The organism is Mycobacterium sp. NGS22 (assembly GCF_059813095.1).
The window spans coordinates 1-57671 of record NZ_JCALDY010000021.1; the positions used below are offsets into that span (position 1 = coordinate 1).

52 protein-coding genes and 1 tRNA gene (1 of these 53 running past the window's edge) are annotated in these 57671 nt (G+C 66.1%); 26 read left to right on the forward strand and 27 right to left on the reverse strand.

The window, feature by feature from the left end:
- Nucleotides 1-48: 48 nt before the first annotated feature.
- The 3 genes from AC5Y47_RS18775 to AC5Y47_RS18785 are packed head-to-tail and all read right to left on the reverse strand — an operon-like array spanning nucleotide 49 to nucleotide 3030.
- On the reverse strand, nucleotides 49-909 hold the full coding sequence (locus AC5Y47_RS18775; RefSeq protein WP_055576339.1) for an AAA family ATPase: 861 nt from the start codon (nucleotides 907-909) through the stop codon (nucleotides 49-51).
- A gap of 7 nt (nucleotides 910-916) precedes the next feature.
- On the reverse strand, nucleotides 917-2437 hold the full coding sequence (locus AC5Y47_RS18780; protein ID WP_082658354.1) for a TnsB C-terminal domain-containing protein: 1521 nt from the start codon (nucleotides 2435-2437) through the stop codon (nucleotides 917-919).
- Nucleotides 2434-3030: a recombinase family protein gene (locus AC5Y47_RS18785; protein WP_055576341.1), complete on the reverse strand. Its 597-nt coding sequence runs from the start codon at nucleotides 3028-3030 to the stop codon at nucleotides 2434-2436. Before AC5Y47_RS18785 ends, AC5Y47_RS18780 begins: the two co-directional genes overlap by 4 nt.
- A 167-nt stretch (nucleotides 3031-3197) precedes the next feature.
- Between AC5Y47_RS18785 and AC5Y47_RS18790 the strand changes: the two genes are divergently transcribed.
- Complete coding sequence (locus tag AC5Y47_RS18790) at nucleotides 3198-3986, forward strand: hypothetical protein (protein WP_068021939.1); 789 nt, start codon at nucleotides 3198-3200, stop codon at nucleotides 3984-3986.
- A gap of 139 nt (nucleotides 3987-4125) precedes the next feature.
- On the opposite strand, the gene AC5Y47_RS18795 is transcribed toward AC5Y47_RS18790, so the two are convergent.
- The 14 genes from AC5Y47_RS18795 to AC5Y47_RS18860 all read right to left on the reverse strand — a co-directional run bounded on the left by AC5Y47_RS18795 (nucleotide 4126) and on the right by AC5Y47_RS18860 (nucleotide 16650).
- Nucleotides 4126-4614 carry a flagellar hook-length control protein gene (locus AC5Y47_RS18795; RefSeq protein WP_499945762.1) on the reverse strand — a complete coding sequence of 163 codons (489 nt, stop codon included), beginning with the start codon at nucleotides 4612-4614 and terminating at the stop codon, nucleotides 4126-4128.
- A complete protein-coding gene (locus AC5Y47_RS18800; RefSeq protein WP_499945763.1) occupies nucleotides 4611-5102 on the reverse strand; it encodes a hypothetical protein in 492 nt (163 codons plus the stop codon). Before AC5Y47_RS18800 ends, AC5Y47_RS18795 begins: the two co-directional genes overlap by 4 nt.
- 328 nt (nucleotides 5103-5430) lie before the next feature.
- Nucleotides 5431-8028: a bifunctional DNA primase/polymerase gene (locus tag AC5Y47_RS18805; RefSeq protein WP_499945764.1), complete on the reverse strand. Its 2598-nt coding sequence runs from the start codon at nucleotides 8026-8028 to the stop codon at nucleotides 5431-5433.
- A 107-nt stretch (nucleotides 8029-8135) separates the two neighbouring features.
- Nucleotides 8136-8366 (reverse strand): helix-turn-helix transcriptional regulator, encoded by a 231-nt coding sequence (locus tag AC5Y47_RS18810; protein ID WP_499945765.1) that lies wholly within the window; start codon nucleotides 8364-8366, stop codon nucleotides 8136-8138.
- A 126-nt stretch (nucleotides 8367-8492) separates the two neighbouring features.
- Entirely contained in the window at nucleotides 8493-8837 is a 345-nt protein-coding gene (locus AC5Y47_RS18815) for a helix-turn-helix domain-containing protein (protein ID WP_499945766.1), read from the reverse strand.
- A gap of 184 nt (nucleotides 8838-9021) precedes the next feature.
- On the reverse strand, nucleotides 9022-10161 hold the full coding sequence (locus tag AC5Y47_RS18820) for a tyrosine-type recombinase/integrase (RefSeq protein ID WP_499945767.1): 1140 nt from the start codon (nucleotides 10159-10161) through the stop codon (nucleotides 9022-9024).
- A gap of 197 nt (nucleotides 10162-10358) precedes the next feature.
- Nucleotides 10359-10880, reverse strand: a complete 522-nt coding sequence (locus AC5Y47_RS18825) for a hypothetical protein (protein ID WP_499945768.1) — start codon at nucleotides 10878-10880, stop codon at nucleotides 10359-10361.
- A gap of 1 nt (nucleotide 10881) precedes the next feature.
- Nucleotides 10882-12147: a molybdopterin-dependent oxidoreductase gene (locus tag AC5Y47_RS18830; RefSeq protein WP_499945839.1), complete on the reverse strand. Its 1266-nt coding sequence runs from the start codon at nucleotides 12145-12147 to the stop codon at nucleotides 10882-10884.
- A 191-nt stretch (nucleotides 12148-12338) separates the two neighbouring features.
- Nucleotides 12339-12620, reverse strand: a complete 282-nt coding sequence (locus AC5Y47_RS18835; protein ID WP_499945769.1) for an ANTAR domain-containing protein — start codon at nucleotides 12618-12620, stop codon at nucleotides 12339-12341.
- Nucleotides 12621-12825: 205 nt separating this feature from the next.
- A complete protein-coding gene (locus AC5Y47_RS18840; protein ID WP_499945770.1) occupies nucleotides 12826-13278 on the reverse strand; it encodes a DUF4395 domain-containing protein in 453 nt (150 codons plus the stop codon).
- The gene (locus tag AC5Y47_RS18845) at nucleotides 13278-13700 is read right to left on the reverse strand and encodes a thioredoxin family protein (protein WP_499945771.1); all 423 of its coding nucleotides are present in this window, start codon (nucleotides 13698-13700) and stop codon (nucleotides 13278-13280) included. Before AC5Y47_RS18845 ends, AC5Y47_RS18840 begins: the two co-directional genes overlap by 1 nt.
- A 34-nt stretch (nucleotides 13701-13734) precedes the next feature.
- On the reverse strand, nucleotides 13735-14430 hold the full coding sequence (gene cysE / locus AC5Y47_RS18850; RefSeq protein ID WP_499945772.1) for a serine O-acetyltransferase: 696 nt from the start codon (nucleotides 14428-14430) through the stop codon (nucleotides 13735-13737).
- Between the two features lie 2 nt (nucleotides 14431-14432).
- Entirely contained in the window at nucleotides 14433-15365 is a 933-nt protein-coding gene (cysK, locus tag AC5Y47_RS18855) for a cysteine synthase A (protein ID WP_499945773.1), read from the reverse strand.
- A 10-nt stretch (nucleotides 15366-15375) separates the two neighbouring features.
- On the reverse strand, nucleotides 15376-16650 hold the full coding sequence (locus AC5Y47_RS18860; RefSeq protein ID WP_499945775.1) for a thioester domain-containing protein: 1275 nt from the start codon (nucleotides 16648-16650) through the stop codon (nucleotides 15376-15378).
- Between the two features lie 363 nt (nucleotides 16651-17013).
- Between AC5Y47_RS18860 and AC5Y47_RS18865 the strand changes: the two genes are divergently transcribed.
- From AC5Y47_RS18865 to AC5Y47_RS18930, 14 genes are all read left to right on the forward strand, one after another.
- The gene (locus AC5Y47_RS18865) at nucleotides 17014-17937 is read left to right on the forward strand and encodes a family 2A encapsulin nanocompartment shell protein (RefSeq protein ID WP_499945776.1); all 924 of its coding nucleotides are present in this window, start codon (nucleotides 17014-17016) and stop codon (nucleotides 17935-17937) included.
- Entirely contained in the window at nucleotides 17924-19816 is a 1893-nt protein-coding gene (locus tag AC5Y47_RS18870; protein ID WP_499945777.1) for a family 2A encapsulin nanocompartment cargo protein cysteine desulfurase, read from the forward strand. Before AC5Y47_RS18865 ends, AC5Y47_RS18870 begins: the two co-directional genes overlap by 14 nt.
- A 245-nt stretch (nucleotides 19817-20061) precedes the next feature.
- On the forward strand, nucleotides 20062-20829 hold the full coding sequence (locus AC5Y47_RS18875; protein WP_499945778.1) for an MlaE family ABC transporter permease: 768 nt from the start codon (nucleotides 20062-20064) through the stop codon (nucleotides 20827-20829).
- A gap of 29 nt (nucleotides 20830-20858) precedes the next feature.
- Complete coding sequence (locus AC5Y47_RS18880; protein ID WP_499945840.1) at nucleotides 20859-21677, forward strand: ABC transporter permease; 819 nt, start codon at nucleotides 20859-20861, stop codon at nucleotides 21675-21677.
- A 5-nt stretch (nucleotides 21678-21682) separates the two neighbouring features.
- Nucleotides 21683-22951 (forward strand): MCE family protein, encoded by a 1269-nt coding sequence (locus AC5Y47_RS18885; protein ID WP_499945779.1) that lies wholly within the window; start codon nucleotides 21683-21685, stop codon nucleotides 22949-22951.
- Entirely contained in the window at nucleotides 22948-23988 is a 1041-nt protein-coding gene (locus AC5Y47_RS18890; protein WP_499945780.1) for an MCE family protein, read from the forward strand. The genes AC5Y47_RS18885 and AC5Y47_RS18890 overlap by 4 nt, the downstream gene beginning before the upstream one ends.
- A complete protein-coding gene (locus AC5Y47_RS18895) occupies nucleotides 23985-25154 on the forward strand; it encodes a virulence factor Mce family protein (RefSeq protein ID WP_499945781.1) in 1170 nt (389 codons plus the stop codon). Before AC5Y47_RS18890 ends, AC5Y47_RS18895 begins: the two co-directional genes overlap by 4 nt.
- Nucleotides 25151-26455, forward strand: a complete 1305-nt coding sequence (locus AC5Y47_RS18900; RefSeq protein ID WP_499945782.1) for an MCE family protein — start codon at nucleotides 25151-25153, stop codon at nucleotides 26453-26455. Before AC5Y47_RS18895 ends, AC5Y47_RS18900 begins: the two co-directional genes overlap by 4 nt.
- Complete coding sequence (locus AC5Y47_RS18905) at nucleotides 26452-27576, forward strand: MCE family protein (RefSeq protein ID WP_499945783.1); 1125 nt, start codon at nucleotides 26452-26454, stop codon at nucleotides 27574-27576. The genes AC5Y47_RS18900 and AC5Y47_RS18905 overlap by 4 nt, the downstream gene beginning before the upstream one ends.
- Complete coding sequence (locus AC5Y47_RS18910; RefSeq protein WP_499945784.1) at nucleotides 27576-29054, forward strand: MCE family protein; 1479 nt, start codon at nucleotides 27576-27578, stop codon at nucleotides 29052-29054. The genes AC5Y47_RS18905 and AC5Y47_RS18910 overlap by 1 nt, the downstream gene beginning before the upstream one ends.
- 33 nt (nucleotides 29055-29087) lie before the next feature.
- Entirely contained in the window at nucleotides 29088-29678 is a 591-nt protein-coding gene (locus tag AC5Y47_RS18915) for an Rv1363c family protein (protein WP_499945785.1), read from the forward strand.
- Nucleotides 29675-30388, forward strand: a complete 714-nt coding sequence (locus tag AC5Y47_RS18920; protein ID WP_499945786.1) for a hypothetical protein — start codon at nucleotides 29675-29677, stop codon at nucleotides 30386-30388. Before AC5Y47_RS18915 ends, AC5Y47_RS18920 begins: the two co-directional genes overlap by 4 nt.
- A gap of 8 nt (nucleotides 30389-30396) precedes the next feature.
- Entirely contained in the window at nucleotides 30397-30888 is a 492-nt protein-coding gene (locus AC5Y47_RS18925) for a CAP domain-containing protein (protein ID WP_499945787.1), read from the forward strand.
- A 183-nt stretch (nucleotides 30889-31071) separates the two neighbouring features.
- Nucleotides 31072-32484: an MBL fold metallo-hydrolase gene (locus tag AC5Y47_RS18930; protein ID WP_499945788.1), complete on the forward strand. Its 1413-nt coding sequence runs from the start codon at nucleotides 31072-31074 to the stop codon at nucleotides 32482-32484.
- A 4-nt stretch (nucleotides 32485-32488) separates the two neighbouring features.
- Here the strand turns inward: AC5Y47_RS18930 and AC5Y47_RS18935 are convergent, their stop codons facing one another.
- Nucleotides 32489-32791 (reverse strand): hypothetical protein, encoded by a 303-nt coding sequence (locus tag AC5Y47_RS18935; RefSeq protein ID WP_499945789.1) that lies wholly within the window; start codon nucleotides 32789-32791, stop codon nucleotides 32489-32491.
- 115 nt (nucleotides 32792-32906) lie between these two features.
- Complete coding sequence (locus AC5Y47_RS18940) at nucleotides 32907-37037, reverse strand: bifunctional nitrate reductase/sulfite reductase flavoprotein subunit alpha (protein ID WP_499945790.1); 4131 nt, start codon at nucleotides 37035-37037, stop codon at nucleotides 32907-32909.
- Between the two features lie 322 nt (nucleotides 37038-37359).
- On the opposite strand from AC5Y47_RS18940, the gene AC5Y47_RS18945 reads away from it, so the two are divergent.
- Complete coding sequence (locus tag AC5Y47_RS18945; protein WP_499945791.1) at nucleotides 37360-37851, forward strand: LppP/LprE family lipoprotein; 492 nt, start codon at nucleotides 37360-37362, stop codon at nucleotides 37849-37851.
- Between the two features lie 36 nt (nucleotides 37852-37887).
- Here the strand turns inward: AC5Y47_RS18945 and AC5Y47_RS18950 are convergent, their stop codons facing one another.
- Complete coding sequence (locus tag AC5Y47_RS18950) at nucleotides 37888-39825, reverse strand: acyl-CoA dehydrogenase family protein (RefSeq protein WP_499945792.1); 1938 nt, start codon at nucleotides 39823-39825, stop codon at nucleotides 37888-37890.
- Nucleotides 39826-39930: 105 nt separating this feature from the next.
- Here AC5Y47_RS18950 and AC5Y47_RS18955 point away from each other — a divergent pair, with 105 nt between their 5' ends.
- Complete coding sequence (locus tag AC5Y47_RS18955; RefSeq protein ID WP_499945793.1) at nucleotides 39931-40497, forward strand: methyltransferase family protein; 567 nt, start codon at nucleotides 39931-39933, stop codon at nucleotides 40495-40497.
- Between the two features lie 158 nt (nucleotides 40498-40655).
- Here the strand turns inward: AC5Y47_RS18955 and AC5Y47_RS18960 are convergent, their stop codons facing one another.
- Together AC5Y47_RS18960 and AC5Y47_RS18965 are read right to left on the reverse strand one after the other, a co-directional pair.
- Nucleotides 40656-43409: an ABC transporter permease gene (locus AC5Y47_RS18960; protein ID WP_499945794.1), complete on the reverse strand. Its 2754-nt coding sequence runs from the start codon at nucleotides 43407-43409 to the stop codon at nucleotides 40656-40658.
- Nucleotides 43410-43531: 122 nt separating this feature from the next.
- The gene (locus AC5Y47_RS18965) at nucleotides 43532-44008 is read right to left on the reverse strand and encodes a MarR family winged helix-turn-helix transcriptional regulator (protein ID WP_499945795.1); all 477 of its coding nucleotides are present in this window, start codon (nucleotides 44006-44008) and stop codon (nucleotides 43532-43534) included.
- Nucleotides 44009-44105: 97 nt separating this feature from the next.
- On the opposite strand from AC5Y47_RS18965, the gene AC5Y47_RS18970 reads away from it, so the two are divergent.
- The 3 genes from AC5Y47_RS18970 to AC5Y47_RS18980 all read left to right on the forward strand — a co-directional run bounded on the left by AC5Y47_RS18970 (nucleotide 44106) and on the right by AC5Y47_RS18980 (nucleotide 48547).
- Nucleotides 44106-46172, forward strand: coding sequence for an ABC transporter ATP-binding protein (locus AC5Y47_RS18970; protein ID WP_499945796.1), 2067 nt, complete (start codon nucleotides 44106-44108; stop codon nucleotides 46170-46172).
- On the forward strand, nucleotides 46169-47017 hold the full coding sequence (locus AC5Y47_RS18975; RefSeq protein WP_499945797.1) for a CbiQ family ECF transporter T component: 849 nt from the start codon (nucleotides 46169-46171) through the stop codon (nucleotides 47015-47017). The genes AC5Y47_RS18970 and AC5Y47_RS18975 overlap by 4 nt, the downstream gene beginning before the upstream one ends.
- A 69-nt stretch (nucleotides 47018-47086) precedes the next feature.
- Complete coding sequence (locus AC5Y47_RS18980) at nucleotides 47087-48547, forward strand: amino acid permease (RefSeq protein WP_499945798.1); 1461 nt, start codon at nucleotides 47087-47089, stop codon at nucleotides 48545-48547.
- Nucleotides 48548-48614: 67 nt separating this feature from the next.
- On the opposite strand, the gene AC5Y47_RS18985 is transcribed toward AC5Y47_RS18980, so the two are convergent.
- From AC5Y47_RS18985 to AC5Y47_RS18995, 3 genes are read right to left on the reverse strand one after another with little or no spacing between them, the layout of a single operon-like run.
- Nucleotides 48615-49931 carry an ABC transporter substrate-binding protein gene (locus AC5Y47_RS18985; RefSeq protein ID WP_499945799.1) on the reverse strand — a complete coding sequence of 439 codons (1317 nt, stop codon included), beginning with the start codon at nucleotides 49929-49931 and terminating at the stop codon, nucleotides 48615-48617.
- Complete coding sequence (locus AC5Y47_RS18990; RefSeq protein ID WP_499945800.1) at nucleotides 49928-50740, reverse strand: carbohydrate ABC transporter permease; 813 nt, start codon at nucleotides 50738-50740, stop codon at nucleotides 49928-49930. The genes AC5Y47_RS18985 and AC5Y47_RS18990 overlap by 4 nt, the downstream gene beginning before the upstream one ends.
- A complete protein-coding gene (locus tag AC5Y47_RS18995; protein WP_499945801.1) occupies nucleotides 50727-51599 on the reverse strand; it encodes a carbohydrate ABC transporter permease in 873 nt (290 codons plus the stop codon). Before AC5Y47_RS18995 ends, AC5Y47_RS18990 begins: the two co-directional genes overlap by 14 nt.
- Before the next feature lie 33 nt (nucleotides 51600-51632).
- Here AC5Y47_RS18995 and AC5Y47_RS19000 point away from each other — a divergent pair, with 33 nt between their 5' ends.
- From AC5Y47_RS19000 to AC5Y47_RS19025, 6 genes are all read left to right on the forward strand, one after another.
- Nucleotides 51633-53150 carry a TldD/PmbA family protein gene (locus tag AC5Y47_RS19000; RefSeq protein ID WP_499945802.1) on the forward strand — a complete coding sequence of 506 codons (1518 nt, stop codon included), beginning with the start codon at nucleotides 51633-51635 and terminating at the stop codon, nucleotides 53148-53150.
- Entirely contained in the window at nucleotides 53147-54520 is a 1374-nt protein-coding gene (locus tag AC5Y47_RS19005; RefSeq protein WP_499945803.1) for a metallopeptidase TldD-related protein, read from the forward strand. The genes AC5Y47_RS19000 and AC5Y47_RS19005 overlap by 4 nt, the downstream gene beginning before the upstream one ends.
- Before the next feature lie 41 nt (nucleotides 54521-54561).
- Complete coding sequence (locus AC5Y47_RS19010; RefSeq protein WP_499945804.1) at nucleotides 54562-55407, forward strand: carboxymuconolactone decarboxylase family protein; 846 nt, start codon at nucleotides 54562-54564, stop codon at nucleotides 55405-55407.
- Nucleotides 55408-55509: 102 nt separating this feature from the next.
- Nucleotides 55510-56169 carry an Rv1352/Rv1906c domain-containing protein gene (locus AC5Y47_RS19015; RefSeq protein ID WP_499945805.1) on the forward strand — a complete coding sequence of 220 codons (660 nt, stop codon included), beginning with the start codon at nucleotides 55510-55512 and terminating at the stop codon, nucleotides 56167-56169.
- 64 nt (nucleotides 56170-56233) lie between these two features.
- Nucleotides 56234-56707, forward strand: a complete 474-nt coding sequence (locus AC5Y47_RS19020; protein WP_499945806.1) for a nitroreductase family deazaflavin-dependent oxidoreductase — start codon at nucleotides 56234-56236, stop codon at nucleotides 56705-56707.
- A 53-nt stretch (nucleotides 56708-56760) separates the two neighbouring features.
- A tRNA-Ile gene (locus AC5Y47_RS19025) sits at nucleotides 56761-56837 on the forward strand.
- 97 nt (nucleotides 56838-56934) lie between these two features.
- Here AC5Y47_RS19025 and AC5Y47_RS19030 read toward each other — a convergent pair.
- Both AC5Y47_RS19030 and AC5Y47_RS19035 read right to left on the reverse strand, forming a co-directional pair.
- On the reverse strand, nucleotides 56935-57294 hold the full coding sequence (locus tag AC5Y47_RS19030; RefSeq protein ID WP_499945807.1) for a hypothetical protein: 360 nt from the start codon (nucleotides 57292-57294) through the stop codon (nucleotides 56935-56937).
- 342 nt (nucleotides 57295-57636) lie between these two features.
- Nucleotides 57637-57671, reverse strand: the 3' end of a protein-coding gene (locus AC5Y47_RS19035; RefSeq protein ID WP_499945808.1) for a RusA family crossover junction endodeoxyribonuclease. The gene runs 460 nt beyond the window's last position; only the last 35 of its 495 coding nucleotides appear in the window; its start codon lies beyond the right edge, outside the window; the stop codon is at nucleotides 57637-57639.

Below are 57671 nucleotides of genomic sequence, written 5' to 3' on the forward strand. Positions count from 1 at the left end.
TGTGATCTTCAGAGGTAAGTGGCGGTGAATCTTCAGCGATAGATGGCGTTACATGATCCCGATGACGAGGGATTCGCGGGCGGCGTCGACGACTTCGCTTGTGACCGTGTTGAGCTGGTTGATGTCCATGATGCGATGGATCTGCGCCATCAGCCGGGTGGTGAGCCTGAAATTGCCGCTGGTGATGCGGATGATCGCGGCGCGGGCCTCGCGGGTGGTGAAGTCTTCGGGGTTGTCGAGGCCGAGGTCGGGCCACTGACGCGACAGTACGAAGGTTTGTTCGTCGCTGGACAGGGGTTGGTAGTGGTGCAGGAATCCGACGCGGCTGTAGAGCTGCGGGTAGCGGGCCAGTCGGCGTTCAATGCCGGGCATGCCGATGAGGATCAGGCCGGCGCCGGTGCGGTCGTGGTGGTCGCGTAGCGCTTCTAGGGCGGGGTTTTTCAGCCGGTCGGCTTCGTCGACGATGACCAGTTCGGTATACGCCCCGTCAGGTTCAACGAGGTGCTCGGAGCCGCGGTCGGGGTTCAGCGTGGTCTCAATGGCCCAGCTGAGCCGGGTGTGCAGGTATCGGACCTCTTTCTCGACGATGAGGGGTGTGTTGTGCACCTTGGGGGTGTAGAAGACGGTGCGCACGGCGAGAGCAGGTTCGGGTGCGACGGTCTCGTAGAAGCGGAAGTGCTCGACGATCGGTCTGACGGTGTCCCATGAGCTGTAGTGGCGAGCCGACAGCGTTTTGCCGACACCGGGTGCGCCGTGGCATAGGCCGATGTAGCGGTCGCGGCGCACGGCATCGCAGAATTCAACGAAGCGGCGATGCTGCTTGGTGACAACGAATTTCGTTGTGGTAGTTGACTGCTCGGATGAGGGGGCAGCGGTGTGTTGGGTGTCCTGGTCCTGGATGTCGGCCATGACGTGGTCAGTCCTCTCGGTAAAGCTTGAGCGCATGTTTGGGCGCCGAATCCTGGTCGAGGTCGGCTGGCCCACTAGCCGCTACGGCCATCCCAGGCAGCGGGTAGTTGCAGTCGGGCTGATGAACGGCGATGAGCTGGTCGACAACCTTGGCGCGATCACGAAGGCCTTGGCGTAGTTCGCGGCGGCGGGCATTGCGGGCGGCGGTTATTTCCTTGAGCGCGACGGTGGTGCCGGCCAGCTCGGGGCAAATCGCCCGGCAGACGAACTTGTCGTCGTGGAAGATGCGGATCTCTGCCAGGTCGCGCGGGTCGTAGCGGATGGTGACCTGTTCGCCGACGTAGGCGGCCAGCACCGGGTCTAGGTAGCGCAGTCCTTGGAAGTGCACTCCATCGGGGTGGATCTTGCGGGGCTGGGCCACGGTGAGCAGCAGCAGGTCGAGTTGCTCCAACGAGTCGGGCATCCTGGGCAAGAACCCGCCGCCCGACCAGCGCTGTGCTGGTGTTTGGCGGGTCTCGCTGTGCACCCGGTGGTGATAGCCGTCGCTGAGGAACCGCCCGATCGCGGTGTCCAATTCGGGCAGGGTGAGCCGGGCCTGTCCGGCTCGATCAGGGGTTCCGCGTGGCGCGTAGCCGGGCAACGTCGACAGGCACATCTGGTTGACGCTGTTGAACAGCCGCTCGATTTTGCCCCGGCCGCGTGGCTTGCCGGGCAGGGAGAACACCAGTTGGATTTTCAGTTCGGCCGCTACGGTCTCCATATGCCGGGAGGTGAAGTCGCTGCCGTGGTCGGTGTAGAAAACGCCAGGGATGCCGCACACCGGCCAACCGGGATCGGGTTTGCGCCAAATCGCTTGCCGCAGCGCCAAAGCGGTGTTGATCGCGGAGGGTGCCTCCAAGCTGACCATGTAGCCGGCTGCAGCGCGGGAGTGGTCGTCTTCGATGACAGTCAACCAGGGGCGAGCCGGCTTTGCCGACGGCGTGATCACCCATAGGTCCAGTTCAGTGTGGTCGGCCTGCCATAGCTCGTTCGGCCCGCTCGCTTGACGCCGATACACCAAATCGAAGGTCTCCTCGTATCGTTTGGTGCCCTCGTGGGCCAACATCCGCAAGCCCGGATCGAGGCCCGCGACGATCGCGTACACCGTGCTGTAGGACGGCACCGGCCAGTCATGTTGCGGCGCAATCTGGGTCACCTGGCGGTGAATATTTGCCGCACTGATCGGAGGCCGTCGTAATGCCAGCCCCTCGATCAGCGTGACCATTTGATCGGGCAACCCGCGGCGGCCGCAATCAGAGCGTCCAGGACGGACCAGCCCCACTAGTCCTGACTTGCGGTAGCTGGCCAGCCAGCGCTGCGCGGTGCGCAGCGCCACCTCACCCTGACGCGCGGCTTCGGCCAGCGATATCCCGTCGTCCAGGTGTGGGCGCAGCACCGCGTAGCGGGCCATCGCCTGTTCGCGTTGGGCCATGGTCAATGCGGTATCCGCTTCGTCCGGTGTCCTGACCGGCTCTTGCGGGGGGGTCATGATGCGGCCGAGCCGTTGTTAAGGGCCTTGCCCAGATGCCGATAAATGGTGGGTCGGGTGACTCCGAACTCGGCGGCGATCTGCTCGACGGTGTAGCGACGCTTGCCGTGTTCGTCTTTCTCGTCGTACATCTGCTGGGCCAGCTTCACCTGACGGGGACCCAGTTTGGGTTTTTGCCCACCGGTGCGGCCGCGGGCCCGCGCGGCCGCCAAACCGTCCATGGTGCGCTCCGACATCAAAGCGTGCTCGAATTCCGCTACAGCGCCGAGGATTTGGAAGAACATGCGGCCAATGGCCGTTGAAGTGTCGATGCCTTGGTCGAGTACCACCAAATCCACGCCGGCGCCCTGCAGGCGCTTGGACAACTCGATGAGATGCTCCAGCGATCGGCCCAGCCGGTCCAGTTTGGTCACCACCAGCTGATCGCCGACACGGTTGGCCGACAGCAGAGCTTTGTCGAGCTCCGGCCGGCGGGCCAGCTTGCCCGACACCTTGTCGAGGAAAATCTGGTCACAGCCCGCCGCGGTGAGCGCATCGCGTTGGGCCTCGGGGTGCTGGTCGCGGGTGGAGACCCGCGCGTAGCCGATCCGCATGGCCGGACGGTATCGCCAACCCCCGACAAGTTGACGTTGGCGCGGACACGGCAAGCGTTACAGGCCTATCCTGCGGAAATGTTCAGCCTGGCGGACTGTCGCGCGAACGATCGTTAACGAAACACGCCGATGCTGCGTAACGGGGCGGTGTAAGGGATCGTGGCAGGGTGGATCATCAACCTCCTCGACCTGCCGGCTCGGCCGAGCCGGCTCAGTGGCTGATCGACCGGGTAGACCTATGGGATCACCAGCACTGGCCGACCGGCATGGTCGGTGCCGGCTTTGGGGCCTACGCCCGGCTACTGCATCCCCTCGACGATCACCCCGGACCACTGACCTGGGCGACGGTGGCCCGCGCCAACAGCCGCATTCTCCATCCATCGGCCTGGTGGGAGAAGATCAAGTCCTCAGCATCCTCGGGACGCGGCCGACCGGGCGACCCCATGCGGGGAGACCTGAACGGCTGGGCACTCAAGGCGCTCTGCGCCATCCTCGCCAGGCACACCACGACAGCACAGGCGTGCTGTTTCGCGGTCTGGGAAGGCTGGGGCTGGCTCCACGACCATGACAGTCCGGCGTCGACGATCACCGCCTACTACGCTCCCGACGGTGTGATCCCGGACATCCAACCGCCCCAGCCGGCACCGGCTCAATGGCGACTCGCCACAAGCGGACCCACCTTTTCACTACCCGGCCGCAGATACCACCTGTTTAAAGGCCACATCGACGCCGCCGTACGGATCGGACACTGGGTCAACGAGGACTTTTTCATCCCCCAATCGCCAAGCTTCTTCTGGCCCGCCGACCACACCTGGTGCGTGGCAACCGAAGTCGACTACGACTCCACCATCATCGGCGGTACACGTGAACTTATCGACCAGCTCCGCACATCCGAGATGATCGAGGTCCTACAGATTCCGCCCGACGCCCCATACGAAGATCGCCTAAACGCTTAACCGCACGCGGGTCATCGCGACTATGTGACGCCATTTACCGCTGAAGATTCACCGCCACTTACCTCTGAAAATCACAGCCGATGCCGTCGACTACGGCGCTGTCGGGCGGTGTCTCGGAACTAAAGTTCTGAGACTGTTGTCAACCGCGGCGGCTACCGCCCGGCGACCACCCAGCCAGCGGGTCATAGCCTCCGGTGCTGCGCTTCGGGGTCGGCGCAGCGTGTGGCTCCCGCTCGGGCTCGACCACGGCGAGCGCTGGCGGCTCCGCCTGGTCGTCGTCGGGCGCGGCGTCCACCGCCTCGGGGCTGTCCACATCGTTGGCGAGCGATACCGCCTCGGGCGGGGTTGCCGAGGGCAGCGGCTCACCGGCCCGCTGGCGGGCCACGGCCAGCCACTCGGCCAGCTCGTCGGCGGGCACCCCATCGAGCGCGAGCACCTGGCGCGCGACGTCGAGGTGCAACGCCCACAGCGGATCACCCGGCCCAGCGACGGTGCCGACCAACGCCCGGCACTCGGCGACAGCGACCGCCTCCAGGTCCAGCGGGGCCAGTCGGCCCTCGGCGGCGTCACGCGCGATGTCCATCGCCGCCGTCACGACGTCGCTGGCGGTGGTTGGGGTCTCGGTCATTCGACTACCTCGGCTTCCAGGATGGGGACGGTGGGCAGCTGGCGCTGCTCACGGTCAGCGAGCGCGGCCAGCATCCGGTCGCGGGCCTCGATGATGATCGCCGCCGGGTCGGTGGACAGGCTGACGCTGACGTCGGAGCGGTCGGGTGCGTCGAGGCCCAACAGCTTGGCCCGCCGCGTCGAGATACGGTCCAGTTCGCGGTTGAGCGTCACCAGGGTCTCGTCGTCGTTGCGCTGCTGGGCGTCGCAAAACCGCTCATGGAGCACCGCCCGGCGGATGCGGAGTTCCTCGTCCTCTTGGCGGCGCAGCGCCTCGGCGTCCAGCGGCGGGTTGCGGTTGTCGAGCCGAGCCACCGCGTCCTGTGCGGACTGCCGACCTCGGTACCCGAGGACGTCGGCGATCTCCTGCCAGGTGCGCCCGATCGCGCGCAGCTGTGCCGCCCGCTCGGCCCGGCGTCGGGCGTCCTGTCGATTCATCACCGGAGGCATGTCCTGATTGTGTCCTGATGGGGTGCAGAGGTCAGGCGCGCTCGCGGGGGTCGCGGACCCACTGCTTCCCGGTCTGGACGCACCGCTGCTCCTGCTTGGCAGCGTCCAGAGTCGCTGTCCTCCGGCTCCGCTAACGGGGGGGATCGGGGGGATGGTGGGATCGCGATACGGGCGGGATAGAGACCCAAACCACTTACCCGACAAAGGAAGTCAACTCTCTGACCAGTAATTATAGGTAGGTCAATTGAATCGTATAGAGCGCGCGCGCGAGGGGGTCGGGGGGATGATCCCCCGCGATCCCCCCGACTGCCGGGGGGATCGCCTCCGGCTAACTCCGACGCCGCACCGTGTTGCCGTCGCGCTCCAGGGGACCGCCCTCGGCGGTCAGTCGCGCCAGGGCGGAGTCGGCCAGCTGCCGGTCGCTGTTGTCGAACTTGTTCTTGCGGACGCCGTTTCGACCGGCCCACTCCAGCGTCCCGCCCGACGCCTCATCGACATAGCGCACGATGCGGTCGCTGAGCCGCGCCATGTCGTCGTCGCGGCTGTCGAGCGCCACGGCGGTGGCGACCTGCTCGCGGATGCGGCCCTGCATCTGGCGCTCGCGCTCGGCGGCTTCGCGCTCCCGCCGCCACTCCATCGCTGCGCCGTGCAGCCGCGCCGAGGTGTCCAGGAGCATCTCGGCCAGCGCGACGTCGGCGGCGTGCACCTCGCTGCGCCCTGGGTCGCACAGAACCACCAGCAGCGCCGCGCAGCGCGCGACCAGCGCGGGGCGGTGGGCGAGCATCGGGTCGCCCTCGGGTGTGCCGTCGGCCTCCCCGCGAGCCCGCGCCAGCGCGTCCTGGCGCGTACGGGTGCGCAGCTCGGCGTCATAGCGCAGCGGCGCGGTGGGCAGCTTCACCTCCAGCGGGCCGGGATTGGGCGGCGCGTCGTCGGGGATTGAGGGGTCGGTGGCCGAGACGTAAACGAACCGCTGCGGGGTGCCGTACTCCAGTTGCTCCTCGGTCGACAGCGCCGCGAGCGCCTCCAGCTGGAAGCCGACACACAGCCCCATGCTGTAGTCACGGACCTCGCGGGTGCGGTCGGCGCTGGCGTTGGCCTGCCCGAGCACCGCGCCGGTCCAGGCGGTGCGCAGCGTCGGGCCGATGTCGGTGCCGCGTTTGTTGTCGAGGATGCCCGAGACCAGTCCCGCGCCTTCGTCGGAGTGAAACAGCACCTTGTGCCGCACCTGACGGCGGTATTTGATCTTGCGGTCCAGCGGGTCGGGGATCGTGCCCATGAACGCCTCGGCGACGCCGGGGCCGGAGCCCACCGGCAGCTCCGGCGGGACGGCGGTCGCGCTGGCGTCGAGGTCGGGATTCATCGGGTCGGGGAACTGGAAGGCGAGCAGCTTCTCGCTGGCGTGATACGCCGAGGACTTGCCGGTGCCCGCCGAGCCGACGATGCCGGTGAAGGTGTTGCACGGCAGGGGTTGCTTCACGCCGGTCTCGACGCGCACGCATGGGTCCAGGTGGGCCGACAGGCGCGCCAGCGCCGCGCCGAGCACCGCGTCGGCGGAGTTGACGCCGTAGTGGGCGAAGGCGCGTATGTGCTCCAGGACGGGGTGGGCGCTCCAGAACTCCTCGGGCAGGCAGACGCCCGCGCCGTGCTCGGCCTCGCCGGTGTGGCCCTCCCTCGCCGCCTTGCCGAAGTCGAGGGGCAGCTCCTCGCCTGGCGGCACCATCGCGTCGATGTCGGTCGTCTTGATGCCGAGCGCGTCCATCGCGGCCCCTATTTCGTTGTCGTAGTAGCCCGCTGTGACCGCCTGGAGCTTCGAGAGCGTCGCGGTGCCGCGCTTGGCCAGCCAAGCGTCGAACGGGGCGCGGTCGTGGTCGGTCCAGATGTGCAGCGGCGCGTTGGTCTCGGTGTATCGCCCAGCGGTGCAACCGGAGTCGTGAGCGGTGGCCGACTTCGGCGAGGCGTGCGGCCCCGGCGCGGTCCAGACCTCGCACCCACAGCTGTCGGCGCGTGCGGCCAGCGTCCAGCTCAGCGGCTCCAGGATCGACGCCCAGCTGACCCCCTCGGCCCAGGCGTCGATGCGCGCCGCCAGGTCGCTGTCGGCGGGCTCCCCGCCCCGCTGGCTGCTGCGCTCGATGCGCCGGGCGGCGTAATTGGTGATCGTGTCGACCAGCCAGTCCGACTCTGCCAGGTCGTGCACTTCGCCGGGGGCGGTGTATGCCCCCTCGGGGCGCATGCTGGGCGGAATGAGCGCATAGCGGTGATCCCACAGCACGGCGAAGCCGTCGTCACCGGGCCAGGTCATCGTCCCGACGTCGCTGGGCAGCTCGAAGCCTTCGGGCACCGTGAACCAGAAGTGACCGCCGTCGCGGTGCGCCCAGGTGTCGCCGTCCGCCGGGTCGCCACCCTGGCCGATCTGGCCCGGCGTCAGGATCGTTGGCGCGGGACGGTCCTCGACCGGGAAGTCCGGCGGCAGGGCGACGTCGTAGAAACGCTCCAGCTGCTCGGCGGTGTCGCAGTCGATGACCACCAGCCTGGACCTGCCGGTCTCGACGGCGAGGTTCACCGGCACACCGTCGGGGTAGCGGGGCGCGAAAGTCTTGACGTAGCCCTGGAGGTAGCCGTCCAGCGCGGCGGTGTCGGTGGTGGCCAGGGCCAGCCCGGCGGGTGACTTGACCCGCTGCCAGTCTCGCTGTCCCACCTCCCGCGCGGCCTTCTGTGCGGCTTTGTCGTCGGCAGCCCTGCGGCGTGGGGTCCGCATGTCGGCAGGTGCCTTCGAGTCGGGGTAGACCAGCATCACCGCCAGCCCCGCGTCGGCCAGCTGTCGGATGTACTTTCCGACCGCTTCGTGGTCGGTCGGGTCGGACGGTGCGGCGTTGAGCAGCCCCGTCAACTCAGCGGCTCGGTTGCCTGCCTGCGGGCTATGATTCACTTGTCCTCCCTCGGGACGTCGGGACTCTTGCTCGGAGTTCTTGGTGATGCCAGGCCCATCACGCGCGCAGTGGCGAGTGCGCGGGGCCTGGCATCGTCGTATCTAGGTCAGATGTGTTGCGCCGCTGCCGGTTCCGGCGTGACGGTGTGCTCGGCCAGCCACGCCTCCAGATCGGACGCCCGGTAGTACACCCGCCGACCGAGCTTCACGTAGCGCGGGCCGGTCCCGGCGAACCGCTCCTGAGCCAGAGCGTTCTCGGACATGTGGCGGTGCTCGGCGACGTGCCGCGGCAGGAACAGAGCATCGGGGTTGACGAAGCAGACGGTGACTGCGGTCATCGTGCGCACCTCCATCTCTGGGTGAATGTGGTTGGCTGCGCTGACATTAAGGAGACACCGTGCAAAGCTCGGTCGAGCCGGATCGACTTCCCCGAGTTGAGGATTCTGTGCCGCTTGGCGTTTCGCTCACCGCGACGCTGCGATTTCTTGTGGCAGAACGGGTTTCATCATCGCGTCAAGGTCGCTGATCTTGAACAGATACGAGGCCCCCGGCTTATCGCTTGCGCGGTATGCGGGTAGCTCGCCGCTGGCGACCTTCGCTCGAAGCGTGTGCACGCTCAGCCCGGTGTAGTTCTCAGCGGCGCGGATTTGAAGGTATTTCGGGGCGATTGATGGAGCGGGGTGGTTGTTGGCCATGCGCAGAAACTCCCGAGGTGTCGCAAAATCGAGTTTCTGCGGGCGGTCCTGAGCCGACGCCGTGGCCAGCGCCTCTAGCTGCCCCGCTGCGGCCCGCTCTTGATGCTCGGGCACTCCTAGCCGTGGAAGCCGAATTGCCGTCCATCGGGGGCGGCGAATCCGGCGACTCCGCGCCACTCGCCACTCTGAGTGATTGCGAAGAGTCAGCGCCGACTGTAGCAGAGTGTGCGAATCTGTGGCGACGAATCAGGTTGTGTCGCAATATGATCAGTTACCCTCCGAAGTAGGGTAACTGAGGTTAAGTGACCGCCAGCGCCGACAGCCGATCCGCCATCTCGTCCTCATGGCTGCGGGCGACCGCCTGGTACCGCATCGCCGCGCTGACCGTTGTGTGGCCCAACCTGGCCTGAATCTCGCGCAGTGTGGCTCCGGTGTAGGCAGCCATCGTGCCGCCGAAGTGACGCAGATCGTGGAAGTGCAATTCGTCCCTGCCGATGGCGGCGCGGGCAGCGAAGAAATGCGGACGGTAGCGGCCTTCGCTGATGTGCCCGCCGCGCTCGGGGTCGGTGAATAGCAGTGCCGTCTTGGGCTTTCCGACGTGTTGTTTCAGATGCGCCATCAGCACCGGGCGGATATGCGGCGGCACTGTAACCGTGCGGTTAGATCCCGCCGTCTTGGTGGCACCGACCGTGATGTTGGTCCCGTAAGCGTTCACCGCCTTATTGATGCGCACCGCGCAACCATCGGCGGCAACGTCGTCTCGGGTCAGCGCGAACACTTCGCCTCGCCGCAGCCCGCACCACCCGGCCAACAGGACGCTGAGCCGAAGGTAGTCGGGCATCTTGTCGGCCAGCGCCGCCAGCTCCGCCGGTTCCAGCAGCACCACCGACCGCTTGCTGTGTTTGACAGCGGTACCTCCCTTGACGCGGGCAGGGGAGCGGTCGATCAGGCCATCGTCCACGGCGGTGTTGAAGATGGCCGTGAGGACTCCATACGCCCGAGCACGCCGCGTTGCTTGGTCGTTGCCCATCTCGGTGAACCACACTCGCACGTCCTCGGCGGTGATCGCGGCGAGTGCCTTATCTCCCAGCACCGGCAAGATGTGCAGCCGCAGCGACTGCTCGTAATTGCGGTGGGTGCCCGAGACCAGCGGACGCGAAGCCAGCCACCGCTCCGCGTACCCGCGCAGCGTCAGCTTGGTCGCCTCCGTCTTTGCGGCCCGCTCAGCTGGCGACGTCCATTCACCCGGTCGACGGCGGTCGAGGTCGATCAGGTCAGCCTCACCCTGCAACCAATGCCCCGCGCTGCTCTGGGTCGGGAACGTCGCCGCCGCTTTGTAGACCGCGCCGTTGTGGAGATAGCTCGCCTGCCATCGTCCGGACGGCAGCTTGCGCATCCGTCCAAACTGACGCCGGGTGCGCTCGCTTTTCGCGGCCATCTACAGCACCTTCCGTGGAGCCTTGCGGGTGATTTCGTGCAATATCCGTGCAATAGTGAGCCTAACGGAACCTCACAGAACCTAACAGAGCACAACTTCGGAAATATTCGTCTAGCTGCGTGTTTCACGGTATTTCCGCAGCACAGCAGTCAGATCAGAAAATCTTTTCCCGGTGGTTCGAGTCCTTCCGGGGGAGCCTATGGTTGCTCGGTGTCGTCGGATGGCTGCTTGCGCCGGGCGAGTCGTGCGGCGTAGGCCAGCGCGCTGAGCCCGTACACGACGGCGACGAGCAGCAGCCAGCGCCCCAGGAAGGGTTGCTGGTCCTGACCGGTGGCCGCCACGTAGCTGGATTCGCCCTGCCGGATGATTCCGGGGAAGAACAGCAGCAGTGCGAGGCCCGCAGCCAAGGTCGGCACGCGAAAGTAGTTGAGCGGCGAGATTTCCGGCCGAATACCTCGTCGAATCCGAACGGCGGCAACGGCTTTGACCAGAGAGCGGTCGGCCAGCGCGTACAGCGGAAACAGGATCAGGTCGTGCGCGATGATCGCCGCGATGAACCAGACGCCGATCGATTGCCACCACACCGCCGGATTCCACAGGGCGTGCGGCCCGAGCACGGACACGACGTATCCGGCCAGCGCGCACGCGGCGACCGTGCCCAGCAGATGCAGGGGATGAGCGCCGTAGAACGCGGTGAACCGGGCGATGTGGGCGCGCATTTCAGGCGGTGCCGAACTCGATAAACCGCACCCACTTGGTGTTGTGCACCCCGGGCAGCGCGGGCACGATGATGCGGGCGGGATAGCCGTGGTCGGGCGACAGGTCGACACCGTTGACCCGAAGGGCCAGCAGCGAGTCGCGATCTCCCACCTGGTTGGCTTGTAGGACCGCCTGGTTGAATGCCCCGACTCGCTCGAGTGACCGCACCGTGGCCCGCGCGGGACCGCTCATCCCGGCCAGGGCGGCCAGATCGCGGAGCCGAACTCCGCTCCACCTCTGGGTTGTCGACCAGCCCTCCACGCAGGCGATCGGCAATTTGGCGGTGTGCTGCGGCATCGCTTCCAGGTCAGCCCGGTCCAGCAGCACTTGACCCGACGGGCCGCGCAAAGTGAGTCGCCAATCGGGGCTGGTGTCGGCGGGGGTGATCGCCGCGGCCGCGGCGGTCCGGTTGACCTGAAAATCATTGGGTCCGTCGCCGCGGCTGCGTCCCCGCGGCAACAGCAGCGCCGCGCCGCGGGTGAACCCGCCCACGGTCTGGCCGGCGGTGAGGACCGCGATGAACAGTGCGCCGCCGGTGACCAGAGCCAGCGCGCCGCGTCGACTCAGCGTGGCCGGGGCGGGATCGGCGGCGACCAGCCCGTCGGCGTCGTGCGGGTCGGGGCGGGTGTCAGCCCGCGAGGTGCGAAGCACCGTACGGAACGAACGAGACCGCAAGCCGGACAGCATCTTCGGCCATTTGATCAGCACGTGGATCACGAAGCCGGTGATGAAGACCCACGCCCCGAAGTAGTGGGCGGTGTAGAAGCTGAAGCCGAAAATGTAGTCGTACTGGATGTTCAACACTCCGGTAGCCAGCTCGAACAGGATCCCGCCCACCAGCATCGACAATGACAGCCGCTCCAGCAGTTGCGCGAACGAACGCAGCGGTGGCCAGGCGAAGAGCCGCGGAATCACCGACCAGAGTTTGGCCAGCACCACCGGGATCAGGACCAGGCCCAGACCGACGTGCACGCCTTGGGTCAAGCGGTACAGCCACGGGGGTCGGGTGGGCCAATCGAAGGTGGGTAACTTGAGCCATCCCACGTCGTTGGGGATGGCCTGGCCGAATTGGGGGGCGTACGCGATGTAGGACAGCAGACCGGTCAGGATCACCAGCGGCAGTCCGACGAGCAGCGCCAAGCCGAACACCGACGTCAGCCACGGCCCCCGCAACGGGCTTCGCCATCGGTGCAGCAGGCGCGTCCCGCGCGGGGGATGACGTTCCAGCGCGCGCCACAGCGGAGCGGGAAACCCATAACGCCGGTTGCTCGTATCGCGCTCGAAAGCCGAGTTGGCTTTGGCGGCTTCGTGCTTGGGATCGGCCAATACGGTGCCGTTCGTCGTCGGTGCAGTCGACCGTTATTCGATGCTGGTCGCCGGACGGATTGCCCGCACCCGAATTTCCAAACGGCTGCCTGCTAGACCAGCAGGTGCGCGCCCCACTCCCGCTCGGCGGCCAGCTGCGCGGCCGAACCGGCGGACTGGCTGTCCGCTTCGCCGCTGGCCAGCTTCACCAAGGCGCCCGCCAGCGCGAAGACGGGGACCTGATGTCTCTGGCCGGCGGCCACCAATTCCCGGAATGCGGCATAGCTATCGCACCGGCGCCATCCCACGAGAATCCCGACCGCCGTGTCGAGCGCGCGGGTCGTTTCGTGCCGGCCGTCACTGATCGATACTGCTGTGCGCAGACTTTCGGTCATCAGTCGTCGAACCCTTCTGGAATTGCCATGTCGCACACGGCGAGACGAAGCGAATGGGAAGCAGGTGATCAACGGAGGCGACAGCGGCGCGGCCGCACGGACTGAGGCATGTCTCCACTATAGGGCATGGGCAAAGAGTCGACTTGATTCAAAGTGTTTGCCTCACAGTGGATTTAAAGGCCAGGACCGAGTAAGCGGGCGGTCGTTACGCCGCGGGTGCTCGACGGAATCGGGCGACCAGCGGGTAGAGCTGGCAACCCAGGCAAATGCCGAAGGCCGCATTCAGAAACGCCGCGAAGAGGGCGAACGCGGTTGCGACGAGTCCCACCAGAGTCAGCCCGGCCACGAAGCCGATCACGCCGATGACGGCGAAGATCAACCCGACCAATTGCGCGAACTTCAACGGCGGCACCGGTTCACGTTCACTGACCGGGCTCAGCCGCGGCGCGATGAACTTCGCGAACAGCAACCCGTAAGGGCTGTTACGCGGACCGCGCAGCGCGCTCAGCGCGAAGACGACGGCCTGGGCGCCCAGCAGCGCCGCCGCGGCAGGCTGGCTGAAGACCGCCAGGACCAACGTCGAAACCAGAACCGTCGTGGTGATCCACGCCGCAAAGCGGGGACCGCGCACGTCGACCTGGTTTGTCGGCGACGACATCAATGTGCTCCTCTCAAGGGCTGCAAGGCCGTCTGCAGGTCGGCCGCCTTCGGCACCCCGGCGGTGCGGAACCGCTGCCGACCGTCGGAGTCGAAGATAAAGGTGGTGGGCAGTGACAGCACTGAAAGTCGTTTGGCCGGACCGGGATTGGCGTCGATGTCCAACTCGACATGCGCCACATCGGGCAACTCGGCGCATACCTGGTCGACCACGCGACGCACCGCCGCGCACGGGCCACACCAGTCCGCGCTGAAATGCACCACCGTCGGCCCGGTCTCCGACAGGCCAAGATCTGAATTGTCTTGCCCGCGAACCGGCGAACTGCGCAAAACGCCCGACCGGCGATTGAGCAGCGCGCCGATCACGCCGGCACCGCCCAACGCCGCGACGCCCGCGATCGCCGCGATCACAGCAGAACTCACCAGCACACCAACACTTTCCGCAGCGCGATATTCCCTAGATGGAGAAATCCTCGCCGTACCAGACCCCGGCCTCGGGGGGACGGATGACGCGTTCGGCCGCTTGGCCGTTCTGCTTGCCGGTGCTCTGCGACTCCAATCTGGCCACCCGGGTCAGCAGCGATTTGAGGCTGGCGCCGACCAGGTCGGGCAGTTTGGATTCGTCCTCGCTGGCGGGACCGGGACGGCTGACGATCTGCCCGGGTACCCCGACCACCACCGCGCTTGCCGGGACTTCCTTGACCACGACGGAGTTCGCGCCGATCCGGCTGTCGTCGCCGATCTTGATCGCGCCCAGCACCTTGGCTCCGGCGCCGATGGTCACCCGATCGCCGACCGTCGGGTGACGTTTCCCGGTTTCACTGCCGGTGCCGCCGAGGGTGACCCCGTGGAAAATCGTCACGTCCTCGCCGACCTCGGCGGTCTCCCCGATCACCACGCCGGTCGCGTGGTCGATGAACAGGCCCGGTCCGAGCACGGCACCCGGATGAATCTCGACGCCGGTCAGGATGCGGTTCACTTCGGCCAGCGTCCGGGCCAATAGCCGCGCGCCGCGCAGCCACAACCAGTGGGTGACCCGGTGCCCCCACACGGCGTGCACGCCCGGGTAGGCAAAGACGACCTCCAGCACGGTCGGGTTGGCCGGGTCGCGGTCCCTGGCCGCCTTGATGTCGCGCCGGATCGCCGCCAGCATGGCTAGTCGCTCAGATCTTTGAACAGCACGGTGCTCAGGTACCGCTCACCGAACGACGGCAGCACGACGACGATCAACTTCCCGGCGTTCTCCGGTCGGCGGGCCAGTTCGAGGGCGGCCGCGACCGCAGCGCCCGAGGAGATACCGACCAGCAGTCCTTCCTCCTTGGCCAGGCGCCGGGCCAGGTCGAGGGCGTCGTCGTTGTCGACGGTGATGACCTCGTCGACAAGGCCCATGTCGAGCACCGCCGGGACGAACCCCGCGCCGATGCCCTGGATCGGGTGCGGTCCCTTTTGACCGCCGGACAGCACCGGCGACGCAGCCGGCTCGACGGCGACGAACTGGACCGATGGCTTGCGCTCTTTGATGGTCTGCGCGACACCGGTGATGGTGCCGCCGGTTCCGATCCCGGAGACGAAGATGTCGATCTTGCCGTCGGTGTCCTTCCAGACCTCCTCGGCAGTGGTGACCGCGTGCACGGCAGGGTTCGCCGGGTTTTCGAATTGCTGCGGAATGAAGTACCGCTGATCGGTCTTGGCGAGTTCCTCGGCCTTGGCGATGGCACCGGGCATGCCTTCGGATCCGGGAGTGAGGATGAGTTCGGCGCCGTAGGCGCGCAACAGGATTCGCCGCTCGATGCTCATCGTGTCCGGCATGGTCAGCACCAGCTTGTAGCCGCGCGCCGCGGCCACCATCGCCAGGGCGATACCGGTGTTTCCGCTGGTGGGCTCGAGGATGATGGTGTCCTCGTTGATCAAGCCCGCCTGCTCGGCCGCATCCAGCATCGCCACGCCGATGCGGTCTTTCACACTGCCCGCCGGATTGAACGATTCGAGCTTGGCGACGACGTCGGCCACCGCACCGTCGGTCACCCTGCGCAGTCGGACCAGCGGTGTGTTGCCGACCAGTTGTGTGATGTTCTCCGCGATGCTCATCTGCCTTCTCTCAAATGTCGGCCTTCGGAAAGGGCCACGTCTCGTCCCAGCTGATGTCGAATTCGATGGTCAGTTCGGTGGGCACGGTCAGGGCGACCGGGGTGAACCGCTGAGCTGGTTCTTCCATGGCCACACCCGTCAGTACCCGTCCGCCCCCGATGTGTGGGGTGGACGCGGTCAATGTTATTGCGGATGCGCCGGGGATGCGACGAAGGTAGAAATCCGTTCCCGGCCCAACCGCGCCGTCGAAGGTGAAGCCGTCGGCGTCGACGATGCCGTGCGGGTCCTCGGCGTTCAGTCTCATCGGGACGGCCACCTGGAACGGCCCGATCAGTTCGGGTTCGACGAGGGCGTCCGCATCGACGAGCGGGGGTAGGTCGGCGTCGCGGGGCGCGGCATACGCTCCCGCGAGCAGGTAGTTATACAGGTGCACGATGCGGTCGGCATTGCGGTGGTGCCGGGACCCGCTCAGCCAGAAATCCACCTGATCGATGGTGGGCGCATTCTGCGCTGCGCTGATCAGCCGGTAGTAGCGGTAGCCTCGTCGGCCTCTGCCGTGGCTGCTGGTCGAGACCGTGCTGCCCACGCCGAGCGTGCGCCGATATCGGCCTGTGCCCGGGTCGATGGTCAGCCGGGAGCCGGACACCGGCTGCCATGTCCGGCCGTCTACCGACTTCTGCAGCTCGACGGCGGCGGGATGGTCTGCAGCCGCCGACAACGAGAAGCCGCCGAGTTGAGGGTGGCCGTCGAATTCGAAGGTCAGCGCCGAGTCCGAGCGATGCACGACGATCGGCGCGTTGAGTGGCCGGGTATCCAAGGACAGACCGTTGGTGAAGTACCAGATCGCGGCCTGCGTGCCGGCGATGGCTTCGTGTTCGCTGATGTTGGCCGGCCCCATCGGATAGCCGGCCGCCCGTAGTTGCTCGCTGAGTTCGGCGACCGAACGCAGTGGGTAGGAGTGACGCAAGATCCAGTCCACTTCCGCTTCACAGTCCCGGGCGTGCAGGTGCGGCAGCGCCGACCAGGTGTCCAGCCGGTACCGCGACGGCTGGTGCGGGGCGATGCCAGTGAAGTCCAGCGAGTACGCCCGCAGGTTCGGGTTGAGCCGGATCAGGTCGGTTCGCGCGGTGGTCCCGTCGGTGAACACGATCCGGTCGACGGTGTGGGAGTAGGTGCCGCCTCGGTACCGCATCATGCGGCTGGGCTCGGCGGTGGGGCGCACCCGGACGCGACGACGGACAGCCAACTCGGGTAGCGCACGGCTGGGGGCAGACAGCAAAGTCATGGGCAGGTGATCTTTCCGAGGAATTCGAGCCGCGCATCACCGGGCCACAGGGCGGTCTGTCACAACCGCGGGCGGGGGGAGCGCGAGGATTACTGCGGGCTCAGAAGATCAACAACAACAAGACGGCATGCCAAAGCAGCGCGAGGGAACGAGGCGCGGCTGGTAGGCCTGTTGCATGCGTCCCACTATAGGGCATCGCCCTTTTCCGACCATTCGGTTCACGCGTGGTTAAAGGTTTGTGTGCGATTGCCGGGTCACTTACTCTCGGCGGGCGCCAGGCTTCCCGGTACGGCAGGATGAGCCTGGCTCGATTGAACTCATACAGATATTCAGCGTGATCGGACTTTGCGAGGAAGGACGACGATGACTACGGCTCAAAACGAGTCTCAGTCCCTGGGCGATCTTGCTGCCAGGCAGCTTGCCAATGCGACGAAGACTGTTCCCCAGCTTTCCACGATCACGCCGCGGTGGCTGCTGCACTTGCTGGGCTGGGTGCCGGTAGAGGCCGGCATCTACCGTGTCAACCGGGTGGTCAACCCCGAGCAGGTCGCGGTCAAAGCCGAGGCCGGAGCCAGTATTGATGAGCCGCTGCCCGAGACCTACGTCGACTACGAGACCAGTCCGCGCGAGTACACGCTGCGCAGCATCTCGACGCTGCTCGACGTCCACACCCGCGTCTCCGACCTGTACTCCAGCCCGCACGACCAGATCGCGCAGCAGTTGCGGCTGACCATCGAAACGATCAAAGAGCGTCAAGAGTCCGAACTGATCAACAACCCGGAATACGGTTTGCTGGCTCAGGTGACTCCGGAGCAGACCATCCAGACTCTGGTCGGCGCCCCGACCCCCGACGACCTCGACGCGCTGATCACCAAGGTGTGGAAGACGCCCAGCTTCTTCCTGACCCACCCGCTGGGCATCGCCGCGTTCGGTCGCGAGGCCACCTACCGCGGTGTGCCGCCGGTGGTGGTGAGTCTGTTCGGCGCGCAATTCATCACCTGGCGGGGCATTCCGCTGATCCCGTCGGACAAGGTGCCGGTCGAGGACGGCAAGACCAAGTTCATCCTGGTGCGCACCGGCGAGGAACGCCAAGGGGTGGTGGGCCTGTTCCAGCCTGGTCTGGTCGGGGAGCAGGCGCCGGGCCTGTCGGTGCGGTTCACCGGCATCAACAAATCCGCGATCGCCACCTACCTGGTCACGTTGTACACGTCTTTGGCTGTCCTGACCGACGACGCGCTTGCCGTGCTCGACGACGTCGCCGTGGACCAGTTCCATGAGTACAAGTGAGTACCGCTCGGTAGACGCCGAAAGCGAATTGCCGGTCAGCGCTACGGAACTCGCCGTGCTGGCCAGCCAGCTGTACGCGGCCAGCATCCGTCCGGGACCCGACAGCCCACCGCAGACCTCGCCCGTCGCCCCTCGCGGGAATGTGCCGGATACGACGGCTGCATCGTCTGCGGCACGAACGGTGATCGGCACGTCTGACCCGCTGACTTCCGGCGTGCCGGCGTTGGCGTTCTCCGACATCTATGTCCCGGCGCCGAGCTCGCCGGGGCCGGAGGCCATACCGCCACAGGCGGTGCCGGTCGCTCCGCGCGGCAACCTGCCGGATTCGACGGCGGCACCGACGGCGGCCCAGGCCCCCGCGGCAGCAGGGGTTCAGTACCTGCCGCCCGGCGTCGGTGACTTCAGCACTTTCGCCGTCCCGGCTTCGGGCATCGTGCCGACGGTGCCGGGCGTGCTGGCCGGTGCGTCACCGACCGTGCCGGTGGCCCCCCGCGGCTCGTCGCCGAGTTGGCCAGCCGAGGCGCCGTCGGTCGCTGACCTGGGCTGGTCCGACACACCGGTGCAGGCACCGGCCGGTGACGAAGCCAATTACTACTTCCTGACCCGCTCCCGAGACGTCGAGCCGGTACCGCAGTTGCCGGACGAGCACGAGGTTTTCGACGTCAACGCAGTGCGGGCGGACTTCCCGATCCTGCAGGAGACGGTCAACGGTAAGCCGTTGGTCTGGTTCGACAACGCCGCCACCACCCAGAAACCTCAGGTGGTGATCGACCGGCTGGCGTACTTCTACGCCCACGAGAACTCCAACATCCACCGTGCCGCACACGAGCTGGCGGCGCGGGCCACCGATGCCTACGAGGAGGCCCGCGAGACGGTACGGCGATTCATCGGCGCGCCGAAGGTCGAGCAGAACATCTTCGTGCGGGGGACCACCGAGGCCATCAACCTGGTGGCCTACGCCTGGGGCGGGAAGCACCTGGGGCCCGGTGACGAGATCGTCATCACGCACTTGGAGCACCACGCCAATATCGTTCCCTGGCAACTTCTTTCGCAAGCCACCGGAGCGGTGTTGAAGGTCGCGCCGGTCGACGAGGCGGGCAATCTGCTGCTCTCGGAGTTCGAGGACCTGCTCGGCCCGAAGACAAAATTGGTTGCGGCGACCCAGGTTTCGAACGCACTCGGCACGGTGACGCCGGTGGAGAAGATCGTCGAGTTGGGTCATCGCTACGGGGCGCGGGTGCTGATCGACGGCGCCCAGTCGATCCCGCATCTGCCCATCGACGTCGCCGAACTCGGCGTGGACTTCTTCGCCTTCTCCGGCCACAAGATCTACGGCCCCACCGGGATCGGGGTGCTGTACGGGTCCGAGGAGGCGCTAGCCGAGACGCCACCGTGGCAGGGCGGCGGCAACATGATCGCCGACGTCACGCTGGAGCGCTCGCTGTATCAGGGACTGCCCAACAAGTTCGAGGCCGGCACCGGCAATATCGCCGATGCGGTCGGCCTGGGGGAGGCGATCCGTTATATCGAGCGGGTCGGCATCGAGCGGATCGCGGCCTACGAGCACGCACTGCTGGAGTATGCGACACCCCGATTGGCGGACATCCCGGGAGTGCGCCTGGTCGGCACGGCTCAGGAGAAGGCCAGTGTGCTGTCGTTCGTGCTGGCCGGGCACGAACCACTCGAGGTGGGCAAGGCGCTGAACGCCGAGGGCATCGCGGTGCGTGCCGGACATCACTGTGCGCAACCCATCCTGCGCCGCTATGGTTTGGAGGCGACCGTCCGTCCCTCGTTCGCGTTCTACAACACCCACGAGGAGATCGACGTCTTCCTGCGGGCGGTCCGTCGCATCGCCGAAGGCGGCGCGAACGTAGGCTGAATCCCGCGCCCGTTCCACCTTTTCCTTCCGGCTGATTGCAAACCTCGGAACGCAATTGGGCGGCTCGTAAGCTGGCGACATGACTCTATCTGCATTCCGGCGGGGTGGTCCGCCGTCGCCTGCAGATGTCGTTAATGCATTGTCGGACAACGAATTACGCACCATCGCGACTCTTCTTGTGGCGTGGGCGTAATTGTGATGGGCCGCACGCACACATCGATCAATCCGGGGGGGTGAGCAGAACCATGAACGCAACGACTTTCGCAAAGCCGATGAACGCGCTGGGTGAGTTCTTCAGTTTCTGCGCCGAAACCTTCCTGGTCCTGGTGCGACGGCCGTGGAACTGGCGGGAGATCCTCGAGCAGATCTGGTTCGTGACCCGGGTCTCGATCTTCCCCACCATCATGCTGTCGATCCCGTACACGGTGCTGATCGTGTTCGTGCTGAACATCCTGCTGGTCGAGATCGGTGCCGGGGACTTGTCCGGGGCCGGCGCGGGGCTTGCGTCGGTGACTCAGGTGGGTCCGGTGGTTACCGCGATGGTCGTCTCCGGCGCCGGCTCCACCGCCATGTGTGCCGACCTGGGCGCGCGCAAGATCCGCGAGGAAATCGACGCGATGCAAGTCATCGGCGTCAATCCCGTTCAGGCGCTGGTGGTTCCGCGCCTGATTGCCGCCACTTTCGTTGCGGTGCTGCTCTTCTCAGTCGTCTCGGTCACCGGTTTGGTGGGCAGCTACATCTTCGTGGTGTACATCCAGCACGTCACACCGGGAGCGTTCGTGGCGGGAATGACGCTGCTCGTCGGGTTGCCGCAGGTGGTGATTTCCCTCATCAAGGCAACGCTGTTCGGCATCTCCGCGGGATTGATCGCGTGCTACAAAGGGCTTTCGTCGGGCGGCGGCCCCGCCGGTGTGGGTAGTGCCGTGAACGAGACCGTGGTGTTCTCGTTCATGGCGCTGTTCTTCATCAACATCTTGACCACCGCGCTCGGCGTGAAAGTGACCGCCAAGTGACGGACGCGACGTTCGACGAATCGACCTGGTTGGCCACCGTGGTCCCCAGGCTGAGCGCCTCGACCCGGAAGTTGGGTGAGCAGACCGCGTTCTACGGGCGCTCACTGGTGAACATCGTCGACGCGGTACGGCGTTACCCAGGTGAATTGCTGCGGCTGATCGCCGAAATGGGTATGGGCACAGGCGCGTTGGCGGTTATCGGCGGAACCGTCGGCATCATCGGATTCCTCACCCTGACCACCGGTGCCCTGGTCGCGGTGCAGGGCTACGATTCGCTGTCCAACATCGGCGTCGAGGCGATGACCGGCTTCCTGTCGGCGTTCCTGAACGTCCGGATGATCGCGCCGTGCACGGCCGGTTTGGCGTTGGCGGCAACCATCGGTGCGGGCGCCACCGCGCAACTGGGCGCCATGCGGATCAACGAGGAGATTGACGCGCTGGAGGTGATGGGCATCCGCGCGATCACCTACCTGGCGTCGACGCGGATCATCGCCGGTGTCCTGGTTGTCATTCCGCTCTACGCGGTGGCGGTGCTGGCGTCGTTCATCGCGGCCAAGTTCCTGACGATCTCGGTCTACGGCCAGTCCCGCGGCGTCTACGAGCACTACTTCTCGACGTTCCTGCATCCCGTCGATCTGCTGTGGTCATTCTTGTCGGCGCTGACGATGGCCACCGGCGTGATGGTGGTGCACACCTACTACGGCTTCACCGCGACCGGCGGGCCGGCCGGTGTCGGGGAAGCGGTCGGCCGGTCGGTGCGGTCCTCGATGATCGTCACAGCCTTTGTCTGCCTGATGATTTCGCTGTCCGTCTACGGCCAGCACGGCAACTTCAACCTCTCGGGTTAGCCGGTATGAGCGACGACAAATATCGAGGAGCCTCGAGGGCGAACAGGGTCCGCGCCAGCAGGGTCGATCCGATCTGGTACGCACCGATTCTGTTCCTGGTGCTCGCAGGCCTGATCGCGATGACCATGGGCATGTTCTCCGGCAAGCTCCAGCCCTCGGTCCCGCTGACTCTGGTGTCGGACCGCGCGGGACTGGTGATGGAACAGGGCGCCAAGGTCAAGTTTCGCGGCGTGCAAGTCGGCCAGGTCGAGGCGATCGGCACCGACGCCAAAAAGGCCAAGCTGAAATTGAAGATGCAACCGGACGCTTTCAAGTACCTACCGGGCAACGTCGAAGCAGAGATCAAGTCGACGACCGCGTTCGGCTCCAAGTACGTCGACTTGATCGCACCCGAGCACCCCAGCCCGGCCGGGTTGAAGCCCGGTGCGGTCCTGCACTCCCGGAACGTGACCGTCGAAGTCAACACCGTATTCGAGAATCTGCAGTCGCTGGTTCAGGCCATCGATCCGGCAAAGCTGAACGCGATCCTGTCGGCGTTCGCACAATCGGTGCGCGGCAAGGGCGATCGGATCGGGCAGGCGATCACCGACTCCAACAATCTGTTGCTGGCGGTCAATCCCCGGTTGCCGACAATCCACGAAGACTGGAAGCTGTTCGGCAGGACCACCGCTGCCTATTCCACTGCGGCGCAAGATATCCTGTCGATTCTCGACTCCGCGACCACGACCAGTGCCACCCTCACCCAAAACCAGCAGTCGCTGGACGCGATGCTGATGTCGGCCATCGGCTTCAGCCAGACCGGCATCAGCGTCATCGGCCGCAACGAAACCAACATCGTCCGAGCCATCAACCTGCTCGACCCGACCACCAGGCTGTTGGACATGTACTCCCCGACCTACACGTGCCTGTTCCAGGGTTCGCAGTGGTATGTGGAGCACGGCGGTCGGGACACGTTGGGCGGCAACGGATATTCGTTCATCATGGATGCCGGCTTGTTGTTCGGCGATGACCCGTACCGGTACCCCAAGCACCTGCCGAAGGTCAATGCCACCGGCGGTCCGGGTGGCAAACCCAGTTGCGGGTCGCTGCCTGACCCGAGCGCCAACTACCCGGTGCGTGCGCTGGTCACCGACACCGGATGGGGCACCGAGCCCAACGAGATTCGCACCAACCTCGCGGTAGGTAATCCCTGGTGGTCCAACTACTTCCCGACCACCAAGAACCCGCCGGAACCGCCGCGCTACTTCTACCGCGGGGGGCAACCGCCGCCATGAGTCAAGAGAAAAGACCCGGCACGTTCAAACTCTGGGCACGCGTCGCAATGTTCACCGTGGTGTGCCTGGTGTTCACATTCGCTCTGATCACGGTATTCGGACAGTTCCGTTTCGAGGACCGCACCGACTATCACGCGGTGTTCACCAACATCTCCGGCCTGAAATCCGGCAACTTCGTCCGCATTGCCGGTGCGGAGGTCGGCAAGGTCGGCGACATCACCCTGCATCGCGACGGCACGGTTAGCATCGATTTCGCCGTCGACAAGGGTCTGCGGCTCACCGAGGGCACCCGCGCGGTGGTGCGCTACGAGAACCTGATCGGTGACCGTTTCCTGGCGTTGGAGGAGGGCGCCGGATCGCCGCACCGACTGGAGCCGGGTGGCACGATCCCGCTGGCACGGACATCGCCGGCCCTGGACATCGACGTGCTGATCGGCGGCTTCCGTCCGCTGTTCCGCGCGTTGGATCCCGAACAGGTCAACGCGCTGTCGGGCCAGCTGCTGCGGATCTTTCAGGGACAGGGCGGCACTCTGTCCTCGGTGCTGGCCCAGACCGCGTCGCTGACCTCGACGTTGGCCGGGCGTAGCGAACTGATCGGTGACCTGATCGCCAACCTGAACACCGTGCTGCACACCTTCGCCGCGCGCGACCACGAATTCTCCGACGGCTTGGACAAACTCGCCGAGTTCGTCGACGGGCTTTCGCAGCGTAAGACCGACATCTCCACCGGGCTGGCCTACGTCAACGCGGCAGCCGGGTCGATCGCCGACCTCCTGGTCCAGGCACGCCAACCGATCAAGGACGTGGTGCGCGAGACCGACCGCATGGCAGGGCAAGTCATGGCCGATCACGACTATGTCGACCACCTGATCCACAGCCTGCCCGACGTGTACCAAGTGCTGTCTCGGCAGGGCCTCAACGGCGACTATTTCGGTTTCTACTTCTGCGAGGTGCTGCTCAAACTCAACGGCAAGGGCGGCAACCCCATCTACGTCAAGCTGCTGAGTCAGCCCAGCGGGCGGTGCACACCGCAATGAGCCGTTTCAGGGGCAAGCCGGGCAAGAACCGCAGCCCGTTCGTCTTGGGGGTGATGGGCACGGTCATCCTGATCCTGGTGGTGTTCGTCGCCTTTCAGTACAACAAGCTGCCGTTCGTCAACGGCTACGACAACCACGCGGCCTACTTCTCCGAGGCCGGCGGCATCAAAGCCGGCAACCAGGTGCGGGTTTCGGGCGTCGGTGTCGGCCGGGTCTCCGACATCCGTCTGGAGGGCACCAAAGTCCGGGTCGGGTTCACCGTCCGCAAAAGCGTCGAGCTGGGTGATCGCACGGAAGCGGCCATCAAGACCGAGACCATCCTGGGCTCCAAGATGCTCGAGCTGACCCCGCGCGGCGGCGGACGGCTCAAGAACACCATCCCGCTGGAACGCACCACGTCCCCCTATGACCTGCCGGATGCGTTGGGCGATCTGACAACTCAGATCAGCGGGCTCGACACCACCCAACTGTCCTCGGCCCTGACGACGCTGGCTGACACGTTGCGCGACACACCGCCCAACCTCAAGCCCGCGCTGGAGGGCGTCGCGCGATTCTCCGAGACCTTGAACAATCGGGACGCCCAGCTGCGCAGCCTGCTGACCAATGCCAACAACGTTGCCGGCGTGTTGGGCCGACGCAGCCAGCAGATCGCCGGCCTGGTATCGAATTCCAACACGCTACTGGCGGCGCTGCTTCAGGAACGCAGCTCGATCGACGCGTTGATGAACAGCATCACCGCGGTCTCACACCAGATCTCGGGATTGGTCGACGACAACCGTGCACAACTCAAGCCGGCGCTGGACAAGCTCAACGGCGTGCTCGAAATACTCGACAACCGCAAGGAAGACATTCAGCGAACCCTGCCCAAGTTCAAGCGTTACGCGATGTCCTTCGGCGAGGTGCTGGGGTCGGGTCCCTTCTTCAAAGCCTATGTGGCCAACCTGATTCCGGGTCAGCTCAGCGGGCCGATCCTCGACTCCCGGATGTATGACCGGTATCTGGACCCAAACCAGCATCTTCCTTCGGAGGCGGTCGATCCGCCGACCGGATCTCCGCCCGTACCACCGGAACTCGCGCCCGTGCCGCTGTGGTCGCAACCCCCATCTCCCGGACCCGCCCCGGGCCCGCCGCCCGAGCCCGCGCCTGCCGCAACGGGGGGATCGTGACCATTCCCCCGAACGCGCGCAGCACAGTGCGCAAAGTCACCGGTGTCAGCCTGGTCGTGATCCTGGCGCTCGCGTCCTTTCTGGTCGGCAAACAACTGTGGAAACAAGTCGACAAGAGCACCTACTCCGCGTATTTCGCTAATGCGAACGGTCTTTTCGTCGGCGACGAAGTACGGATCCTCGGCGTCGCCGTCGGCACCATCGACAACATCGAGCCGCAACCGGCGAGCTCGAAAGTGACGTTCTCCGTGGACAAGCAGTACGCGATCCCGGCCGACGCGCGCGCGGCGATCCTGTCGCCCTCACTGGTCACCTCACGGGCGATCCAGCTCGTCCCCGTCTACGCCGGAGGACCGAAACTAACTGCCGGAGCCTCGATCCCGCTGAGCCGCACCGCGGTTCCGGTCGAGTGGGACGATTTCCGCAAACAGCTGGAAAAGCTCACCGAATCCCTGCAACCTGGCCCTGGCGGGGTGAACTCGTTGGGGGAGTTCGTCAACTCGACCGCGGACAACCTGCGCGGCGAAGGCGACACCGCCCGCGACACCATCATCAAGCTGTCCGCGGCGCTTTCGGCGCTCGGCGATCACGCCGACGACATCTTCAGCACGGTGCGCAACCTGCAACTACTCGTCTCGGCGCTGTACTCCAGCAGCGATCTGCTGGTCGCGTTCAACCAGAACCTGGCCAGCGTCACCACGATCCTGTCCAACTCGCCCAACGAGGTCGCCAACGCGGTGCAGGGTCTCGACGGGGCGCTGGCGGATCTGCGTGGCTTCCTGGCGGAGAACCGGGAGTCGATCGGAGTGACCTTCGACCGGCTGAGCTCGGTGACGACGGCGCTTAACGACAGCCGCGCCGACATCAAACAGATTCTGCATGTGGTCCCGACGGTGTTCCAGAACTTCATGAACATCTACCAGCCCGCGCAGGGCGCGATGACGGGCATCATCGCGTTGAACAACTTCGCCGACATCCCCCAATGGATCTGCAGCTCAATCGAAGCGGCGTCACGGCGCGGACTGGACCGAGTTTCCAAGCTGTGCCTGCAGTACGTCGAGCCGATCATCAAGAATCGCATCTACAACTACATTCCGGCCGGGATCAACCCGTTCGTCGGGCCGCAGGCCCGCCCGGGTGAGATCACCTACAGCGAAGACAGGCTGCGCCCCGGCGGCCCACCCGCACCCGAGGCGGCCCCGCCGCCGCAACCGTTGCCCGCCGAGCAACCGGCACCGACGGTCGTAGATCCGAGGCTGGGGCTGCAGGGCCTGATGGTTCCGCAAGGACCGGCGTCATGAGGCGCGCCGTCATCGCGGCGCTCAGCGTCGCGTGCCTGTCCGTACTGCCCGGATGCGGCGACTGGCACGGCCTGAATTCACTGACGTTGCCCGGCACCTCCGGCGACGGACCGGGCTCCTACACCATTCAGGCCCAACTGCCCGACGTGGTGAATATCCAAGAGAACACCCGAGTTCGGGTGAACGACGTCAACATCGGCAACGTCACCAAGATCGAGGTCCAGGACTGGCACGCGCTGGTGACGATGCGGATCAACGGCGATGTCCACCTGCCGGCCAATTCCACAGCCAAGATCGGACAGACCAGCCTGCTCGGCTCGATGCACATCGAACTGGCACCGCCCAAGGACGAGCCGCCGGTCGGCCAACTCGGGAACGGGTCGGTCATCCCGCTGGCGCACGCGAGCATGTACCCGACCACCGAGCAAACGTTGGCCTCGGTGTCGATCCTGTTGAACGGCGGCGGCCTGAACCAGCTTCAGGAGATCACCCAGGCGGTCGCGAAGGCCTTCGCCGGCCGGGAGAACGACATGCGCAGCCTGCTGCGCCAGCTCGACGAGTTCATCGCCGGCACCAACGAGCAGACCGACGACATCATCGCTGCCGCTGAGAATCTCAATTCTTTGGCGGGTCAGTTCGCCGCCAAGGACGCGGTGGTGGATCGGGCCCTGACGACGGTGCCCCAAGCGCTCGCGGTGTTGGCCAGGGAGCGCACCCACATCGCCGACGCTATCGACCAGCTCGGCAAGTTCAGTGCGATCGCCGCCGACACGGTTCGTCAGAGCAAACAGTCCTTGGTGAACAACCTGCGCCAGATCGCGCCGGTCTTGCGGCGACTTGCCGACGCCGGACCGGCGCTCACCAAGGGACTGGACGGGTTGGCGACCTACCCGTGGCCGACGTCGACGGTGACCAACTGGTTCCGGGGCGACTATGCCAACTTGACGATGATCGTCGACCTCACCTTGAGCCGCATCGACACCGGCATCTTCACCGGTTCCCGTTGGGAAGGCAATCTCACCCAGCTCGAGCTGCAGTGGGGGCGCACCATCGGCATGCAACCCAGCCCGGTCACCGGCGGGAACCCGCTGACGTTCCCTTACCACTTCGAGGGATACTGATGCTGCGCCTGAACCGCAAGACCTGGATCCAGCTGGCCGTGCTGTCGGTCGTGACGTTGATCTCCTGTGGCGCAATGGCATTCGACTACATGAAGCTTCCCGCGACGCTGTTCGGGATTGGTGAGTACAGCGTCAGCGTCGACCTGCCGCAGTCCGGCGGACTCTACGAGAACTCCGTCGTCACCTATCGCGGAACCGACGTGGGCCAGGTCAGGTCGGTCAAGGTCACCGCCACCGGGGTGCGGGCGGTGCTGGCCATGAGATCCGGCGTCAAAGTGCCGGCCGAGGTTCAGGCTTCGGTGCACAGCCGCTCGGCGATCGGCGAGCAGTACATCGAGTTGACCCCGCGGTCGGGCGGAGACGGACGACAATCCCGGCTGCTGCGTGCCGGCGACGTCATCCCCGCCGGCAAGGTCGACGTGCCCGTCGACATCGGGCGGCTGCTGGACATGACGAACCGTGCGCTGCAAGCGATCCCGCGGGAGAACCTGCGCACCGTGATGGAGGAGGCCAACCGGGGTGTCGGCGGGCTCGGGCCGGAGCTGTCCCGAATCGTGGACGGGTCAACGGCTTTGGCTATCGCCGGCGGCCGAACCGTGGAGCCGTTGTCGGCGCTGATCGACCAGGCCCCGCCGGTGCTGAACTCCCAGGTGCAGACATCGGACGCGATCGCCACCTGGGCTCATCGGACCGCAGCGATCACTGCGCAGTTCCAGGCGCAGGATGCGGCGCTGCGAGATCTGTTGACGCAGGGCAGTTCCGGTTTGGAAGAGGGTCGCGCGATGTTCGACCGGGTCGCGCCCGCCGTGCCGGTGCTGTTCGCCAACCTGGTGAGCCTGGGTGACATCGCCTACGTCTACCGCCACGACATCGAACAGATCCTGGTGCTGTTGCCGCAGGGTATCGCGGTCATGGCGGGGTCCCTGGTGCCGAACGTCGGCACCAAACAGGACTACAAGGGCTTTTATCTGGACTTCAACCTGAACATGAACCTGCCGCCGCCCTGCACCACCGGCTTCCTGCCGCCCACGCAGCGGCGCTCGCCGGCCAGCGTGGACGCCCCGGACCGCCCGGCCGCGGAACTGTATTGCCGACTGCCGCAGGACTCCGAGCTCAATGTTCGTGGCGCGCGCAATATTCCGTGTGAGACCAAGCCGTGGAAACGTGCGCCGACCGTCGAGCTGTGCGAAAGCGACGAAGAGTACGTGGCGCTCAACGACGGCTACAACTGGAAGGGCGACCCGAACGCAACCACCAGTGGGCAGGGCGTACCGCAATACCCGCCCGGCCAGGACCCGCGGCTTGCACCGCCGCGGGGCACCGCGCCACCACCGTCGGCACCCGCGCCGATCGCGGTGGCGACCTACGACCCGGCCTCCGGCGACTACGTGGGTCCCGACGGACACCGCTACACCGAAGCCGATTTGGCGCACCCACGTGCCAAGAACTGGCAGGCGCTGCTGGTGCCGACATCCTAGGCACACCCGTACCTGCCGTGAGCAAGGAGCAATATGACCGAACAACTTGAGATCACCGACGTCGAACAACCCGATGGCGTTGACGAGCACGAGGATCCAGTCGCAAAGCGGCCAATCCCGCGCCGTCGCAATCCCTTTGCGCGGCTTTCCCAGCTCGGACGGGCGCTGGTAGCCGCCGGTGTCGTCGTGGCGGCGCTGGCCGGATTGACCGGCTGGCTCGGCTACCGCGCCTATCAGCAGCACCAAGCGCAGGCTCAGCGCGAGCTGTTCGTCCGGACCGCCCGCCAGGGCGCGGTGAACCTCACCACGCTCGACTACACCGAGATCGATGCCGACGTGCAGCGAATCCTGGACCTGGCCACCGGCACGTTCCGCGACGATTTCGAACGCCGCGCCAAGCCCTTCATCGAACTGGTCAAGGTGGCCCAATCGAAATCTGAAGGCACGGTGACCGACGCCGGCGTGGAAGCTGAGCGCGGCGACTCGGCTCAGGTGCTGGTCGCGGTCGCCGTGAAGTCACGGACCGCGGCCGGCGAAGAGGCACCGCGGGAGTGGCGCATGCGGATCGAGGTCCGCGCGGTCGGCGACGACGCCAAAATGTCCAACGTGGTGTTCGTGCCATGACGACACTGAGCGCAACGGCCGTCGAAGCGGACGAGACGACCGAATCCGCTGTGACGCCAGCGGATTCCGAGGCGACCACCGACGACGAGGCGATCACCGGCGACGAGGCGACATCGGAACCTACAGGCGACGAGGCGACATCGGAACCCACCGGCGACGAGGCCGGTGACGCCCCGGACGACGAGTCCGCGGATTCCGATCCGAAAGAGCGGCAGAAGACCCCGATCGCCTGGACGCGGGTGCTCGCCTTCGGTGTGTTGCCCGGACTCGCGTTGGTGCTGGCGTTGACCGCCGGCTACTTCAAGTGGGTGGCCTTCTCCGGTGACGAGGCGGCGCGGGCCCGAACGGAGTCGGTTCGGGTCGCCGGTGAGGATGCGGTCGCGCTGTTGTCGTACACCCCCGACTCGGCCGACAAGGATCTCGGCGCGGCCCGGGAACGCCTGACCGGTGACTTCAAGGAGGCCTACACGGCGTTGACCCGCCAGGTCGTCATCCCCGGCGCGAAAGACAAGCGCATTTCGGCGGTCGCGAAAGTCAACTCGGCGGCGTCGGTGTCCGCCACCGCCGACCATGCCGTGGTCCTGTTGTTCGTCAACCAGACAGTGACCATCGGAGACGGCGGAACCCCGACGGACACCCAGCCCGTGATCCGGGTGGTCTTGGACAAGGTCAGCGGACGATGGCTGGTGTCCCACTTCGATCCGGTGTGAGGACTTCGATGAAACGCTGGTTCCGCGTCGGCGCACCCGCCGCGATCGTGATCCTCGTATCACTCGGGGGAGTAGCTCCGGCTCGAGCCGACAACAAAAGGCTCAACGACAGCGTCATATCCGGGGTCTACACCGTGCAGCATCAAGCCGGTTGCGTCAACGATGTCGTACCGAACAACTCGCTGTACCTGGCCGCCCAGTGGCATGCCGACGACATGATCGCGCACCGAAACATGAACGACGACACCGGATCCGACGGGTCGACTCCGCAATCCCGAGCCGACGCCGCGGGCTTCCGGGGCAGGGTCGCCGAGACCGTGGCGATCAACCCTGCGCTGGCCATCAGCAGCCTCGAGGTGTTCCAGCAGTGGTTCGACAACCCGGACTACCTGACGATCATGCGGGACTGCGCCAACACCGCGATGGGGGTGTGGTCGAACAACAGCCTGGACCGCAGCGTGGTGGTTGCCCTCTACGGGCAGCCAGAGCAGCGACGCTGATTTAGACGGTTAAATTCAGCATGATTCGAGTCGGCCACCGGCGGTGGGCCTTCCAAAGACGTTGTCACCTGCGCAAGCACGCCGTGCAGCCTGAACCAGGCGTGCTCGTTCTCGCCCAGGGTTACCCCAGCGCAGATCGGGGGAACCCTACGCTGAATCCGCCTCGGGCCGAGAGGAAGAGTCGTGATCTTCACCCAGCACTATCTGGAATGTCTGTCGCAGGCTTCGTACTTCATCGGAGACGAGAGCTCGGGCCGCGCCGTCGTCGTCGACCCCCGCCGGGATATCGCCGAGTATCTCGAAGAAGCAGCCCAACACGGCATGACGATCGAACGCGTCATCGAGACTCACATCCATGCCGACTTCCTCAGCGGACACTTGGAACTGGCGGCGGCCACCGGCGCGGTGATTTCTTACGGCAAGGACGCCGAGGTCGAGTTTCCGGTCGAAGCACTGCACCACGGTCAGCGGATCTCGCTGGGAGAAGTCACCTTTGAGATATTGGCGACGCCGGGCCACACCCCAGAGTCGATCTCGGTAGTCGTCTACGAGCATCCCGACGACGAGGTGCCCTACGGGGTATGCACCGGGGACGCGCTGTTCGTCGGCGACGTCGGACGCCCGGATCTGCTTGCCGACGAAGGCATTTCAGCCGAGAACCTGGCCCGCACCCTCTACGAGACGCTGCACGGCAAGCTGCTGAAATTGCCGGACGCCACCCGCGTGTTTCCCGCCCATGGGGCCGGCTCGACCTGCGGCAAGCAGTTGTCCAGCGAAACCCACTCCACCATCGGCGAGCAGCGGAAGACGAACTACGCAGCCAAGATCGACAACGTCGACGAATTCGTCGCGTCCCTGACCTCCGACCAGGCCACCCAACCGCGCTACTTCGAGTACGACTCACATCGCAATCGCGAACAGCGTCCACTGTTGAACGACGGGCCGCCCAGCCTGTTGGGTATCGACATCGTGGAGAAGCACATCGCCGCCGGCGTGACGCCGCTGGACGGCCGCGACCCAACCGATTTCGCCGCCGGTCACCTGCGCGGCGCGATCAACGTCAGCCTCCAGGGGCGCTTCGCCGAATGGGCCGGTGGGGCACTGGAAATCGACCGGGACATCGTCTTGGTGGGAGATCCGGACAAGGCCGGTGAATCCCGGCTTCGGCTCGCGCGGGTGGGTCTGGATCGGGTGGTCGGGCAATTGGACGACCTCGCCTCGGTGTCCGACGACCGGCCCGAGCTGATTGAAACCACCAAGCGTTACAGCGCAGCTGATCTCGAGCGGCTGCGTAACTCGAGACCGAACCTGCAGATCGTCGATGTGCGCGGCAAAGCCGAGCTGGACGACGGCAAGATTCCGGGTTCGCACCACATTCCGCTGCCGGCGCTGCCCGACTCGCTGGACCGGTTGGACAGGGCGGCTCCGGTGGTCACCTACTGCGCGAGCGGTACCCGCTCCATGATCGCCGCCAGTCTTTTCCAGGCGTCGGGCTTCGGAGACGTCGCGGACCTCGTCGGCGGGTTCGGCGACTGGGAGGATGCGGGTCTGCCGGTCGACGAGGGGAATGACCCATCGCAGGATCCGCCCGCCTGATTCGCTAGCGGTTGGACACCGACCGGTCCGCGTCCGGATTCGGCTCGGTGACGTCGCACACGCACAGTCGCGTGACTTCGGGAGAGGAACGCCGCAGCAGCGTCCCGCGCCTGAGCATCTGGTGCTGCTTGAAGACCTTGTCCCGCTGGTTCTGCGAGAACGCCAGATCCAGGTTCACCGGAAATCCGGCCCAATCCACCTGGTCAGCGGGTGCACTGCCGTTTCGGCCACCGTTACGCGACCTGCAGTGCAGGGGACAGGCGGTGGTTTCGGCACCATCATCGGGACCATCAGGCTTGCGAGCCACGCGAACGACCCTCCCTTGAGTGCGCGAATCTCTAGGGTGAATGGTGCGACTCCGATGTTTCGGCAACTGGTGCGTGACGTTTCCGTCAAATTACGGATCTACCCAATTGTCGGCATTAATACACGTCGCGGTGGTACCGCTTGTCGGCGCTCAGCGAGCGCACGTAGGCACGGGCCTCGACGCTGGAGAGGTTCCCGTGCTGTGCCGCGATGTCGCAGATTGCCTGGTCAACGTCCTTGGCCATCGGATCGGCATTGCCGCACACGTACAGTTGTGCTCCGTCTTGTAACCATCGCCACAGCTGCGCGCCGCGCTGGCGCATCAGGTGCTGTACGTAGACCTTTTCCTGCTGGTCGCGGGAGAACGCCAGGTCCAACTCGGTGAGCAGGCCGTCGGCGTGCATCGCCCGGATCTCGTCGCGGTAATAGAAATCGGTGGCGGCGTGCTGCTCGCCGAAGAACAGCCAGTTGGGACCGGTGTGGCCGAGCGCGCGTCGTTCCTGCAGAAAGCCGCGAAACGGCGCGATACCGGTCCCCGGGCCGACCATGATCATCGGGGTCTGCGGGTCGGTCGGTGGCCTGAAGTTCTTCGCCGTCCGCACGAACACCGCGATCTGGTCGTTGGGGGAGCGGTCGGCGAGGTACGTCGAGCACACTCCGCGCCGCGGCACCCCCCGGAAGTTGTAGCGCACCGGCGAGACCGTCAGGTGCACCTCGCCCGGGTGCTCCTTGGGGCTCGACGAGATCGAGTACAGCCGTGGCTGCAGCGGTTTGAGCACACTGAGCCACTCGTCGGCGGACGCGCTGACGGGTGCTTGCGCGAGCAGATCGACCGACTGACGTCCCCATGACCAATCCGCAAGCGCGGCCCGGCTTTCCGGCTTCAGCAACTCAGCGAGTCGACCGGCGACGTCCGCGTCGATGGTGCGCTCGCCGACGAATTGCAGCATCGCCCGACTGAGGTGGGCGATCTCGAAGCGATCGGTGAGGGCGGCGCGCAACGACATCGAGCCGTGGCCGTCGACCTGCACCTCGGTGTGGCCGTCCAGACCGGTGGCGGTCAGCCATTCGTCGACGAACCCGTCGTTGTTGTGCGGCCACACCCCCAGCGCGTCACCAGCCTCGTAGCTGACGCTTCCCTGCGGAACATGAAAGACCAACTGCCGCACGTCTTTTGCCGACTTCGGCCGGCTCAAGGTGGTGTTGCGGATAAGGTCGGTCACCAGCGGCCGCTGCTTCGAGTACTTCTCGGGCTCGCGGGTGGGGCCAACCGGTAGGGGGTTAACCGGTTTGGCCGGGTGGCTATCGAGTGCTTTCACGATGTCGTCGAGCCACCGCGCGGCGGTGTCGTCATAGTCCGGTTCGCAGTCGACACGGTCGGTGATACGGGTCGCGCCGAGCTCGGCGAGCCGATTGTCGAGCTTGCGCCCATAACCGCAGAAGTCGTCGTAGTTGGAGTCTCCGAGCGCCAGCACGGCGTACCGGACGCCCGCCAGACGTGGTGCGTCTTCGGTGTTCAGCGCCCACCACAGCCCGGCGCCGTTGTCCGGCGGGTCGCCGTCGCCAGTGGTGCTGGTGATCAGCAGCAGCTCACCCGCACCGGGCAGGTCGGCGACCGGAAATTCGTCCATAGCCCGCAGCGCCGCCGGTATTCCGCCTGCGCGCAACCCCTCGGTGACGACGGTGGCGAGCTCCTCGGCGTTACCGGTCTGGGATGCCCACAACACCACGACGGGCGCACGGTCCGGTACCGCCTCGGGACTCGGCGAGGCAGCGGGGTCACCAGTCGACATCCCGGCCAGCACACCGTCCAGCCACATCCTGGTGCGAACGTCGAACGGGGCAGTGGCCGGCAGCGTCGGTACCGAAGTCGTCGAGTGGCCCGCGTGCACCCGCATGCCGGCAAACAGCCCGGCCAGATAGGCGCGCCCGCACTCGTCGAACTCGGGGATGGGTTCGCTTGCCACCCCGAGGAATTCGGTGATCGCGTCGATCTGGGCGAGGCTCGCCTGCACCGACCGACCGGGCTGGCCGCCCGCGGGTTCGCGTGCCGGGGCGACCTTGGTCAAGGTGACGGCGCAGACTTTGTATTCGGGTTGGCGCGATACCGGGTCGACGGCGTCGTTGGTGACCGCGTTGATCGCCAGGTACTCGCCGAAGACGTCGTTCCAGTGAAACGGCGCGAAGCAATTGCCGGGCAGCACGCGATCGGTGACCGTGGCCGGCAACACCGCGCGGCCGCGGCGAGACGCGACCTCGACCCGGTCGCCGTCGCAGATCTGCAGGCGGGCAGCGTCTTCGGGGTGGACTTCGACGAATGGCCCGGGGTTGAGCTTGTTGAGTTTGGCGACCTTGCCCGTCTTGGTCATGGTGTGCCATTGGTGCGCCAGTCGTCCGGTGTTGAGCAACAACGGATAGTCGGCATCCGGCATCTCGTCGGGCAGCAGATGCGGACGGGCATAGAACACCGCCCGGCCGTCCGGGGTCGGGAAGGCCAGACGGGGCCGTTGACCGTCCTCGCGGACGAATTGTCGTTGGCTGGCACCGTCGTTGAGGTACCGGATGGGGTTGCGGTCGGTGGTGCTGTCCGGTGGGCACGGCCACTGCACCGGGGACCGGCGCAGCCGTTCGTAGCTGACGCCGCGAATGTCGTAGCCTGTCTTGGGGTTCCAGAACCGCTTGATCTCCTCGAACACTTCCTCGGCGCAGGTGTAGGAGAAGTGCTCGGAAAAGCCCATCGCGCAGGCGATCCGGGCGATGATCTGCCAGTCCGGCAGCGCCTGCCCCGGCGCGTCGACCGCCGCCTGGAACAGGCTCAGGTTGCGCTCGGAGTTGACCATCACACCGTCGGACTCGGTCCACAACGTCGCCGGCAGCAACACGTCGGCGTATTCGTTGGTCTCGGTCTCCAGGAACGCATCCTGGGTGATCACCAGTTCGGCTCGCTCCAGACCGGCCAGCACCGTCTTGCGATTCGCCACGGTGGCAACGGGGTTGGTGCAGATGATCCAGCACGCCTTGATCCGGCCATCGGCCATCCGGGCGAACATGTCGATCACTCCGTCGCTGACGTCGGAGCGCAGCGACCCGCGTGGGATGCCCCATTGTTCCTCGGTGAAGGCGCGGTCCTCGGCGCAGGTGATCGAGCGTTGGCCCGGCAATCCCGGCCCCATGTAGCCCATTTCGCGGCCGCCCATGGCGTTGGGTTGTCCGGTCAGGGAAAAGGGGCCGCTGCCCGGCCTGCAGATCGCGCCGGTTGCCAGGTGCAGATTGCAGAGCGCGTTGGTGTTCCAGGTGCCGTGCGTGCTCTGGTTGAGGCCCATCGTCCAGCAGCTCATCCAGTTGCCGGCTTCGCCGATCCAGCGGGCCGCGGTGCGAAGGTCGTCGACGGGGATGCCGGTGATTTCACTGACTGTTTGCGCATCGAATTGCTGCAGGAAGTCCGGCATGGCTGCCCAGCCGGTGGTGAACTCGGAGATGAATTCGGCGTCGGTGTGCCCATTTTCGACGATCAGCTGCAGCAGTCCGTTGAGCAGCGCCAGATCCGTACCCGGGGAGATCTGCAGGAAGAGATCGGCCTTGGCTGCGGTGGCAGTGCGGCGCGGGTCAACGACGATCAGTTTCGCGCCCGCTTTGACCCGTTCCATCATGCGCAAGAACAGAATCGGATGGCAGTCGGCCATATTGGCGCCGATGACGAAGAACACGTCGGCGTGCTCGAAGTCCTGGTAGGAGCCGGGGGGTCCGTCGGCGCCCAGGGAAAGTTTGTAGCCCGAACTGGCACCGGCCATGCACAGTCGCGAGTTCGATTCGATCTGGTTGGTACCGATGAAGCCCTTGGCCAGCTTGTTCGCCAGATATTGGGCCTCCAGCGACATCTGACCCGACACATACAGGGCGACGGCATCCGGCCCGTGTTCGTCGACGATGGCCCGTAGCCGTTCGGCGGCGGCGGCGATGGCGGTGTCGGTGTCCACCGAATCCAGCGGCTCGCCTCGGTCGGTCCTCGAGTAGGCCGTCTCGGCGCGACCCGACGCGGCCAGCAAGTCCACGGTCGTGGCGCCTTTGGTGCACAGCCGGCCGAAGTTCGCCGGATGATCCTTGCGCCCAGTCGAATTGGTGATGTGACGTCGGCCGCTTCCGGGATCGGTTGTGATCTGCAACACCACTCCGCAGCCGACACCGCAATAGGCGCACAGGGTTTGCACGTCCTGGTTGTTTGCAGCCGCCTCGGGCCTCCTCGCCACGCCCGACGTCCTTCCTGACTGTGTCGCAGTGGTCTGCTGAATCGTGCGTCAAGGATGTTTCGGGGCAGAGGGCTCGAGGTTTCATCCGTTTTACGGTCTGCTCGCAGCACCTCGCCCTCACCAGTGCGTTGCCGGAAACCGGGTGATAACCCATGCCCTCATAAACGACCCTTGACCCGTGTCAAAGCTACCTACGCCCGGGCCCCATTTAGGCCTGACAGCTGCGGTTTTGACCAAACCTGACGGACATTCACAGGCGTTGTCCAGCAACGGATACGCGAGGGTGGCCGACGTCACCGAGCCCCTTCGCTAAGCTCGCGACGTGCGTCATCGGTTCGGCACGATTCTTCTGATTGTGGGCTTGGCGGCTGCCGGGTGCGCGGATAAGGCTCCGCCGCGCCCGGCCGCGAGGCCGGACAACTGCAAAGAGTCGGACGGCCCGACCGCCGACACGGTGCGCCGGGCCATCGCCGCGGTTCCGGTCGAAGTACCCGGCTCCACCTGGGTGGAAATCGGTCGTGGTCATACCCGTAAATGCCGGCTGCACTGGGTGCAGATCATTCCCACCATCGCGAGCGAGTCCACTCCGCAGCAGCTGCTGTTCTTCGACCGCAACAAGCCGCTCGGCTCGCCGACACCGAATCCGAAGCCTTACATCACCGTGCAGCCACCCGCCGATGACACCGTGACCGTCCAATACCGTTGGCGCGTCGGCAAGGACGAGGAATGCTGTCCCAGCGGAAGCGGCACGGTGAAGTTCCAGGTCGGCTCGGACGGCCGACTGCAGGCACTGGGCTCGATTCCGCACCAGTAGCAATCACCCTGCGGCAGTTGACTGCCGGTGGATGGCTCAGTCGGACAGATTCTCCGGATGCAGCATCTCGGCGTAGCGCAATGGTTCCGGGATGCCGAATCCGTCGACCAGTGCCCTGGCGTGCGGGCGCAGCACCCGGCAGCGGTCGTTGATGCCGCGCGTCACGGCCTTGGCCCGCTCGGTCGAGAGGTATCGGTGCTCGATGAACCAGGCTTTGTCGTCCTCGATCACCGACAGCGCATAAAGGTCGCAGATCACGTCGAGCAACTCCCGCGCCTCTTCGTCCGGACACGCGTCGATGCCGGCGACGAACGCTTCCAGCACGATCCGGTCGATGTGCGCCTGCGCGGCGTGCAGCACGTGATCCTGCACCGCATTGAACGCGTCGAACGCCGACATCTCTTTGGATTTGCCCTGCAACCGACGCGCGACCGACGACAGCATGTATTCCTCGCGGTCTTCGAACATCGACACCTGGGTGCCCCGGTTGAACAGGCTGCCTTCCTCCTCGCTGTCCTGGCGGGCATCGACGATGCGCTGCATGATCGCTTCGGCCGCAGTGCGTTTCATCACCCGGTCACCAACGGTGTTGGCGGCGAAGAAAACCCACTCCACCGGACTCATGCTCTTGACGTCGTCGGCGTAGGCGGTCAGCAGCTCCTTGGCCACCAGCTGTGTCAGCACGTGGTTGTCGCCTTCGAATGTGGTGAACACGTCGGTGTCGGCACGCAGCGCGATCAGCCTGTTCTCCGCCATGTATCCCGCACCGCCGCAAGCCTCCCTGGCCTCCTGGATGGCGTGCGACGCATGCCAGGTGTTGGCGGCTTTGAGCCCCGCCGCCCGCGCTTCCAGCTCCCGCTGCTCCTCGGCGTCCACCACATCGGAGGTCTGCAGATCGTGGCATTTCGATACCAGTTCGTTCTGCGCGAACTGCAGTGCATAGGACCGCGCTATCAGTGGAAGCAGCCGGCGCTGATGCACCAGGTAGTCCATGATCAGCACTTCCTGGTCGTCGTCCGGGGAGGTGAACTGCTTGCGCTGCAACGCATATCGCGTGGCGATGTCCAAGGCCACCCGCGCCGCCGCACCCGCGCTGCCACCCACCGTCACCCGCCCGCGGATCAGGGTGCCGATCATGGTGAAGAACCGGCGGTTGGGGTTGTCGATCGGCGAACTGTAGGTGCCGTCAGGGGCGACGTCACCGTACTTGTTCAGCAGATTGACCCGCGGAACCCGGACCTGATCGAACATGATGCGACCGTTGTCGACTCCCGGCAGCCCGCCCTTGTAGTGGCAGTCCGACGTGGTCACGCCCGGCAGGTCGTTACCGTCCTCGTCGCGAATCGGCACCAGCACGCAGTGCACCCCGTGGTTGACCGGTTCACCGTTCTCGTGGGTGATCAACTGCGCGAAAACCGCTGCCATTCGGGCGGTCTCGGCCGCGCCGCCGATGTAGTCCTTCCGCGCCGTCGGGGTCTCGGAGTGGACGACGAACTCTTCGGTCTCCGCGTCGTAGGTCGCCGTCGTCTCCAGCGACTGGACATCGCTGCCGTGTCCGGTCTCGGTCATCGCAAAACACCCCAGCAGGTCCAGGCTGATGATGTCCTCGATGTACGCGCCGTGGCGCTCGGTGCCCAGGTTCTCCACGGCACCACCGAACAGGCCCCACTGCACCCCAGCCTTGACCATCAGGGACAAATCCGACATGGCTAGCATCTCGATCATGGTGATGGCCGCCCCGACGTCCCCGGTGCCACCGTGCTCTTTGCGGAACCCTTCATCCGAGATGCCCGCGGTCGCCAGGATCTGCATCTGTTCGGCCACTTTCGCGCGGGCGATGACCGTGTTGGGTGTGTAGTGCGGACGGAACGCCTCGCCGCTGAGCTGGGCTCGAGTCTGGTTTCTCACGTCACGCCAGCGCCCGTCCAGCGCGTCCCGCAGATATTCGGCCGTGGTCTTCTTCTCTGACGCCATGCCCCGACCGTAGCCCGTCGCCGGTGCGGCCGAAACAAGTCGTTCCACTCCGACACGTCAGTGTCGTGGAATCATGGTTTCAGCCCGGCGATGGAGAGAACAGCGATGCCGCAATACCTGGCCGCACTGATGGTGGTGCTGCTGCTCGGCACGGTGGCGGGACGCCTCTGGGTCCTGAAGAAAAACGGCATCCGGGCACTGCATTTCGGAAACCTCGACAACAGCGACTTCGCGATCCCGCCGGTGGCGCTGTTCTACTTCTACACGGTGTTCGCCGCGGCCTTCGGCTGGCCGCTGATCAGCACGCAGCGGTTCTTCAACTCCACCGTCGTGGCCTGGATCGGGGTGGGGTTGTGCGCGTGCGCCATCGCGATTCTGGTCGGCAGCCTGGTCTCCTTCGGCCGAAGCTTCCGGGTGGGCATCGACGTCGACGAGCCCGGGCGCCTGGTCACCACCGGCATCTTCGCGGTCAGCCGCAACCCGATCTACGTCGGATTCTTCTTGTTCCTGGTCGGTCAGCTGTTGGTGTTCCCCAACTGGGTGCCGCTGTTCTACCTGGCCGCCGGCACCTGGTTGTTCCATCGACAGGTGTTGCGGGAAGAGGAGTTTCTGCGCGGGCACTACGGCCGGGAATTCGACGACTACTGCAGTCGCGTCCGGCGCTACGTCTGAGACCTCCGCAGCCCCGTTCGACGTCCACATCGTCCTGACCCGGGCCAATCCGACGCACCGCTATAGCGCACCAGCTCGGTTCTACGCCTTCGGTCTATCGTTGTCGGACAACGGGATTGGTGACGCCACCTGGACCGACAATCTCGCCGCCAGCCAGGTCACCCGGTTCGTGCTGCTCGCGATGTCGCGGGAACCCGCAATCGGTATCTGACCAGCCCGGCCCACAACACGCCCAGGACCGCAAGCATGAGCATGTCGAACACCCACCACCCCGAGTAGTGCGCCCACACCGCGTTCTGCTCGGCAAGCTTGTCCACCCGGCGCAGATCGACGGTGGAGGCCGCGGCCGCAAATCCCCACTGGGCCGGGACGAACCAGGACACCTGGTCGTAGCCCCAGGTGCCCACCAACGACACCAAGCCCCCGGCGAACAGCAAGGAAGCCAGCAGCACCGGGATGACCAGCGGCAGCACCTCACCCGAGGATCTGCCGAACGAGGACAGCGCCAGTCCGACGATCGCCGAGACGACGGCCGTCGCGGCCACACTGACATACAGCTCGAATTCCGCGCTGCCCAACAGGACCGCACCGCGCCCGGGCCCGCCTTTGCCGACGATCACGATGGTGGTCAGGATCGCTGCCTGTGCGGCCGCGACGAGACCGAAAAAGACGATCTTGGCAAGCAGATAGGCCGACGCCGACAACCCGAGTTGCTGCTCACGCCGGAAGATCCGCCGCTCGGTGACCAGCGCGCGGATGGTTGCCGAGGTGCCCATCAGCACCGCGGCGAAGTTCAGCGCGGCAAGTATCGCGATGGCTTCGTGAGTGTTGCCCGACGACGGCGCCGGTCGGCCCAGCCCGGAATCACCGGGAATCAGCAGCGTCAACCCGCCCAACGCGACCGGCAGCAGCAGCAGGAACAGCAACTGGACGGGACTGGCCAGCACGCTGCGGGCCTGGCGTCGCACCGCCAGCCAGAACTGTCGGCCGAGGCCGGGTGCGGGCGGGGTCCGTTCGGGGAGGGCGACCGAGGGCGGTGCCGGGGCGGCCGTCGCCTGTTGTCGGCGCAGGAATGCCTGGTGGGTGCCGTGCGGGTCATTCGACACGCGAGCGAAGATCTCGAACCAGTCGGTGGTGCCCAGGGCTGAGTCGATGTGCGACGGCGGTCCGGCGAACGCCAACCGGCCCTCGGGGGTGAGCACCAGCACCTGGTCGCACAGATTCAGGTAGGTCAACGAGTTGGCCGACGTCACCGCCATCACCACGACACACCCGAGGTCGGCCTGACGGCGCAGCAACCCCATCACGTGTTTCTCCTGCGACGGGTCCAAGCCCGCCCCCGGCTCGTCGACCACCAGCATGGACGGCCGGGTGACCAGTTCGATCGCCAACGACGCGCAGCGACGCAGTTCGGGCGGCAACTTGGACACTTTGGTCGTGCGATGCGGGGTCAACTCGAGCTCGTCGAGTATCTGGTCGACGACCCGGGAGTGATCCTCATCGGCGGTCGTCGCCGGCAGCCGCAACTCTGCCGCGTAGCCCAGCGCGCGCTCCACGGTGACATTTGCGTGCACCCGGTTGTCCCGTGGCACCACGCCGATCCGGGACCGCATGGCCTCGGGTTCGGCGTGCACGTCATGGCCGTCCACCGTGAGGATGCCGGAGCTCAGGGTCCGGATACCGGCGAGCGCACCGGTCAACGCGAAATTGCGGGCTGCCGACGGGCCGACGACCGCGATCAGTGCACCGGGGCGCGTCGTGAACGACACGTCCGCCAACAGATCCTCGACTCCCAGCTGGTAGGCCGCCACCCCGAGCGTGCGCGCACCGGCCTGCAGCAGCGGCAGCCGACTTGTCTGCGGGGTGGGTTCGCCATCGTCCTGCGGGAGGAGTTTCCGCGTCGCCTCGGTCATCCGCTCGATCAGGCCGCGTCCTTTGGCCCGGGCGGCTTCCTCCGCCGGAGTGGGGAGCGGTGCCGCTACGGGCGGAGACTCCGTTGCGATGTAGCGAAAGGGTTTGGTGGGTCGCTCGGTCGGGGAGTGTTGTCCGGGGAAGAAGTCGAGGGGCGCCGCCGGGATGGCCGCGGTGGCCGGCTCGACGGGGATGCGGCTGGTCTCCGGGTCTTCGTCCCCTGGCTGCTGGGTGACGTCACCGAGCGTCACGCCAGCGTGGCTGTCGGCGTCGAGCGTCACGCTAGCGTGAGGCTCGGCGAGCGGGATGCCGGCGGTGGCCGGCTCGACGGGGATGCGGCTGGTCTCTGGGTCTTCGTCCCCCGGCTGCTGGGTGACGTCACCGAGCGTCACGCCAGCGTGGCCGTCGGCGTCGAGCGTCACGCTAGCGTGAGGCTCGGCGGTCGGGACGGGAGGCGCGGCTGGCTCGTCGGGCACTGCGGGCGGCTCGGCGGTCGGGACGGGAGGCGTGGCCGGCTCGTCGGGCAGCGCCGGAATGCGCGCGGTCTCCGGCTCTCCCGAGAGGTGCGGTTGCACCGGGATCAGACCGGTGGTGGGTTCGGGGTCGGGCAGTCGTTCGGGGCGCGGCACCCCGAGCGGATCGGTGTCGGACGGGGGCGCGTCGTCGGCGGCGGAGACCTGGAAGGTCAGTCGCGGCCCGTGCTCAGGGTCGCCGATCGCGATCGTCTGGCCGTCACGGATGTCCACCGTCGACATCCGGGTTCCGTCGAGGAAAAGGCCGTGCTGACTCTGGTCGACGGCGAGCCAATGGGTGCCGGCGAACCGCAGCACCAGATCGGGGACCGGTTGCGCCGCATCGTCAGGGGCGGCAAGGCCGGGACGGTCCAGTCGGATGTCGCAGTGCCCGCCGTGGCCCACGATTACGTCGCGGCCCGGGGTGAAGAAGTACCGTGACGATCCGACCCAGACGGTCAACGGGGAGGCATCGGGTATGGCCGGCACCTTTCATTCTCGATTGCCGATCGGTCCCAGAAGCGCGGACCAGGGCACCGTGTAGTGCCCTGCGTCAAGTGTCTACCCACGGACGCGGTGTATCCACCTGCAGTGTCGGCGTATGGGCCGGATCAGAGTGTGTTGCGGCCCGGTGCGGTCGCGGCGTTCTGCAACAGACGTCGCAACACGTCGACGGCGTCGGCCAGCACCTGACGCTCGGCCGGTTCCAGCCGGGACAGTTGCGGTTCGATGGCGGCGGCCCGGTCTCGGCGCACCGCGTTGAGCATGTGCAGCCCCGCGGGGGTGATGCGGATGCGGACCGCGCGGGCATCGCCGGGATCGACGGTGCGCGACACCAGCCCGGCCTCCTCGAGTCGCCGCACCTGCGTGGTCATCGTCGGCTGAGAACAGTGGTCGACGGCGGCCAGGTCGCCGATGCGGGCCTCGCCCTGAGCATCGATGGTGGCCAGTAGCCGAGCCTGCGCCGCGGGCAGCGGCATCTGGATGCGCTGAGTGGCCAACCGATTCAACCGCGCAACCACGGCCAGCAGGTCCGCCCCCAGACCGTGCGGGACCTCTGCGTCATCTGCCGTGACGGACGAAGACATGCGCTCATCGTTGCATAGCTTTGCTATGCGAGCACCACCCCGGGTTACCCCTATGTGCTGCACCGGCTTAGCTGCCGTGCCTGGCAGAATCGGACAAGTGACACCGCCCGACCCGCCGCCTTCGCAACAACGGGGTGGCCCCCTGCGCCCCAGCGAATTGGCGCAGGCATCGGTCATGGCGGCGCTATGCGCGGTGACCGCGATCATTTCTGTCGCCGTGCCGTTTGCCGCGGGACTGTCCCTGCTGGGCACCGTGCCCACCGGGCTGCTCGCCTACCGCTACCGGCTGCGGGTGCTGCTGACCGCGACGGTCGCCGCATCCGTCATCGCATTCCTGATCGCCGGCAGCGGCGGGCTGGGTGCGGTCATCCAGAGCGCCTACATCGGCGGGCTGACCGGCATCATCAAACGCAAGAACCGCGGCACGCTCACCGTGGTGGTCTCGTCGCTGATCGCCGGCCTGATATTCGGCGCCGGCAACGTCGGGCTGCTGATGGCCTTGACCCGGCTGCGGCACTTGATGCGCGATGCCATCACCGCCAACGTGGAGGGGCTCGCGTCGTTTCTGAGCCGCATCCATTTGGAGAGCGTGGGGTTCTGGCTGAAGTTCGCGTTCGAGTTCTCGTTGCGCTACTGGCAGTTGGTCCTGCTCGGCATCGTCACCGCCGGGATCATGGTCGTGTCCCTGGTCGGTTGGTGGGCGTTGTCGCGGCTGCTGGAGCGCATGCGGGGCATCCCCGACGTGCACAAACTCGACGCCCCCGCCGGTGACGCCGACGATGCGCCCGTCGGGCCGGTTCCGGTGCGGTTGGAGGACGTGCGTTTCCGCTACCCCGGTGCCGCCCAGGACGCGCTGCGCGAGATCAGCATGGAGCTCCGGGAAGGTGAACACGTCGCCATCACCGGGGCGAACGGCTCCGGCAAGACCACCCTGATGCTGATCCTGGCCGGGCGGGAGCCGACGTCGGGCACCGTGCATCGCCCGGGTGCGGTGGGCCTGGGCAAACTCGGCGGCACCGCGATCGTCCTGCAGCATCCGGAGAGCCAGGTGTTGGGCACCCGCGTCGCCGACGACGTGGTCTGGGGGCTGCCGCCAGGCACCGAGACCGATGTCGAGAAGTTGCTGGGCGAGGTGGGCCTGGCCGAACTGGCCGAACGCGACACCGGCAGCCTGTCCGGCGGTGAACTGCAACGACTCGCGCTGGCGGCCGCGCTGGCCCGCGAGCCCGCGATGCTGATCGCCGACGAGGTCACCACGATGGTCGATCAACAGGGCAAAGAGGGGCTGCTGAGCGTGCTGTCCGGTCTGACGAAACGACACCGGACCGCCCTGGTGCACATCACGCATTACAGCAACGAGGCCGAATCTGCCGACCGCACAGTCAAACTCAGCGATTCGCCGGACAACACCGGCATGGGTCAGGCCACCGCAGCGCCGCCCGCGGAGGCGAACCTGAGCGAAGCCCGGCACGCACCGGCGCTCGAACTGGCGGGCGTCGGTCACGAATACGGCATCGGGACCCCATGGGCCAAGACCGCACTGCGCGACGTCACTTTCGTGGTGGAGCAGGGCGATGGCGTGCTGATCCACGGCGGCAACGGTTCGGGCAAGTCGACACTGGCGTGGATCATGGCCGGACTCACCCAACCCACCAGCGGCGCCTGCCTGCTGGACGGGCGGCCCACCCACGAGCAGGTCGGGGCGGTGGCGCTGTCCTTCCAGGCGGCCCGGTTGCAGCTGATGCGTAACCGCGTCGACCTGGAAGTGGCTTCGGCGGCCGGGTTTTCACACAAGGACGAGGACCGGGTGGTGGCGGCGCTCGGCGTCGTGGGGCTGGACCCGGCGCTGGCCAAACGCAGCATCGACCAGCTCAGCGGCGGCCAGATGCGGCGGGTGGTGCTGGCCGGACTCCTCGCGTGCTCGCCCAAGGCGCTGATCCTCGACGAGCCGCTGGCCGGGCTGGACACCGCCAGTCAGCAGGGCCTGGTGCGTTTGCTGGAGGATCTGCGCCGCGAGCGCGGCCTGACGGTGGTGGTGATATCCCATGACGTCGCGGGCATGGAGACCCTGTGCCCGCGTGTCCTGCATCTGCGGGACGGTGTCCTGGACTCCGCGCCAGCGTCGACCTCCCCGGCGTTGCAGGGACCGGGAGGTGTGTCGTGACGGTGACGTCCGCCGCGTCGCGGCAAGACAAGCGCAAGCCCGGCCGTCCCGTCGTACTACTGGTGCCGATACCCGGCGGATCACCCATCCACGACCTCTGGGCGGGCACCAAGCTGGTCGCCGTCTTCAGCATCTCGGTGCTGCTCGCGTTCTACCCGGGCTGGACGATGATCGGGCTCATGGCGGCGCTGGTGCTGGCCGCGATTCGGATTGCGCGCATTCCGCGCGGTGCGCTGCCGTCGATACCTCGCTGGTTGTGGATTGTGTTGGCGCTCGGCGGTATTACCGCCGCACTGGCCGGTGGCGATCCGGTGGTCCCGTTTGCCGGCGTCGAGATAGGACTCGGCGGGTTCTTGAACTTCCTGCGCATCACCACCTTGACGTTGATCTTGCTGGCATTGGGCGGGTTGGTGTCCTATACCACCAACGTCGCCGAAATCGGTCCTGCCGTAGCGACTTTGGGACGGCCGCTGCGGTTGCTGCGGATGCCGGTCGACGAGTGGGCGGTGGCTTTGGCGCTCGCGCTGCGCGCCTTCCCGATGCTGATCGACGAATTCCAGGTCCTCTACGCTGCACGACGGTTGCGCCCGAAACCGACCCCGAAGAGCCGCAAGGAAAAGCGCCAGCAACGCAGGATGGAAGTGATCGATCTGCTGGCGGCTGCCATCACGGTGACGCTGCGACGCGCCGACGAGATGGGCGACGCGATCACCGCCCGCGGCGGCACCGGGCAGCTCTCCGCCAACCCGCGCAGGCCGAAACTCGCCGACTGGATGACATTGGCGATCACCGCCGTGGTTGGAGCCGCGGGAGTGGTGATCGAGACAATCCTCACCGTCGCCTGAGGCCCGGGGCGCAACTGTCGCCGTGCTGCGGGTGGCTCATAATCAGCGGAGCTACCGACGGGAGGGCAGTTGCCGGATACTTCGATCAGTATCAAAGAGCAGATGCTGCGCCGGCGTCCGGTGGGTGGTGCCCCGGTCGCGGAGGGTGCTTCATCCGGCCTCAAGCGCAGCTTCGGGACTTTTCAGCTCACCCTGTTCGGCGTCGGGTCGACGATCGGCACGGGGATCTTCTTCGTGCTGTCCCAGGCTGTGCCCGAGGCCGGTCCCGGCGTGATCGTTTCATTCCTCATCGCCGGACTCGCCGCCGGCCTGGCCGCCATCTGCTATGCCGAATTGGCTTCGGCCGTGCCGGTTTCCGGGTCGTCGTATTCCTACGCGTACACCACGCTGGGCGAGGTGATGGCGATGGTCGTGGCGGCGTGTCTGCTGCTGGAATACGGGGTCGCGACGGCCGCGGTGGCGGTGGGGTGGAGCGGCTATCTGAACAAGCTGCTGCACAATCTGTTCGGATTCTCGTTGCCGCATGCGCTCTCGGCGGCGCCGTGGGACAAGCTGCCCGACGGCGTCTCGCACGGTTGGGTGAACCTGCCGGCGGTCATCCTCATCGTCATGTGCGCGCTGCTGCTGATCCGCGGCGCCAGCGAATCGGCGAAAGTCAACACCGTCATGGTGTTGGTCAAGCTGGGCGTGCTGGGCATGTTCGTCGTCATCGCGTTCACCGCTTTCGACGACGGCAATCTCAAGGATTTCGCGCCTTTCGGGGTCGCGGGCATCGGCTCGGCGGCGGGCACCATCTTCTTCTCCTACATCGGTTTGGATGCGGTCTCCACCGCCGGCGACGAGGTCAAGGACCCACAGAAGACGATGCCGCGCGCGTTGCTGTCGGCGTTGTTCGTTGTCACCGGCGTGTACGTACTCGTCGCCGTCGCTGCGCTCGGCACCCAGCCGTGGCAGAACTTCGCAAAGCAGGAGAACGCCGGGCTGGCCACCATCCTCGACAGCGTCACGCGCGGTACGTGGGCGGGCACGATTCTGGCTGCGGGCGCGGTCATTTCGATTTTTACGGTCACGCTGGTCACGCTGTACGGGATGACCCGCATCCTGTTCGCCATGGGTCGTGACGGTTTGCTGCCCGCGTGGTTCGCGAGGGTGAACCCGCGCACTAGGACTCCGGTGAACAACACGGTGATGGTCGCGGTCGTAGCGTCGGCGTTGGCCGCGTTCGTACCGCTGGACAAGCTGGCCGACATGGTGTCAATCGGGACGTTGACCGCCTTCATCGTGGTTTCGGCGGGGGTGATCATCCTGCGGGTGCGCGAACCTGATCTGCCGCGCGGGTTCCGGATGCCCGGTTACCCTGTCACGCCGGTGCTTTCGATGTTGGCGTGCGGGTACATCCTGCTCAGTTTGCACTGGTACACGTGGTTGGCGTTCGGCGGCTGGATCGCCGCGGCGTTGATCTACTACTTCGCGTGGGGACGGCATCACAGTGCGCTCAATGCGGCGGAGGCGCAGGGAGCGTCGCCGTAGCACACGGTTGTGCGTCCGGGCCGGGCCCGCTTTAGGCGTCGAGCGTCACGCTAGCCGGTCAGCGAGATCAGCGGCGCGCGGCGGCGTTCGCGGCATCCTGAGCTTGCCGCAACGTCACCGCGATATCGCCTCTGCCCAGGAACATCTCGTCGAAGTAGGGTTGCAGCGCCTCGTTTCCGGCGGCGAATCCGGCGCCGCCGGGGGCCGGGATATGAGGGCCGTCGAGAACCGAGAAGAACGGCGTGACATCGACGTTCCTGGCTTTCCAGTGGGCGAAATAGCCGGGTTGGGCCGACACGACGGCAGGGATGGCCGCACCTTCGCGCCCCAGATAGGAGTTACCTTCGCGACTTCCCATCCAGGCCAACACCTCACGCACCGCATTGGGATGTCTCGTAGCCGAATTACCCGCTGCGGCAATGCCGTTGGTCACACTGACGCGTCCTCGGGGACCCGCGGGCATCATCGCGATGCCCCACCGGAAGGTGGCATCGCGGGACACCGCCGCCAGAGTGTAGGTGCCGGACTGGAAGAGCGCCATCTTGCCGGCCAGGAACTGGTTGAGGGAGAAGTCGCCGTTGTCGTTGGTGTCGGACGCTGGCGGTGCGACGTGGTCGTCGTTGATCAGGCCGACGAGGTAGCGAAACGCTTGTAGCGCCTCGGGATTGTCGAACGCGAACTCGTTGCCGCGCTGGAACACCCCACCCGCTGACCCGATGTAGTTGAGGTAGATGGCCTGCGGGTCGTTGGCGGCGTTGTACCCCCACTGACGGACCCGGCGAAACTCGAAACCCATTGCGTCGGCGCGATGTCCGTCGGCGTCGATGGTGAGCCTGGCCAGCAGCGGCCGCAGGGTGTCGTCGGAGCCCGGGCTCCACCGCAGCGTGTCCAGTTCGGCGGGGTCGACGCCGGCAGCGGCCAGCAGGTCGGCGTTATAGAACACCGCGATCCCGGCATCGGTCAATTGCGGTACCGCCCATAGCGATCCGTTGTGCGTGAACTGGGCCACCACGGTGTGTTCCCAGTCGGCGTCGGGGTTGTCGATCCTCATCAGCCGACCGCTGTCGGCGTACGCGTCGAGGTAGGCGTTGGACAGCCAGAAGATGTCGTCGGCGCTGCCTCCCGCCACATCGGTGCGCAAAGTGTCGAAATAATTCGAGAACGCCACCATGTTGGTGCGCACTTCGATGTCGGGATGCGTACGGTTGAAAGCCTCGAACGACTCCCGATAGGCCCGCGCGATGGGTTCGGCCCACAGTCGCACGGTCACCACGATCTTGCCGTTCTCGCTGGACCGGCCCATCAGGACCGCCGTCGTCAACAACAACACGGCAACCAGAGCGAAAGCACCCGCGAACAACGTCGAGAAGCGGGGACGATTCATTTGAGCCCCGAGACCAGGATTGACGAGACGATGTGCCGCTGAAAGGCCACGAACAGCACGATCAGCGGCACGATCGCCACCGTCGTCGCCGCCATCACCAATGTCCATTGCGAGTTGTACCGGGACTGCAGGTCAGCGGTGGCCACCGTCAGCACCCGCCACTTGCGCCCACTGGTGATCACCAGCGGCCACATGAAGTTGTTCCACTGCGAGACGACGGTGATCATCGTCAGCGCGGCCAGTACCGGCTTGCTGGACGGCAGGATCACGTGCACGAGCACATCCAATGTATTGGCCCCGTCGAGGTGTGCGGCGTTGACCAGGTCGTCGGGAATGAGGCGAAAATGCTCGCGCAGCAGGAAGATCGCATACGGCGATCCGAACATGAAGGGAATCACCAACGCCCAGAACGTATTCCGCAGACCCAACTGAGCCATCATCAGATACAGCGGCACCACCGTCACGGTCCCCGGCACCATCAACGTCGCGATGTAGACCCAGAACAAGCCGTCGCGGCCGGGAAAGTGCAACCGGGCGAACGCGTACGCGGCCAGGACCGAGAAAGTCAACTGCCCCAGCAGGATCACCGCCGTCATCAACGCGGTCACCGCGGCCGCCCGGCCGAAACCGGTGCCGACCAGATCGGTGTAGTTGGCCAGCGTCGGCGGGTGCGGCCACTGCAGCGGCGAGCCCGTCGCGAACTGGTGTGCCGAGGTGAACGACGTCAGCAGGCCAAGGATGAACGGCGCCAACGTGATCAGTGCACCGGTCACCAGGCCCACATAGATCAGCGCATTACGCGAGGTCATAGGTGATCCGCCTACGGAAGTACAGGTGCTGGACGAAGGTGACACCGACCAAGATCACGAACAACACCACCGCCATCACCGCGGCGCGCCCGATCGCCGCCGCGCCGAACGCCTCGGCGTAGATCTGGTGAGCGACCAAATCGGTGCTGCCCTCCGGCCCGCCACCGGTCAAGGCGTAGACAGTGTCGAAAACCTGTGCGGTGCTGACGATTCCGGTGACCAAAACGAAGAACGTGGTGGGCCGCAGCATCGGCAGGGTGATGCGCCAGAACCGCTGCCAGGCGTTGGCGCCGTCGGTCCGGGCGGCGTTGTGAACGTCCTCGGGGATCGCCAGCAGTCCGGCCAGGAAGGACAGCGAGACGTAGCCGACATTGGTCCAGATGACGACCGACGACACCATCGGCAGCGCCAGGTCAGGGTTGGTCAACCATTCGATGCGCCGGCCCAACAGGGTGCTGACCGCGCCGTCGGTGGGGGCCAGGATCCAGCGCCACATCACCGCGATCGCCAGCGGCGCGCAAATCCACGGCAGCACATAGAGAGTTCGGAACAACCCGGTGCCGGGAAGCCGTGGGGCCAGCATCATCGCCGCCAACAGACCCAGCACCGTCTGCGCCGGGACCACGATCGCCACGAAGATGGCGGTCACCACCAGCGAATCGCCGAAGTCACCGTCGCGCAGGACCGAGCGCCAGTTGGCGAAGCCCACGTAGTGCAACGGCCCCAGCAGATCCCACCGGTACAAACTCAACCAGACCACGACCAGGATCGGCAGCAACAGGAAGGCCACCACGCCGAACAGACTTGGCGCAAGCAGGGCATACGCCAGCGCGGTGGAGCGGCGTGGCGCGTCGGGCATGAATGTATTAAAGCCGGTCGTTACGGTGGACCCGTGACACCGAACCGGGGGATCGATGCCGACTTCCTGGACCTGCCGCGCCACGAGTTGGCGGACGCCGCCCTGTCGGCGGCCAGAGCGGCCGGGGCCAGCTATGCAGATCTGCGGATCCACCGGCTCAGCACCGAGATCATCCAGCTGCGCGACGGCGAACTGGAGACCTCGGTGCTCAGCCGCGAGGTCGGTCTGGCGGTGCGGGTGATCGTGGCCGGCACCTGGGGATTCGCGTCGCATTCCGAATTGGCACCCGACGTCGCGGCCCGGACAGCGCGCCACGCGGTGCAGGTGGCGACCGTGCTGGCGGCGCTGAACACCGAGCAGGTCCGGTTGGCGCCCGAGCCGGTGTATGCCGACGCCAGCTGGGCATCGGACTATCAGATCGACCCGTTCGGGGTCCCGGCGACGGAAAAGATCGGGGTGCTGCAGGACTATTCCGGGCGACTGCTGGACGCCGACGGGGTCGACCACGTGTCGGCCGGCTTGACCGCCGTGAAAGAACAGACCTTCTACGCCGACACGTTCGGATCCTCGATCACCCAGCAGCGGGTGCGGCTGCAGCCGTCGTTGGAGGCGGTGAGCATTGACGCCAAGGCGGGCAGCTTCGACTCCATGCGCACGCTGGCGCCGCCGACGGCTCGCGGTTGGGAAGCCGTCGCCGGCGACGACGTGTGGAACTGGTCCGCCGAACTCGCCGAGCTCCCCGACCTGCTCTACGAGAAAGTGCGTGCGCCCTCGGTGGTGCCCGGTGCCACGGACCTGGTGATCGACCCCACCAACCTGTGGCTGACGATCCACGAATCCATCGGGCACGCAACCGAATACGACCGGGCGATCGGCTACGAAGCCGCCTACGCCGGTACCTCGTTCGCGACCCCGGACAAACTCGGCAGCATGCGCTACGGATCCGCAGTGATGAACGTGACCGCCGACCGCACCGTCGAATACGGTTTGGCCACAGTGGGTTACGACGACGAAGGGGTGGCCGCCCAGTCCTGGGATCTGGTGCGCGACGGGATGTTCGTCGGGTATCAGCTGGATCGTGTTTTCGCGCCCCGGCTGGGCGAGTCGCGTTCCAACGGATGCTCCTACGCCGACTCGGCGCACCACGTCCCGATCCAGCGGATGGCGAATGTGTCACTGCAACCGGGGCCCGAGGACGTCAGCACCCAGGACTTGATCTCGCGGGTCGACGACGGCATCTACATCGTCGGCGACAAGTCTTGGTCTATTGACATGCAGCGCTACAACTTTCAGTTCACGGGCCAACGCTTCTTCCGGATTCGGGACGGAGAGGTGTACGGGCAGTTGCGCGACGTCGCGTATCAGGCCACCACCACCGACTTCTGGAATGCGATGGAAGCGGTGGGTGGTCCGTCGACCTGGCGGTTGGGCGGTGCACTCAATTGCGGCAAGGCCCAGCCCGGTCAGATCGCCGCGGTCAGCCACGGTTGCCCGTCGGCACTGTTCCGTGGCATCAACGTGCTCAACACCCGGACCGAGGGCGGCCGATGATCACGCCTCAGCACGTCGTCAACATCGTTCTGGACGAGGCGGCCAAGAGCGGCCGCGCCGACGAGACCATGGTGCTGGTGACCGACAAGGTCGAGGCGACGCTGCGTTGGGCGAACAACTCGATGACCACCAACGGCGTCACGGTTACCCGCAGTGTGACCGTGATTTCGATTGTGCGACAAGGCGACAGCGCCCACGTCGGCGCGGTGGTCTCCGGCGAGTCCGACCCGTCGGTGCTGCCTGGTCTGGTGGTGTCGTCTCAGGACGCCGCGCGTTCGGCGCCGGAGGCCGGGGACGCCGCACCGCTGCTGGCCGACACCGGGGAGCCCGCCGACTGGGATGCGCCGGTGCCCGGGACCGGGGTCGGGGTGTTCACCGGGATCGCCGGCCCGTTGAGCAAGGTGTTCCGTGGCCGTGACACGTTGTACGGCTATGCGCACCACAGTCTTTCGACGACGTTCCTGGCGTCGTCGACGGGACTCCGGCGGCGCTACACGCTGCCCACCGGGGCGATCGAGGTCAACGCCAAACGCGGCGACGCCAGCGCGTGGGCGGGCGTCGGAACACCCGATTTCATTGACGTGCCGATGGATTCGCTGCTCGACGACTTGTCGACCCGGCTGGATTGGTCGTCGCGGTTCGTCGAGTTGCCCGCCGGGCGCTACGAGACCATCATGCCGCCCTCAACGGTGGCCGACATGATGATCTACCTCGCCTGGACGATGGCCGGCCGCGGCGCCCAGGAGGGCCGCACCGCGTTGTCGGCGCCCGGCGGCGGCACCCGCGTGGGGGAGCGGCTCACAAACTTGCCGCTGACCCTGTTCTCCGACCCGATGGCACCGGGCCTGGCGTGCACGCCGTTCGTCGCCGCCAGCAGTTCCAGCGAGACGATGTCGGTGTTCGACAACGGCATGGAGATCGGGCAGGTCGACTGGATCCGCGACGGCGTGATCAACGCACTCGCCTACCCGCGCGCCACGGCCGCCCGGTTCGATGCCCCGGTCGCGGTTGCCTGCGACAACCTCGTCATGACCGGAGGGTCGGCGGACCTGGCGGACATGATCGCGTCCACCGAGCGCGGGTTGTTGCTGAGCACGCTGTGGTACATCCGCGAAGTCGACCCGACGACGTTGCTGCTGACGGGTCTGACGCGGGATGGGGTGTACCTGATCGAGGACGGCGAGGTCACCGGGGCGGTCAACAATTTCCGGTTCAACGAGAGCCCGCTGGATCTGCTGCGGCGCGCGACCGAGGCCGGCATCAGCGAGAAGACGCTGCCACGCGAATGGGGTGACTGGGCGACGCGCGCCGCTATGCCGTCATTGCGGATCCCCGATTTCCACATGTCCTCGGTCAGCCAGGCGCAATAGCGGAATTGCCCTGGTTACCCGCGCGCTCTAGCGTGGAAAGGGTGTCTGCTCCCGCTGTCGACGATCGGCTGACGCGGTTGGTGGCGTTGTCGGATGGGCCGCTTACCAGCCTGGTGCGTCACGTGTGTGCGCAGACGCTGTCCCTGCCGAAGCTGCCCGTCGAGGAGGAGATCACCGAACCGGAATGCTCGACGGGGGGCGCCGTCGCCGAGTTCGCCGAGCAGTTCAGCACCGACGTCTCCAGGATCAGCGTCGAGCAACGTTCTCTGCTGTTCAAATACTTGCGGGACAGCACCTTTCGGATTGTGGTGGGAATATTCATCGCCGACTTCGTGCCACGGGTGCGGGCTGGGTTGGAAGCGTTGGATGTCGGATCGGAGTACCTGGGCTGGGTGAACGGCCCGATCGCCTGGGACGACTCGACCGACCCGGCCGGTGAGATGTTCGCTGTCTTCGCCCCCGCCGTCGCCCGGATGCGCGCCCTGGACCCGGTCACCTCCGAGTTGGTCCGGCTGCGCGTCGCGTCCGCCCACAACTGCCGGCTGTGCAAGTCGCTGCGGGAAGGCAACGCCCTGGACGCGGGCGGTTCGGAAGCGCTGTACGACGAGATTTCGCACTTCGAGGCGTCCAGGTCGCTGGATGACCGCGCTAAAGCAGCGCTGCGCTATACGGATGCGTTAATTTGGACCCCTGCGCACCTCGCCGTCGACGATGCCGCCGAGGTGCGCTCACGATTTTCCGAGGCAGAAGCCGTCGAACTCACCTTCGACATCATGCGCAATGCCAGCAACAAGATCGCGGTGTCGCTGGGCGCCGATGCGGCGCGGGTGGAATCCGGGACCGAACGGTATCTGATCGACGCCGACGGCCAGACGGTGTTCGGCTGACGGCGACTGATGAAAGTCGCATGCAGCGCGGTCGCAGTTCTGATGGTGTCTTGCCTGGTGAGCGGTTGTTCCGGGGGCGGTGGGAAGTCAGCTCGACCGGCGGTGGCGCCGCACGATACCGCGACGTCCCACTTGGAGCCCATCTACCCCGGCACGACGGTCTCGATCCCGCCTCCGTCATCGGGGACGACGACGTCCTCGTCGACCACGACGACCACCCGGCCCGCCGGTCGCACCCTCCCGGGCGACGGCACCTTCCGCCTGGGTGTCGATCTGCAGCCCGGCACGTACCGCTCGCCGGGTGGTGAGTCGTGCTACTGGGAGCGCCTGCGGGGCTTCGGAGGTGATACCGCCGACATCATCGTCAACGGGGCCGGGATTCTGCCGCAGACCGTGAGGATCGCGCCGACCGACGCCGGGTTCCGGACCCAGGGTTGTGGCACGTGGACTCTGGACGACGGGACGACGACCACCTCCGCCACGACGCCCGTCTCCTTGCCGCCCAATGCGCAGGCCTGCACGCCGACGTCCGGCCCGTCGGGTGGTCTCGCGCACTCGGCGGTCGGATCCTCCGACACCACCTGCCCGTTCGCTGAACAGGTACGCCAGGCCTACGGCGCCGGCGGCCCGGCCAGCGTGACGCCACGCCAGGTCGAGGCTCTCAGTCCGGTGACCGGCCAGCGCTACACGATGACCTGTGCTGCGACCGGCGCCCTCGTGGTCTGCAACGGCGGCAACGGCGCCGTCGTGTACGTGTACTAATCGGCCCGGCGGGTACGGTCTTACCGTGGCGTTTCGGCGGTATAGCGAAGTTCGTGGTCGACGGTTGCGGTTCGGCGAGGCCGTGGGGGAGCGGATCGCGATGAGCCCGGTCGGCTATCAGCTTGCGCTCCATGTGGCACCGCATATCGACAAGGTGCTGATCCCTCGAACCAACGGCCGCTTCAGTTCGGCGGGTGTGGACAGGGCCGGTCTGGTCACCTCGACCGGCGCGAAGACCGGGCAGCCGCGCGCGACTCCTCTTGTCCTGATTGAGGATTCGGGTACCTTGCTGGCGATCGGGTCGAACTATGGCGGGCCGAAGCATCCCGGGTGGAGCGCCAACCTGAAAGCCAATCCCGAGTGCACCGTCGAGTACAAGGGTCCGCCGCGTAAGTACCGCGCCGAACTGCTCACTGGAGACGAACGCGCTAAGGCGTGGGAGACGGCGGTCGACTTCTACGCCGGCTACGACGCGTATCGCGCCAAGGCCGCGCCGCGCGAGATCCGGGTGTTTCGGCTCACGCCCGTCGAAGGCTGACGGCCTGCGTCTCGTGGGTGAGGCCGCGCTAGTGTCGTGGTCGTTAGCGCCTGGGGGCGGTAGCTCAGTCGGTTAGAGCCGCGGACTCATAATCCGTTGGTCGTGGGTTCGAGCCCCACCCGCCCCACCAAGTGTAGCTAGACGGTCTGCGGGAGGCTGTCCAGCGCTGGGCACTGTGGCCGCCACCAGCCACGGTGTCCACACCGCGTCCATATTCGGCAACGGTTTCAGCAGACAGGTGAAGCCTGAGAATGACTGGCGGCTTCCTCCGCCGAGACAATGCCCTGGGCTTCAAGAGCGGTGTAGCCGCGTGTCTGGAGCAAAGAAACGACTTGGGAGGAGGTGACACCTGCTTTCCTGTTCGAGCAGGCGATGTGGCCGTCATTATTGACTCGCTGCGCATCGAGATAGCCGAAACCATTGTTGTAAAGGTACTTCCAGAACGGGCTTTCCAGGGCGAACGAGTTGTTAACCATTTCTTCGATTGTCTCGGCACCGGCAGTCGGCACTGTGGCCAACCCAACAGTTGCGGCAAGTGCGAACACAGCCATCAACGCCCGCGCCCGAGAGTTATTGACGATCTTCACTGTCTCTCCCAGATGTCGCTAGCAAACTGACATACGACCCATACCCACGCAGCTCGACAGCATAACCGCAGGCGGAAGCGTTGCCACGGGGTAGCGGAAGTGAGTACGGCGGCCAGCAAAACCTATTCTCCTGCGTTGCAGCACGTGGACGGACGACAGCCCTAGCGCAGTTACCGCGGAGTGCCTCTATGCTGGCGTAGCCGCGACACCCACTGGCATTTTGATTACAAGCCAGCTGGACCCACCGTGGTGGCCGGACGTGCTAGTCGCCCCACACGTCCCTTAGCAGAGTCAGACAGGGCGCCGTAAAACTGCATCAGAAGACCGGCACGACATAGGTATTCAAGCGAAAATTTGCTGAGCGGGATTACTGGGCC

What these genes read in the sequence shown, in the direction of transcription:
- AC5Y47_RS18775 (WP_055576339.1), bottom strand. Translation starts at nt 909, where the DNA reads ATGGCCGACATCCAGGACCAGGACACCCAACACACCGCTGCCCCCTCA.
- AC5Y47_RS18780 (WP_082658354.1), bottom strand. Translation starts at nt 2,437, where the DNA reads ATGACCCCCCCGCAAGAGCCGGTCAGGACACCGGACGAAGCGGATACC.
- AC5Y47_RS18785 (WP_055576341.1), bottom strand. Translation starts at nt 3,030, where the DNA reads ATGCGGATCGGCTACGCGCGGGTCTCCACCCGCGACCAGCACCCCGAG.
- AC5Y47_RS18795 (WP_499945762.1), bottom strand. Translation starts at nt 4,614, where the DNA reads ATGACCGAGACCCCAACCACCGCCAGCGACGTCGTGACGGCGGCGATG.
- AC5Y47_RS18800 (WP_499945763.1), bottom strand. Translation starts at nt 5,102, where the DNA reads ATGCCTCCGGTGATGAATCGACAGGACGCCCGACGCCGGGCCGAGCGG.
- AC5Y47_RS18810 (WP_499945765.1), bottom strand. Translation starts at nt 8,366, where the DNA reads ATGACCGCAGTCACCGTCTGCTTCGTCAACCCCGATGCTCTGTTCCTG.
- AC5Y47_RS18820 (WP_499945767.1), bottom strand. Translation starts at nt 10,161, where the DNA reads ATGGCCGCGAAAAGCGAGCGCACCCGGCGTCAGTTTGGACGGATGCGC.
- AC5Y47_RS18825 (WP_499945768.1), bottom strand. Translation starts at nt 10,880, where the DNA reads ATGCGCGCCCACATCGCCCGGTTCACCGCGTTCTACGGCGCTCATCCC.
- AC5Y47_RS18835 (WP_499945769.1), bottom strand. Translation starts at nt 12,620, where the DNA reads ATGACCGAAAGTCTGCGCACAGCAGTATCGATCAGTGACGGCCGGCAC.
- AC5Y47_RS18840 (WP_499945770.1), bottom strand. Translation starts at nt 13,278, where the DNA reads ATGTCGTCGCCGACAAACCAGGTCGACGTGCGCGGTCCCCGCTTTGCG.
- cysE (WP_499945772.1), bottom strand. Translation starts at nt 14,430, where the DNA reads ATGCTGGCGGCGATCCGGCGCGACATCAAGGCGGCCAGGGACCGCGAC.
- cysK (WP_499945773.1), bottom strand. Translation starts at nt 15,365, where the DNA reads ATGAGCATCGCGGAGAACATCACACAACTGGTCGGCAACACACCGCTG.
- AC5Y47_RS18860 (WP_499945775.1), bottom strand. Translation starts at nt 16,650, where the DNA reads ATGACTTTGCTGTCTGCCCCCAGCCGTGCGCTACCCGAGTTGGCTGTC.
- AC5Y47_RS18865 (WP_499945776.1), top strand. Translation starts at nt 17,014, where the DNA reads ATGACTACGGCTCAAAACGAGTCTCAGTCCCTGGGCGATCTTGCTGCC.
- AC5Y47_RS18870 (WP_499945777.1), top strand. Translation starts at nt 17,924, where the DNA reads ATGAGTACAAGTGAGTACCGCTCGGTAGACGCCGAAAGCGAATTGCCG.
- AC5Y47_RS18875 (WP_499945778.1), top strand. Translation starts at nt 20,062, where the DNA reads ATGAACGCAACGACTTTCGCAAAGCCGATGAACGCGCTGGGTGAGTTC.
- AC5Y47_RS18885 (WP_499945779.1), top strand. Translation starts at nt 21,683, where the DNA reads ATGAGCGACGACAAATATCGAGGAGCCTCGAGGGCGAACAGGGTCCGC.
- AC5Y47_RS18890 (WP_499945780.1), top strand. Translation starts at nt 22,948, where the DNA reads ATGAGTCAAGAGAAAAGACCCGGCACGTTCAAACTCTGGGCACGCGTC.
- AC5Y47_RS18895 (WP_499945781.1), top strand. Translation starts at nt 23,985, where the DNA reads ATGAGCCGTTTCAGGGGCAAGCCGGGCAAGAACCGCAGCCCGTTCGTC.
- AC5Y47_RS18905 (WP_499945783.1), top strand. Translation starts at nt 26,452, where the DNA reads ATGAGGCGCGCCGTCATCGCGGCGCTCAGCGTCGCGTGCCTGTCCGTA.
- AC5Y47_RS18910 (WP_499945784.1), top strand. Translation starts at nt 27,576, where the DNA reads ATGCTGCGCCTGAACCGCAAGACCTGGATCCAGCTGGCCGTGCTGTCG.
- AC5Y47_RS18915 (WP_499945785.1), top strand. Translation starts at nt 29,088, where the DNA reads ATGACCGAACAACTTGAGATCACCGACGTCGAACAACCCGATGGCGTT.
- AC5Y47_RS18920 (WP_499945786.1), top strand. Translation starts at nt 29,675, where the DNA reads ATGACGACACTGAGCGCAACGGCCGTCGAAGCGGACGAGACGACCGAA.
- AC5Y47_RS18925 (WP_499945787.1), top strand. Translation starts at nt 30,397, where the DNA reads ATGAAACGCTGGTTCCGCGTCGGCGCACCCGCCGCGATCGTGATCCTC.
- AC5Y47_RS18950 (WP_499945792.1), bottom strand. Translation starts at nt 39,825, where the DNA reads ATGGCGTCAGAGAAGAAGACCACGGCCGAATATCTGCGGGACGCGCTG.
- AC5Y47_RS18955 (WP_499945793.1), top strand. Translation starts at nt 39,931, where the DNA reads ATGCCGCAATACCTGGCCGCACTGATGGTGGTGCTGCTGCTCGGCACG.
- AC5Y47_RS18965 (WP_499945795.1), bottom strand. Translation starts at nt 44,008, where the DNA reads ATGTCTTCGTCCGTCACGGCAGATGACGCAGAGGTCCCGCACGGTCTG.
- AC5Y47_RS18985 (WP_499945799.1), bottom strand. Translation starts at nt 49,931, where the DNA reads ATGAATCGTCCCCGCTTCTCGACGTTGTTCGCGGGTGCTTTCGCTCTG.
- AC5Y47_RS18990 (WP_499945800.1), bottom strand. Translation starts at nt 50,740, where the DNA reads ATGACCTCGCGTAATGCGCTGATCTATGTGGGCCTGGTGACCGGTGCA.
- AC5Y47_RS18995 (WP_499945801.1), bottom strand. Translation starts at nt 51,599, where the DNA reads ATGCCCGACGCGCCACGCCGCTCCACCGCGCTGGCGTATGCCCTGCTT.
- AC5Y47_RS19005 (WP_499945803.1), top strand. Translation starts at nt 53,147, where the DNA reads ATGATCACGCCTCAGCACGTCGTCAACATCGTTCTGGACGAGGCGGCC.